Origin of the sequence: Natronosalvus halobius (genome assembly GCF_024138145.1) — an archaeon.
GTDB lineage: Archaea > Halobacteriota > Halobacteria > Halobacteriales > Natrialbaceae > Natronosalvus > Natronosalvus halobius.
Genome location: NZ_CP099997.1, coordinates 2030350 through 2086384, shown reverse-complemented (window position 1 = coordinate 2086384; position 56035 = coordinate 2030350). Strand labels below are relative to the sequence as shown.

Sequence of the window (56035 nt, the reverse complement as noted above, 5' to 3'; positions counted from 1 at the left end):
CTCGGCGCTCCCCGCTGGTCGCTTTGGTAGCAGGAGCAGGTCGTGATCCGGGACGTTCGAGCGATCGATTCCCGCGTTCACGCAGACGTGGCCGAAGCGGGTCTCAGTCAGCAGGAAGGGCGCCTCCATCACGAGTTCCGTGCTCTCCTCGAGGACCGCCTGAGCGAATCGGGGATCTTTCTCCTCGCCGGCGATTCCCTCCAGTCGCGTTGCGATCTCTCGGGCGCGCGGGCCCGCCGGGAAGTCCTCGAGGTCCGCCGCTCGGTCCTCCGCTTTGGAGACGACCGTGCTCGCCACCGTCAGCACGTCGCCGGCCTCGAGAGCCGTCCGCTCGGCGACGAGTTCCGCGAGGTCGTCGCCGGGGCGAATCTCGGGGAGGTCCGGCACCGCATTGAGTTCCATACTCGAGGGTGGGTCAGGAGGGTGAAAAACGCACCGTCACCGGAGACGGCGGCCGGTGCCACCGGTGCCTGACTGGTTGCAAAGCTGGAGGGATGCCGCCGGTGTCGGAAGGTGCACGCCTCGCGATTAAGTCGATGTCCGTGGTAGGTCCCAATCGTGACCAATATGGCTGTGGCTGACCACCTCCGACGCCTGCGTTCGATCGCCGGGACCGAGGGTCGTTCGAGCGAGGCGGACGACCGCCCGCGCGAGTATCACGTCGCCGACGCCGTCGCTCGAGGCGTCCAGGCCGGCTTCGTCGCGACGCTGATCATGACCGCCTTCCGCCTGCCGATCCTGCGCTCGTTGCCGCCGTCGGCGAACTTCTGGGCGCAGTACGTGACCGGCGACGATCCGAGCGACCACCCGGTCGCCGGCCTCGTCTTGCACTTCGTCTACGGAATCCAGGCGGGCGCAATCTTCGGTGCGCTGTTCTCACTGTACGACGCCGACCGGGCCATCGAGCCCGAGCAGCGCGGCCTCGTCTGGGGTGCGGTGTACGGCATGGCGCTGTCGGCGTTTGGCTCGCAGGTCATGCTGAAGGAGGTGCTCGACATTCGTCTCGAGTCCGACGAACTCGCGCTGTTTCACGCCGGCCACCTGGTGTACGGGCTCTCGCTGGGGGCCTGGGTTGGCTCGCGAACCGAGGGCGTCGAGGATCCCGAGGAGTACGAGTACGGCGACGGCAACTGAAGGGGCGGGTGACGGGCGCAGATATCGGCCTCCGAAAACGCTACCCCGCGAGCGCGCCTCGTTTTTCGCATGACCGATTCGCCGAACGACGACGGACCGACTCACGTCGTCACCGCCTTCCTCCGCAACGCCGGCGAGATCCTGCTGGCGCGTCGGAGCGACGCCGTCGGCACCTCCACCGGAACCTGGGGGGCCGTCTCCGGTTTCGCGGAGGGAGACCCCGACGCGCAGGTTCGTCGCGAAATCGCCGAGGAAACTGGTATCGAGGACGTCTGCACGCTCGTTCGATCGGGTCGGCCGCTCGAGGTGACCGACGCCGACACCGGTCGGGGGTGGGTCGTCCACCCCTACCTGTTCGACTGCGACGACCGCGATGTCGACCTGAGCGAGGAACACGACGCGCTCGAGTGGGTCCACCCGACGGCGATCCCCACGGGTGAGTACGACACCGTTCCCGGCCTCTGGGCGGCCTACGAGCGAGTGGCGCCGACTGTGCGCTCGATCACCGCGGACGCGGACCACGGTGCCGCGTGGCTCTCGATCCGGGGCCTCGAGGTCCTGCGGGATCGAGCAGGACTGCTCGTCGCCGAGCGCGAGGGCGAGGGCGAGGGACAGCCGTTCGAGGGGACCGAACCCGGGGGCGGCGCCAACGGAAAAACGGGGGACGCCGAAGTCGAGTGGGACGAACTCGCCACCCTCGCCGACCGACTGCTCGAGGCCCGGCCGTCGATGGCCGTCCTCCGGAATCGGATCGATCGGGCGATGGGGACGGCGCTCGAGGCAGCTGGCGGGATGGACGGAAGCGAAGTCGAACGTGAAAGCGTGTACGAAGGCGACGACGGCGATGCGGCGAACGACGACGGTATCGAGGGTGACGCGGCGAGCGAGGACGAAACTCCCGTCCCGGACGCCGCCGCAGTGCTCGAGGCGACGACGACCGTCCTCGAACGTGCCGTGACCGTCGACGACGAGGCCGCACGGCGGGCGAGCGGGCGCCTCGAGGGAACCGTGATGACGCTCTCGCGATCGGGTACCGTGCTCGAAGCGATTCGAGCGAGCGACGCGCGTCGCATCTACGTCGCCGAATCCCGTCCTGGACGAGAGGGCGTCGGAGTCGCCGAGTCACTGGCCGACGAGCGCCCTGTGACGCTCCACACCGACGCGTCGGCGGCGTCGCTCCTCTCGCGGGAATCGATCGACCGGGTGGTCGTCGGCGCCGATACGATCCGTCCCGATGGGGCCGTCGTCAACAAGGCCGGCACCAGGGGGATGACGCTCGCGGCCGTCCACGAGAGGATTCCCGTGACGGTCGTCGCCGCGAGCGACAAGATTTCGACCCGCGAGGACATCCCTCTCGAGTCCGGCTCCAGGAATGCGGTCTACGGCGGCGACGCTGCCATCGACGTCGCGAATCCGACCTTCGACGTCACGCCCGCCGAGTGCGTGACCGATGTCGTCACCGAACGTGGCGTCCTGGAGTCCGACGACGTCTCAGCCCTCGTCGAGGAGGCGCGCGAACTCGCGGCCTGGCGGGAGAAACGATAGACCGAAACCCGCCCGGTTCGTACCGACGAACGGGCGGCGGTGACGAGGAGTTACCCCCACCGAGCCCCGTGTGACGAGGGATGCTATCCTGAGCCGCCCACACCTCTATGTCGCAGGAACGTTGAACTACCAGTCGTCCGTACCGACGGCTATGGCTGCTTCCAATCCCTCGTTCGATCTCGAACACCTCGGCATTCACGCGTCCATTTCGGCGTTGTTCCCGCCAGAGGAACTGATCGAAACGCTCGACGACCTCCCCGTGACGGTATCGCTCGTCGAGGACCGCGACGATGTCGACTGCGAAGCCGTCGTCACCTTCGAGCACCGGGCGTGGTTCGCCGATCTCGAGTGGGTCCACTCGGTCCAGGCGGGCGTCGACCGCTTTCCGATGGACACCTTCGAACGCGAGGGCGTGATCCTCACCAACAGCACCGGCATCCACGACCGAACGGTCGGCGAGACGGTGGCCGGCTACCTGCTGGCGTTCTCCCGGCGGTTCCACCGCCACGTGGCCAATCAGCAGCGCCGGGAGTGGATCCAACCCGACTGGGACGAGGCGTTCACCCTTCCTGGAACGACGGCCTGCGTCGTCGGCACCGGCACCCTCGGCCGAGGCGTCGCCGAGGTCGCCGGCTCCCTGGGTGTCTCGATGCGCGGCGTCCGTCGCACCCCCGAAGACGTCCCCGGATTCGACGACATCTATACGAGCGACGACCTGCTCGAGGCCGTTTCCGGCGTCGACTTCGTCGTCTCGACGCTCCCACTGACCGACGAGACGCGCGGCCTGTTCGACGTCGCCGTCTTCGAGGCGATGGACGAGGGTGCCTACGTTATCAACGTCGGCCGTGGACCAGTCGTCGACGAGGCGGCCCTGATCGAGGCGCTCGAGGCAGGCGAGGTCGCGGGTGCGGCCCTCGACGTGTTCGAGACCGAACCCCTCCCGTCCGACTCGCCCCTCTGGGCGATGAACGACGTGATCGTCACGCCCCACAGCGCGGCGTTCACTGTCGATTACTATCGGGACATCGCCGGCCTCGTCCAGGAGAACGTCCGTCGACTCGAGGTGGGTGAGGCGTTCACGAACCGGGTCGTGTGACGGGGCGTTGACGGTGACAGGATGCCGACGGTGGCGAGATGCCGACGGCGGCGAGATGCCGACGGCGACGGTATCGACGACGATGACAGCCGAATCTGCCTGACCGACAGGCACAGTGGCCCCCGACTCGTACCGATCGGTATGGTCGAAATTCGCCCCGCTCGAGTGACCGACGGCGAGGCCCTCGTGTCGGTCCACATCGCCGCCGTCCGCGAACTCGGGGCTGCCGCCTACGAATCGGCGCAGGTCGACGCCTGGGCGGCCAACAAATCACCCGACGGCTACCCCGTCGACGTGGATACCGCACACTTCGTCGTCGCCACCCGAAACGGCGCGGTCGTCGGCTTCGGCCACTTCGAGTTCGGCGTGGACGAGGTCCAGGCCGTCTACGTCCACCCCGACCACGCGCGGACGGGGGTGGGGCGAGCGCTCCTCGACCACCTCGAAGAAACGGCTCGCGCGGTCGGACTCGACCGTCTGACGCTGTTGGCGTCGAAAAACGCGGTCGGCTTCTACGAACGCCACGGCTGGCAGGGACTCGAGTGGGTCGACCACGAGTCGACCGGCGCGGTCGTCCTGGAGTGCTTGCGGATGGAAAAGTTGGTTGACCAATCGCCCGGTATCGAGTGAGGGGAGGCCATCCCTCCTAGATGAATATAAAGACTTATTTACACTCTGATATTTCGATTCGATATGGTACGAAAGGTATCCCGCCGAACAGTTGGTATCGGTCTCGCGACCGCGGTCGCCCTCCCACTCGCCGGCTGCACGAGCGATGACGACGACCAGGACGGAAACGATGACGGTAACAATAACAGCGACAACGGTGACGACGATAACACCGACACCGACACCGACAACGACAACGACTCCGACGGGAGTGGAAACGAATCAGACGATAATTCGGCCGACGAGACTGACGACACCGAAGAGTACACGTTGTCCATTACGATCGAAAACGAGGACGGCCAGACGGTCTCCGAGGGCATCATCGTGACCATCGAACCGGCAGACGGTTCGTTCGGCAAACAACAGATCTACGATACCGACATCTCCGAAGGGGTAGCCGAAGCGACCCTCGAGGGGGGCGAGTACGTCGTCACCGTGGAAGCAGACGAGTACAGCGAAAACGACTTCGAGCCCCAGGAACAGGAACTGACGCTCGAGGAGGACGCCGAACTCGAGTTTACCGTCGATGCAATCGGCGACGACTCGTCGTCAGAAGAATCGGAATAGATCGTCCCGTTTTTGCTCGTGCAGGTGCGTGCGAACCGCCTCCTCGAGCGCGTCGATCTGCCCGCGTTTGGCCGTGATGGGAGCGATCGTGTCCTGCCACTGCTTCCACGGCGGGAGCAGACCCAGTCGGTCACACAGTTCATCGAGTCGCTCGTCCTGGTCGTCGACCTTGTCCATCTTGTTGACGGCGACCACCGTCGGCACGTCGAGTTCCCGGAGGAAGTGAAACATCTCGACGTCGTAGGGAATCTCGTCGTCGCCGGAGTGGCGGTCGATGATGTCGACGACGCTCTTGCCGTCGACGACGAGGATGCCGACGAGGATCGAATCGGCGTGGGCCTCGAGATACCGAACGATGTCCGTCTTGATCTGGTCCTGGCGATCCGCTTCGACGCCGCTCATGAAGCCGAATCCGGGAAGGTCCGTGATGACGAAGTCCTCGGCCGTCCAGTCGTAGTGGTTGGGCGTCCGGGTGACGCCGGGCTTGCCGCCGGTGTCGAATTTGTGACCCGTAAGCTCCCGCATCAGCGTCGACTTGCCGACATTCGACCGGCCGACCAGGACGACCTCGGCGTCACGATCGGGTCGCGTCTCGAAGGGATTCATGTACTCGCCATCGGGCGGGGCGGGTATAAACGCGACGAGAGCGGGCCAGCGAGACTGGTTCGACGTCGGTGCTACGCGGACCAGCGCTCGAGGCACTCGTCGCTACAGAAGTACCGGTGGACCACCGTTCCGTCTTCGACGGCGGTGAGTACCCGCTGATCCGGTGTGTCGGCGAGGGACTCCCCACACATCCGACAGTCGTGCCCGTCGGTCGTTCCGCCGTCAGTTCGACACGTGCGCATGGCTATCTCGTCCCAGGGGCGTGTCACACTTGAACGAACCTGTTGCGGCGGTATCGGCCACCGTCGGCGCCGAGCGCGCGCCTGGATGCGCGCGATTCGGGATTCACGATTTACGACGAGGCACTTGACGATTTACGACGAGGCACGACGCCGCCCGATAACTGCGACCACCAGCGATATAATCGCGAACCCGGCTACACCTGCACCGAAGCCCGGCTGAGCGTCGTCGCTCGCGCCGGCGGTCTCGTCGTCCTCGGGGTCGTCTTCCAGGACGGAGCCGTCGCCGGAGCGGTCGTCTGCCCCGGTACCGTCGCCGTCCGTTTCGGTATCGTCGGCGTCGCCGTTATTGTCGCCGTCTCTCTTCGTCTCCTCGCCGTCGCCGTCGGATCCATCCCCGTCGTCTCCGTCCGAATCCGAACTCGAGTCGTCCGTTCCGTTTTCGGACCCTTCGTCGTACCCGCCGTCTCCATCGCCTTCGTCATCATCAGCCGTGTCGTCGACGAGTTGCAAGACGACCGTCACCTGCCCGTGCGAGGAATCGGGCGTGAACGTCCAGCCGCCGCCGGCTTCCTCGTAAGAGACCGCGTCCGCGACGGGGTCGACGCTCGAGTCCCAGCCGGTGCCGGCGGGTTCCTGCTGGATGTAGCCGACGACCTCGATGCGGTCGGCGTGCTCGCCCTCGACGACGGCCTCGCCGTACTCGACGCTGTCACCTTCCTCGGAGAGGCCGTGGATCTCGATGCAGTGGCTGTCCAGGTAGCCGTCACCCTGTGGCAGGTCGGAGACACCGAACTGGTCGGCGTCCAGCGGGCGTTCGTAGTGGTCGGTGAGCGGATACTGAGTGACGAACGGGTCGGCGTGGGAGTGCCACGCGACGGAGTCGCCCATCGGGACTGTGACGGTCGTGTTCGCAACCGTTTTGCCCATGATAGGGTCGCCCGCCTCGTTGACCAGCGTGGTACAGACTTTCGAGGAACCGTCTCCGAGATACGGAGTCCGGTACTCGTCGCGCGGGTTGACGTAACTGATCCAGCTCCCGTCAGCGGCGGCCGCCTCGAACCAGGGGTCCCCACGTTCGGGCACCGGTTCCTCGGCGGCCGGCTCGCTGACGTTCTCCGGACCTGGATCGACGGGACCAGTAGCGGGTGCGAGCAATCCCGCGCCAACGAGGGCGCCGACGGTGAGGCCGGCGAGCAAGAGGGTGAGGCCGGCGAGCGATACGACTTTCCAGCGATCGGGTAGCGTGTGCGACATGAGCGTGATTCTGACTCGTCGCCGCTCGAGACTCCCGCGAGCGCGAGCAAGCGGGCCTCGAGGCGACGAACGTGGATCAGCCCACGACAGTCACCGGTTTGGGTATATCACGCGTACCTGACCGTACGGACTCGATACGTGACCGTACGTGGTGGCTACCGGTCGCTCGAGTCCTTTCAGCAACTGCGTAACTGCGTCCCTTCGAACCTACGGACGCGTCGCTCGCCGGTCAAAAATGGTAAAATGTGAAATCCGGGCGTCGGAACGAAAAGCCGTGTTACAGGCGGGTGACGTTCGTCGCGCGGGGGCCTTTGGGGGCCTGTTCGATGTCGAATTCGATGTCTGTGCCTTCTTCGAGGTCCGGGCCGCCGACGTCTTCCATGTGGAAGAATACGTCATCGTCTGCGTCGTCCGTCGAAATGAAACCGTAGCCGCCTGTGTCGTTGAAGAAATCAACGTTTCCTTTCGCCATTGCTTCTAAACACAACGCCGATAGACGGATAAGACTTGCGTGGGTCCCGTTCACTCGGGACTCGACGCAAAAAACCCGATACCATCGGAATCTCTATCCGTTGTGACCGATTCGGAACGTAGCGCGTTCAGGAACTCAAATACAAACGTTCTGCCGACGTACGCGGAAATAATCGCTCTGGTAGGCAAAATCTGCTCTCGATATTCCCTGAATCACACTCGGGGATGCTTTTCGCTACGACTTTATCCGTGTACTCGTGAGAAGTGGGTATGACGCAGTCACAGCCTCGATCCGGGCCAACGACCGTCCAGGTCTCGCTCATTGCCGTGTTCGTCACGGCGCTGGTGACGGCCCAGGTGACGGCGGCGAAGGTGCTCGCGTTCGAACTACCCGTGGCGCTCCCGATAGCGGGCAATGAACTCTTCCTGCCGGGGGCCGCCCTCGCGTACGCGCTCACCTTCCTGGCGAGCGATTGCTACTCAGAACTGTACGGACGGAAGGCCGCCCAGGTCGTGGTCAACGTCGCGTTCGCGATGAACTTCCTCCTGCTGGCGCTCGTCTGGTCGACCATCGCGGCCCCCGCCGCGCCGACGAGCATCGATCCGGGGACCTTCGAATCGGTCCTCGGCGCATCGACGAACATCGTCGCCGGAAGCCTTCTCGCGTACCTCATCAGCCAGAACTGGGACGTCTGGGTGTTCCACGAGATCCGCGAGTACACCGACGGGGACGCCCTCTGGCTGCGCAACATCGCCTCGACGGCGAGCAGCCAGGCTATCGATACCGTAATCTTCGTCTCGATCGCATTCGCGCTCGCGCCGACGGTGCTCGGCGTCGGTCCCGTCCTTCCGGCTGGAGACCTCGCCGCCCTGATCGTCGGTCAGTACCTCCTCAAACTGCTGATCGCCCTCCTCGACACGCCCGTCGTCTACGCCGTCGTCGGGTTCGTTCGCTCGCGGGACTCGCATTCGCAGTCGACGCCCGTCTGAACGGTACGCTCGAGGCTGATTTCGAGCCCGCGACGGATTCGACGAAGCTATACTTTCTATAGTAATTCCGGACGGCGGGTAGTGTCGATACGAACGCTGACGTTCGAGGCGAACCGCCGGAGGTTTAGTGTCCGACCCGAGTCAGGTGAGGTATGGACGAACGCGTTCGCGAACACGCATCGGTGCTGGTCGACTGGAGCGCCCGGATTGAGGCGGGCGACGACGTGGTACTCTCCGTCGGCCCCGAGGCCCACGAACTGGCGGTTGCCGTCGCCGTCGAACTCGGTGAGCGAGGGGCGAACCTGCTCACGACCTACGGCTCCGGGGAGGTGAGTCGAGCGTACCTCCAGGCGCACGACGGCGACTTCGACGAGGATCCCGAGTACGAACGCCGTCTCTACGAGGCAGCTGACGTCGTGCTCTCCATCGGCGGCGGGCGAAACACCGCGGCGATGGCCGACGTGCCGAGCGAGACCCGACAGGCCTACCGCACGGCGCGTTCGGGGGTCCGCGAGGCGCGCTACGACACCCGCTGGGTCTCGACGGTCCACCCGACGCGCTCGCTCGCTCAGCAAGCCGGGATGGCTTACGAGGAGTACCAGGACTTCGCCTACGACGCCATCCTCCGGGACTGGGAGTCCCTGGCCGAGGAGATGGCGAAGATGAAGGACGTCCTGGACGCCGGATCGGAGGTTCGACTGGTCAAGGAGGGAACCGACCTCACCATGTCGATCGAGGGCCGGACGGCGGTCAACAGCGCCGCGTCCGTGGCTTACGACTCGCACAATCTCCCCAGCGGCGAGGTCTTTACGGCACCCTACGACACGGAGGGGACCGTCACGTTCGACGTCCCGATGACTATCGACGGCGAGGCCGTTCGGGACGTCCGCCTCGAATTCGAAGCTGGCGAGGTGGTCGCCCACGAGGCTGTCCAGGGCGAGGACGTCCTGACGGAGATTCTCGAGACCGACGAGGGTGCCCGGCGCCTGGGGGAACTCGGAATCGGCATGAATCGCGGCATCGACCGCTTTACCGACAGCATTCTCTTCGACGAGAAGATGGGCGACGCCGTCCACCTGGCGGTCGGTCGAGCCTACGACGCGTGCCTGCCGGAGGGCCAGACGGGCAACGAGTCGGCCGTCCACACTGACATGATTACGGACATGAGCGAGGAATCTCGCCTCGAAGTGGACGGAGAAGTTGTACAGCGAAACGGGACGTTCAGGTGGGAACGCGAGACGTGAGGGAACGAAGGTCTCGGAAATCCGAACGGGGAGGAACGACCCGTGAGGAGCGCGAGTTCGAGGCCTGAGCAGGTACTTTTGATCCAGCTTTTGCGAACGAGTCGCGAAGCGAGAGTGAGACGGTGGGTACGAGCGAGACGCTCGAGGCCGACCGGCAGACGCACGGTTGGGCGGCCCCTACCATCCGCAAACGACTGCATACTCTTGTGGTGCGTCCTCGTCGATTTCCTCACCGCTCGATCGGCGGCGGTGGCCGTCGGCGCGCTCGAGCCGCCTCGAGGCGGCCGACGGCCAGAACAGTCGATCAGTCGATACGGACGGTGGGTTGCTCGTCCCCACATCGCTGACCTGCCCGCCCCGCCGGAGGCGGCACGTATCCGGCTTTTTATACGCTCGACACGATATGCACGGCTATGCGCAACGCGCTCCGGGCCGGCATCGCCATCTACAACGACGGGTACTACCACGCCGCCCACGACGCCTGGGAGGCCCACTGGCTCGACCTCGAGGCGGGCACCGACGACGAGCGCCTGCTCCACGGGCTGATCCAGTTCACCGCGGCGATCTACCACGCACGGAACCGCAACTGGGCGGGGGCGACGGGGCTGGCCGCGAGCGCCCACGAGTACCTCGAGGGCCTTCCGGCGAACTACCGCGGGGTCGACGTGGCCGCCGTCCGCCGCTCCCTTCGGACCCTCGCGAGCGATCCGGAGGTAATCGAGCGTCGTCGTCCCCCGTCCCTCGAGCACGCCGGTGCGGCGCTCGAACTGGCGGATCTCGACCTCGAGGCGACGTTCCTGGCAGCGGGCGTCCTGGCCGAGGAGTTCGGCTACGACGAGCCGATCATCCAGGACGCGATCGCGTTCGCCCGGGCGGACCTCGAGGCCGAACGGGCGACCAGTCGCTTCCTGGCGCTGGTCCAGGACTTCGTCCGCGAGCCGGCCAACCGTGCGCTAGTGTACGATCGGCTCTCGGCTCATGTCGGGCACCGCCGAGCGAAGCGGCGGGACGTCGAGGGATTGTTCGATTCGTGATCGGCGATCCGTAACTGTGACTCGTGGCCGCCCAGACGGGCGCGGAGCGCGATCTGATCTGCACTACTGTACCCTATTGTACCACCGACGTACTTTTTATCCCACCAATCGACGTGACGAACATGTCTGCAGGCCTCTCTCGAACGATCGACCGGCTGCGCCAGCCCGAGTACACGGGCGAGAATCGGTGCACGCCGTGTACCGCCGTCAACGTCGTCATCGCCGGCGTCCTCGCGGTCGCCGTCGGCGTGGTCGTCCCGCTCGCGGGCATCGCGGTGTTCGTTGCGTCCGCGTTCACGATCTACGTCCGCGGCTACCTCGTGCCCGGTACGCCCGCGCTGACGAAACGGTACTTCCCCGACTGGCTCCTGGCGAAGTTCGACAAGGCGCCGGCGGGGTACGGGCTCGAGACTGACTCCGACCCCGACGCCGACACGACGGCAGGCCACGGCCCCGATCCGATCCACGAACGCGAAACGCGTCTCACTCCGGAGGAGACGCTGCTCGAGGCGAACGTTGTCGAACCCTGCGTCGACGAGGACGACCTGTGTCTCCGCGAGGACGTCCGACGCGAGTGGCACGAGCGCATGGACGCGGTTCGGGACGACGACCGAACCCAACAGCTTGGCCCCCTGCTCGAGGCCGACCCCGAGGAGATCGAAGTCAGCGGCGAGCGCCCGGACGATCCGGTCGTCGTCCGCGTCGACGGCTACGTCGCCGCCCGCTGGGAGTCTGACGCCGCCCTCGTCGCCGACCTCGCCGGGATCGAGGTCCTCGCCGAGCGCGTGCCGGGGTGGGAGTCCCTGCCGGCCGACCAGCGGAGCCAGCTCGCGAGCGGGCTGCGCGCGTTTATCGACACCTGTCCGGCGTGTGGCGGGGCCATCTCGATCGACGCCGAGACCGTCGAGTCGTGCTGTCGCTCCTACGAGGTCTACGCCATCACCTGCGACGACTGCGAGGCGCGGTTGCTCGAGGTCGACGCCTGATCTCGGACCGGCTCGAAGCCGTACCGGTCCCCGTCCCAGATCGCGGCGAACCTGCAACCGACCGAAGGAGTGTTTTGTCTCCGGCGCCTGTATTCGCGTAATGAGCCACCAGCACCAGCGCGAAGGCGTCGACTCCCTCGACGTCGCCTCTCTCCGCGAGGACTACCCCATCCTCGAACGGGAGTTCGACGGAAGTCGTCTCGTCTACCTCGACAACGCGGCGACGACCCAGACCCCGGATCAGGTCGTCGACGCCATGAGTGACTACTACCGCGAATCGAACGCGAACGTCCACCGGGGCATTCACCACCTCAGCCAGGAGGCCTCCATTCTCTACGAGGAGGCCCACGACCGGGTCGCCGAGTTCATCGGGGCGGAGGGCCGAGAGGAGATCGTCTTCACGAAGAACACGACCGAGAGCGAGAACCTGCTCGCGTACGCCTGGGGGCTGACCGAACTCGGCCCCGGCGACGAGGTCGTCCTCACGGAGATGGAACACCACGCCTCGCTGGTCACCTGGCAGCAGATCGCCAGGCGCACCGGTGCCGACGTGAAGTACATTCAGATTTCGGACGACGGCCGCCTGGACATGGACCACGCTCGCGACCTCGTCACCGACGATACCGCAATCGTTTCGGCCGTCCACGTCTCGAACACTCTTGGGACCGTCAATCCCGTCTCTGAACTGGCGAATCTCGCCCACGACCACGGCGCCTACGCGTTCATCGACGGCGCCCAGGCCGTCCCCACCCGACCGGTGGACGTGCAGGCCATCGACGCCGACTTCTACGCCTTCTCGGGCCACAAGATGGCCGGCCCCACCGGGATCGGCGTCCTCTACGGGAAGCGGGAGTTGCTCGAGGACCTCGAGCCCTACCTCTACGGCGGCGGCATGATCGAGAAGGTCACCTTCGAGGACTCGACCTGGGCCGACCTCCCCTGGAAGTTCGAACCCGGCACCCCGCCCATCGCCGAAGCCGTCGGCCTCGAGGCGGCGATCGACTACCTCGAGGGGATCGGTATGGACCGCGTCCGCGCTCACGAGGAGGAACTGGCGGGGTACGCCTACGACCGGCTGACCGAGTTCGACGACATCGAGGTGTACGGTCCCGAACCCGGCCCCGACCGTGGCGGCCTCGTGAGTTTCAACCTCGAGTCCGTCCACGCCCACGACCTGGCCTCGATCATGAACGACCACGCGGTCGCCATCCGCGCGGGCGACCACTGCACCCAGCCGCTGCACGACAAACTCGGCGTCGCCGCCTCCGCTCGCGCGTCCTTCTACGTCTACAATACGCGCGAGGAGGTCGACGCGCTGGTCGAGGCGATCGACGGGGCGCGCGAGTTGTTCGCCTGATCCGCGTTTTCGTCTCGAACGCTCTCTTTCTCACTTCCGTAAGCGGTGCCGTTCGTCACTCCCGATCGGGTGGGTAGAGATGTCACGCCGCCTGAGAACGAGTGACGTGCCGAGAAACAATGCAACGATTCGGCTTTTCCCTCGAGCGACGGTAGGTCGGGTGCCGAAGTGAGTACGATGATAGAGACGACTCGCGAGCGACCGGTCGGCAGTCGCATCGTTGCAACCCTCGAGACCGCCGCTAATGGCGGTTCACTCCTCTCGAGGCACGACCTCACGCTCGGGATCATCCCGTTGGCCTACGTGTCCGCGCTCGCCGCGACGATTCCGACCGCGTTGTCAGTTCTCCAGTCGCTAGCGGCGGCCTCGACTGTCGGCCTCCTCGCCATCGCCGACTCGTGTTACGTACGTCCGCCCGAGACGAACGCGCGAGTTGGCGACCGCGACCACGACCACGATTACGACCGCTCGTCTGAAACCCCACCGGCCCGCGAACCATCTCCGGGCCGTTCGCTCCCGAGCGCCCCCGGAACCCTTTTCCACGCCACCGACCTACGTCTCGGCAAATGGGACTCGGCTCCGATATGTACCGGCAGCAGATCCTCGATCACTACAAGAGCCCCCGCAACTACGGGGAACTCGAGGACCCCACGTTCACCCACGTCGGGGAGAACCCGATGTGCGGCGACGAGATTCGTATGGACGTCGTCCTCGCCGACGACAGCGAGACGATCGAGCGGGTCGCCTTCTCCGGCGACGGCTGTGCGATCAGCCAGGCGTCGGCGAGTATGCTCTCGACGGAACTGCCGGGCACCACGATCGACGAACTGCTCGAGATGAACCGCGACGATATCGTCGACATGCTCGGCGTCGAAATCTCGCCGATGCGGATCAAGTGCGCGGTGTTAGCCGAGAAGGTCGCCCAGGACGGCGCCGAGATCTATCGTGGCGAACTCGATAAGGACAGGACGACGACCGAAGACTGAGCACGCACGTTTTTACTCGAGTTCGACCTGCAGGCGCCCGCTGCCCGTTTGAGACGTTACGAATCAATCGAACGGCGACGATAGGCTTCTGACAACAGATACAACCCTGCCAGAATCGCTAGCACGGCACCGAAGAGAGACAGCGGCCAGAACGTTCCGCTCTCGAAGCCAGCTTTGGACGCGAGAGGGCCAGCGAGGAGCATCAGGCTGCCCGCCACAACGAGGATCAGTCCTGCACCTCTGGTGTTTTCCATCGGGAATTTCGATTAGGTATAATTCCGCCAACTGGAAAAATGCTGGGCGCTGGTTCGAAGAGAGCTGTAGCCGTGATTACTCGGGCATCAGTCCGCCGTCCTGGACGCGCATCACGGCCTCACCGTCGGCGAGGTTCGGCGCGTCGACCAGCTTGACGATCCGCTTGTCGCCCTTGGACTTGCGGAGGTACATACGGAAGGTGGACTTGTGGCCGAGGATGTTGCCACCGATGGGTTTGGTCGGGTCACCGAAGAACGCGTCAGGGTTGGAGGTGACCTGGTTCGTGACGATGACGGCGGCGTTGTAGAGGTTGCCGACCTTGTCGATGTCGTGGAGGTGTTTGTTGAGCTTCTGCTGGCGGTTCGCGAGGTTGCCACGGCCGACGTACTCCGCGCGGAAGTGGGCGGTCAGTGAGTCGACACAGAGCAGGCGAACGGGGAACTCCGAGTCCTCGTGCTCACCGGCGATCTCTTTGGCCTTCTCGGCCAGCAGCATCTGGTGGTTGGAGTTGAATGCCTTCGCGACGTGGATCTTCTCGAGCATGTCCGCGACGAGTTCGTCGACTGCTTCTTCGTCGCCCGCCGATCCCTCGATCTCGCGATCCTCGAGGGCGGCGTCGATGGCTTCATCGGGGAGCCCGCGGACCATGTCGTCGATTCGCTCGGGCCGGAAGGTGTCCTCGGAGTCGATGAAGATGACGCTCCCGTGGAGGCCGCCGACCTCCTTGGGGAGCTGGACGTTGACGGCCATCTGGTGGGTGACCTGGGACTTGCCGGCACCGAACTCGCCGTACACCTCGGTGATCGACTGGGTTTCGATGCCACCGCCGAGGAGGTCGTCGACCTCGTCGATGTTCCAGGTGAGTTTGCCGATCTGGTTTCGGCGCTCGAGGACGGTCGACCCAGTTTCGAAGCCACCGATGTCCGCAGCGTCGCGGGCCGCGCGGACGATGTCACCCGCGGTGGACTCGCCGACGTCGGCGGTGTTCGACAGTTCGGAGGGTGAGGCGACGGCCAGACTCTGGTAGGAGTCGTAGCCGGCTTCGGTGAGTTTGTCTGCGGTTGCCGGTCCAACGCCGGGAAGGGATTCGAGGTCTACGTCTGCCATACCCGGTCGTTGTGCCGGATGGGGTATAAACCCTCGTTAACAGTAGAGTGGAAGTGAAAGTGGCGGGCGAGAGTGGGCCACGGTCGAAGCGAAGGTGAGGGTTTCTATACGAAGACGCGCGCCGACGGACGTGAGCGAACGCCGAGATTCTGATGAGCGCTCACCGATTGTCGTCCCACGCGAGACAACGAAGCCGACCCGACTCGTTCCCGACGAACAGGCGGACGCTCGACGGTTCGTCGTCGAACGAGTCCACCTCGAACGCGGGCGCGGGCGTGCTCGCGATTTTCGCCTCGAGCGGGAGGTGCCAGCGAAAGTCCGGATCGTCGGCGTCCACGCCGTAGAGGCCGCCCGATCGGTCGCCGACCAGGACTGTGTCGCCGACCACGATCGGATCGGTGGCGGGCGCATCGTCGAGTGGGAGGCCGGGCTTCGAGAACAGGAGTCCGCGGAGTTTGCGATTGCCGAACGTCGTGTCGGTCACGTGGAGGGTGTCGTCGTCGGCGGCGACGAAGAGCGTGTCCGCGCCCTCGAGGACGGTCGGCGACGAGGTGAACGCTCCGTCGATTTTGTAGGTGAACCAGGTCTGGCCCGTCTCTGCATCGAGCGCGAGGACCGTCCCGCCCTCGTCGGCGACGTAGGCACGGTCGTCCGCAAGCGTGGGGCCGCCGACGACGACTCCGTCGGCCGGAGCGCGCCAGACCTCCTCGCCCGAGTCGCGGTCCATCGCGGCGACCGACTCGTCCTGGACCGCGACGTATACTCGTTCGTCGTCGACGGCGATGGCGCCGACCGGCGGGGCCTCGAGGTTGCTCGCCCAGATCGCTTCGCTCGTCTCTGTGCGGATTGCGGTGATACCTTCGGCGTCTCCCACCAGCAGCAGACCGTCCGTGAGCGTCGGCGGCGTCGTGTAGAGCCCCGTCGCCTCGCGTGTCCAGGCGGGGTCGCCCGTCTTCGTCTCGATCGCGATCAGCGCGTCCTCGAGACAGCAGTAGACGAACTCCGCGCTCACGCCGGGAGTGAGCGTGGTCGAGGTGTCGGTTTCGTACACCCAGCGCCGTCGGCCCTGGAAGTCGAGCGCGTAGAGGTCTCCACCGGTTGTTCCGACGTAGACGCCGTCCCGGCCGACGACGGGCGGACAGCCGACCGGATCCCGGAGGTCGGCCGTCCAGTGCTCGGCAGGTCTTCGACGAGGTCTCCCGAGATTCGCGCCCACCTCGAGTCGAGCCGTCTTGCGCTCGTCGCCGCGGTACTGGTTCCACTCGGTCACTGCTCGATGCATGTGAGGCGGGGACGATAAGACCGACGGAACGCTCGAGGCTACTTGAATGGGCGCCCCTGCGCGAAGCGTTATCCCGCTCCTCGTGGTTCGCCAGCACGATGGCTCGCCTCCACACCGGCCAACTGTTGGCTCGCCTCGAGCGCCCGCGAACCCCGGAGCCGACCACGCTCGCGGTGGGTTCGGACGTACACCTGGCGACCGACGCGACGGGCACGTGGAAGGTCTTTCACCGGACGGAGCGCCACCTTCGGGCCGCCGTCCGGTGCGTCAACGAGCGTGACGTCGACGGCGTCCTCCTCGCGGGCGACCTGACGCGAAACGGGACGCGCGCGGAGTTCGACCGCTTCGACGGACTCGCGACGTTCGACCCGCCGACGGTCGCGATTCCGGGAAACCACGACGAGCCGACGACTTTCGACGAGCGCGAGTCGCTACCGATCGACGCCTTCGAGGGCCGATACACGCCCGGCGGCCTCCCGTTTCGGGTTCGCGTGGGCGGTCTCGAGGTGATCGGTCTCGACAGCCACGCCGCCGAACCCGACTCGCCCGCCGAGACCTGGGACGGACGCGTCGACGCCGAGACGCTGATGTGGCTCGACGAGACGCTCGAGACGACGCCCGTCGACGCCACGATTGTCGCCATCCACCACAACCTCCCCGCGACCGGCCGACTTTACGAGCGCTGGCGCGACGAGTTGCCCGTCGACGGACGCGTTCCCGGCTTCTCGAATCCCGAACCCCTGCTCGAGGTGCTCGCCGACCACGATGTCGGACTGGTCGTCACCGGTCACCTCCACTTTCCGGCGATCGAATCGAGCGGTGGCGTTCGGGAACTTACCGTTCCGGCCGTCTCCTCGTTTCCCCACGCCCTGCTCGTCCTCGAGGTCGACGAACGGGGCACGACCGTCCGCCAGGTGCCCCTGACCGACAGCGACGGGATGGTCGAGTCGATCGCCCACGGCTACGAGAAGGATCGGGTCCTGCTCTCGGCGGCCCAGCACGCGGCGTACCCGCTGCTCGAGGAGTGGTGACGTTCCCCTTCGATCGAGTCAGTTCGTGACCGCCAACAGTAGCCGATGGACTCCGACCAGCACCGCTACTGCGAGCACGATAAACGCCCCCTCCAGGACCGTCGAAAGCAGCCCCAGTGAGACGATCAGCGTGGTCGCGCACGCAGGCGGGTGGCGGGTGTCCGTCGCGAGCATCCCGCCCGCGGTGGCCGTCGTCGCGAGCACGCCGCTGGTCGCCAGGCGCAGTGCCTCGAGCGAGCCAGGCTCGTAGGCGACGGTCATGGCGGAGTCGCCGGCAACGACGTGGTAGGCAAGCAGTCCAGCGACGACGCCGATGAGGTGGCCGCCGACGACGCGCCGCGGGCGGGTTGCCTCGCTACGTTCGAAGAGCGCGAGGACGAATGCCGAGGGGCCCAGGCTCGGAAAGAGGAGGGGGAGGCCGGAGAGCCACGCGAGCGCGCCGGTCACGGCGAGTAACAGGCCGGTGTGAAGCGTCGTCCCCACGCGGTCGTCCATCACCCGCTATTTCGGACCCGGATAAAAAGGAACGCCGGTTTCACCCTCCGCTCGAGACCGATATCACTATACTTTCTATATTTTTATACCCGCGCTCGAAAACCGACTGTATCGGAACGACTCGAGGGTAGACGACGAGTCCGATCCCGGCCTCGAGTCAGATGATCGTCACCGGAACCTCGACACGCCGGGCGACCCCCTCGGCGACGCTCCCCAGCAGCATCCGTGAGACGCCGGAACGGCCTTCACTTCCGACGACGACGCCGTCGACGTCGCTCGAACGCACGTACTCGAGAATGGCGTCGACGGGGGTCCCCTCGAGCACCTCGAGCGCGATGTCGCCCGCGTGGCCCTCGGCGAGCCGGCGGACGTCAGCGAAGAACGCGGGTTCGTCCTGGTCGCGGGCCGCCTCGGCGGTCGGCCCGCCGCCGTAGCCCGCCTCCAGGTCGTCGACGACGTGGACCACCGTGACTTTCGACTCGGGAAACGTCGAGAGCGCGTACTCGAGGGCCGTTCTGGCCGGCTCGGAGTCGTCCATGGCGACGAGGAGGTGTCGACTCACGTCTGAACCGTCGAGTGCCGCGGCCAAAAATCCTTGCAGGCTCCTGGTATCGTCGCGACGGTCGCCGTCCTGGAGGGCTCCCGGTCTACGAACGCTACCCGTCTGCCAGCAGTACCCATCCGCAACCGCCACTCTCGAGCACTGCCCATCTGTGAACGCTACCCGTCCGCGAGCGCAGCCTCGAGTTCCTCGCGCGCGTCTCGAATCCCCTGGAGTTCCGCGTCGATGTCCCGACGCTGGAGGCGCTCGCGTTCGGCCGCCGAGAGCTGGTCGAGCGCACTCGCGGCGGTCTGCAGTCGCTCGTAGTCGTCGTCGAACGTCCGCTCTCGAACCGCAAGCAGGGTTTCGACGAGTTCCTGCCCGCCGACACGTTCGACCAGCGGCCGTCGATCGCGAATCGCGTACCGCAGGGTCGTCGCGTCCGCGGGCGGCCACGACAGCGTCAGCGGCGTCGCGTCGATTCGCTCCAGGAACGTCTTCCGGGTGGCGATCCGTCGCTTGAGTTCGTCGGGGTCGTCGACGTAGTGATCCAGTTTCGACCGGGAGTACTCGGCGTACTCGAGGAGTTCCGGAATCGAGTAGGTGCCCGCGTCGTTGTCCTCGACGTACTCGCGCAGCTCCGGCGGCGGCGACTCGAAGTCGACGAACGGCCGGAGCTGGCTCCGCTCGAGCAGGTCGAACACCGCCCGCGCAGACCGCTCGTACAGGAACGACTCGAAGGCCTCCCGAACCGACTCGTTGTAGGCTTCGATGGGGTCTCGAAGACGGTCCACCGGCGCCTCGAGGTCGGCGTCGGCGAGCGAGCGCAGTCGCTGCAGATTCGAGAGTTCGTCCTGGAGCGCGTCGACCTGGTCGGTCGCCGCCTTTCGCGCGAGCGTCAGTTCCTCCTCGGCGGCCGCCTCCTCCTGGAGGAGGTCGACGAAGCGTTCGGCCGGTTCGAGCGCCGCTTCCGCACTCTCGAAGTCCGACTCGTGCAGTCGACGCTTGTCGACGGCTTCGAACGACGCCTCGAACGCCTCGCGGTGGGGGAGGTCTGCGGGTAAGTCCTCGACGAGCGTCGAGTACTCGCCCTCGAGGTTGATGTAGTGTTTGAACGTCTCCCGTCCCGTGCCGGTCGCCAGGTCGACGTACCGGTCGAGGAGGCTCGCGGCGGATCGGTAGGCGTCGGCTCCCGTCTCGACGGTCTCACGGCCGCCGGCCTCGTCGATCGCCGTCTTCGCGTCCTCGAGGCGCTCGCTGGCGCGTTCGAGGCGCTCCATCGCCGCGTCGGCGTCGGCTCCTGGGTCCGATCCGTCGTCCGTCGTCGGATCGTGAGCGGTATCTGGCATCGTTCGTCAGTCGTCCTCGCTGTCGTCCCCGTTGCCGTCTTCGGTGACGTTCTCGTTGCCGTCCTCGCTGTCGTAGACCGCATCCGGCTCGAACACCCGCTCGCCGACGTGCTCGCCTTCGATTGTCCGGTAAAAACACGACCGGTGGCCGGTGTGACAGGCACCACCGGTCTGGTCGACGAGGTACAGCAGGGCGTCGGCGTCGCAGTCGACGCGCACCGCCTCGACGGACTGGGTGTGGCCGCTCGTCGCCCCTTTCTCCCACAGCTCCTCGCGGCTCCGCGAGTAGTAGTGAGCCGTGCCCGTTTCGAGGGTCGCCTCGAGCGCCGCAGGCGAGACGTACGCGAGCATTAGCACCGCCCCGGAGTCGGCGTCCTGGGCGACGGCGGGCACGAGGCCATCGTCGCCGAAGTCCACGTCGATCCGCTCCTCGAGGCCGGTCCCGTCGGCTCCGTCGGTCCCGTCGGCCCCGTCGGTCCCGTCGATCCCGTCACTCCTGCCTCCGGCCGGAGTCGGTTCAGTCATACTTGCTTCGATGACCGTTGGGGCTATGGGTCTTTTGCTGACTCTCCGGGCTGTGAGTCCTTTGCTGGCTCGCGGCGGTCATCGGCAGACCTCGGCCACGACCCGCGCGACCGTCCCGTCTGCATCGCTGAGTCGAACCCGCACGACGTCCCCCTCGGCGAGCGCTGGCGAGTTCGTCGCGGCGAGGCGAATCCTCGCGCGCTCCCCGACGGTCCAGGACGGATCGCTGGCGGCGTTGAATGGTCCCGAGGGAGAGCCGCGAAATCCCGTCGCCCCGACGAACGGCACCGATGGCTGGTGAGCGAGCGGTTCGCCGTCGACGGTCACCTCGAGCGTCAGGTCGCGGACGTCGAGCGCGTCGCCGCCTGCGTGTACGAAGACGAGTTCGTTCCGGTCGGCGTCGACCTCGAACTCGATGGCTGCGGTGGCGCTCGATCCCGACTCGACCGAGAGCGACCCCATTGTCGATGCGACGGTTGCCGCCAGCAGGACCGTGATCGCAACGAGCAAGATCGTTTCGACGAGCGGGCTGACGGCTCGCTCGCCGCCGCTTTCCGGCTGGGCCGGGGGAGCCGATCGAGCGTCCGGTACGGATCGGGGCGTGGACACGGGCCATCCTGGCCGCGCTATTGGATATAAATGGACGGACGACTGTTCCAGGAGAGATCGGTACGGCGAAGCGGCGAGTTGTGGGGTGTCGCTCGCGCCGACTCCCGGTGGTACTAGCCTGCTGTGAGATGGATTTTCTCGGAGTCCTGGACGAACGACGGGCTGTCGGACGGTTTTTCGAGGTATTGGATCGACGAAAGGCTGTCGCGACGGGGTGTCAGGTGGACGGCGCAATCGTCACCGTCTCGTCTGCCGTCTCCACTTCGATCTCGTAGTCGCCCGCTGGCGTCGCGAGCCAGAGGTGTCCGTCGTCGCCCGTTTCCCCGACGGCGACGCCGTCGAGGCGGATGATCGCTTCGACCGGTTCGCCGGTCTCGAGGTCGGTCACGCGGACCTCCGCGGGACCGTCTCCGGGGGTTCGGTTCAGGGTGATCGCGACGGTGTCTCGTTCCCAGGTGTTCTGGTGTTCGATCGGGAGTCGAGAGACGACGAGCGACTGGTGCTCGCGGGTGACGGCTTCGGTCGCCCCGTCGATGTAGCTGTACAGTTCGCCGTGGGGGTGGGAGATTTCGGTCAGGTAGAGGTGAGGGCTGGCCGTCGCGGAGAACTGGTAGGAGTTCGCGTTGTCCAGCGCCCACGGGTAGCGTTCGGCCGCATGGCTCTCTGCCTCGGAGAACGAGCCGAACTGGGACTCGCCGTTTCGGTCACGAAGATCGAGTCGGGTCACCTCCTGGTAAAACTGGCCTCCCGAAACCAGCGAGAGCCGATACCCTTCGGCGCTCGTCTCGACGGTCACCATCGGCGATCGGTCCGCCGTCGAGGCGGCGGCGATTACGGCGCGCGCCTGGCTCTGGTGGGTTGCGATGGCTCCCGCCGTAGGGTTGATTCGACTGCGTCTGTATCCAGGAACCCGGTCGACGTACTCGTAGAGGTCGCGGTACTGCCGTTCCAGTTCGTTCGCCTCGTTGTAGTTGCGCAACACCATTTGCGTGAACTCCTGTTCGGTGATGGTGCCGTTCGCGTACGCCTGGACGGCCTGTCGTTCGCGTTCCTCGAGGGCCTGCACGCGCGTTTCCATCCTGTCGCGCGAGGCGTCGATCAGGTCGGCGCGTTCGTTCGAATCGGTCGTCTCATCGAACGCTTGCTCGAACGCGAAGTGGTCGGCGTCGGCGCGAACCTCGTCGTCGGCCGACGCGACAGCCGTTCCGAAATCGCGCGTTGGCGAGGTATACGTGCGCTTACTCTCCTCGGGCACGGTGAGTCGATTCGCCGTGTTCTCGAGTTCGAGGAAGGGGCCGGTCGAGTCGTGCGGCGTCGTCAGGACCGTCGATTGCGGCTCGGCTCCGGTCGACGACCCGGGGGCGGCAGCGACCAGCGTCACCGCCGGAAGCGCACAGACCAGTAACAACGCCAGGAGGGCGGGGGACGCCTTGGTCATTAGCCACTGCTATAGAACCCCTGGTACAAAAACCCGCCCGTCTCCGAATCGGTCTGCCATAGCGACAGGTAAAACCACGTTACGAAACGCCTCGAGAGCGTCGGAGACGGTTTAGAAGCGGGAATAACGTTTTATTGGGGATGGAAAGGGTTTTTTGCCCTGGGAGATACCCGTTGAGACGTATGCGGTTTCCCCGCGCGAGTGTCGTTGCCCTCACGGTCCTCCTCGTAGCCGCCGTCAGTGTCGGCGTCGTGGCCGCGACCGCGCCCTCCCCCTCCGACCACTCGGCTCCCGAGCAACCGACGCTCGAGCAGTCGCCACTCGTCCTCCAGGACGACGACAGCGACGGCGACGGCGATGGCGGTCAGCTCCAGCCAGCGGACCCGAAACAGGTAATTCAGATCAACGTCACGGACAGCGGCGACGCCCGGTGGACGATCGAGAGTCGATTCCTCCTCGAGGACGCCGAGGACGAGGAGGCGTTCCAGTCGTACGCAGCCTCGGTCGCCAACGGCGAGCGCGACGCCGGCTACGACGTATCGACGTACGAGCAGTACGTGGACGCGGCCTCGGAGGCGACCGGCCGCGAGATGGCACTCGTGGATGCCGGGTACGACGAGCCGCGAATCGAGGAGGTGAACCGAACCGGTCCGATGGGAGAGCAGTCGACCGATCGCGTCGGGGTCGTCGCCTACTCGTTCACGTGGGAGTCGTTCGCGACGACCGAGGAGAGTGAGGTCCACGTCGGTGACGCGTTCGAGACGCCGGACGGGGACGGCTCCTGGTTCCCGGCGCTGAACGCCGACCAGCAACTCGTCGTGGAGATCCCGTCTAACTACGGGTTCCATTCGTTTCCCGATGATTTCTCGAGACGGGACGATGGCGCACTCGTCTGGGACGGTCCGGTCGAGTTCGTCGAGGACGGCGACGACAAACGTGAATTCGTGTTGTTGCGAGGAGAATCATCTGGTGGCAGCAGCGACGGGCCCGGCGGGACCGGCGGCGAGACGCCGCCACCCGAGGACCCGGAATCGTGGGCCTCGACGAGCGTCCTCCTCGGCGGTGCTGCTCTCGCGTTGCTCACTGTCGCTGTCGTCGGGGGTTACCTCGTGACTCAGCGCTCGAGTTCGGGTTCGGGTTCGGGTTCGGGTTCGGGTTCGGGTGCGACTCTCGCCTGGCTCCCGGCCCCCGTTCGCGACCGGTTCGAGGACGACGAACCGGACGTGCGAGACTCGAATGCCCCGCCCGTCACTGTCCCACCGGACGACCCCGTCGAGGAACCCGACGACGGGGGCGGGATCGATCCCGACCTGCTCAGCGACGAAGAGCGGGTGCTCCGACTCCTGCGGGGCAACGGCGGTCGGATGAAACAGGCGTCGATCGTCAAGGAAACCGGCTGGTCGAACGCCAAGGTCTCTCAGTTGCTCTCGAAGATGGACGACGACGACGAGATCGAGAAACTCCGCATCGGTCGAGAGAACCTCATTACGCTACCCGAAATCGATCCGACCGAACTCGATTGACGCTCGCATCCCTTCGACGCTCGCATCCCTTCGACGCTCGCTCCCTGCGAATCGTCTCGCGTTCTCGACTACTGCTTCCTGCTTCCCGCTTCCCGCTTCCTGCGTCGAGCGCAACAGGGAACTCGTACTCAGTTGCACTGACACGACTCGAGGCGGTGTGCTCACGATTTAAGGTTCTCCCGCTACACTGTCCAGCTAGTAATCGAGTATGTCCCAGGAGACGGTATACGCCATCGCGAGTGGCAAAGGCGGTGTCGGGAAGACGACGACGACGGTGAATCTCGGGACGGCCCTCGCCCAGGCGGGCAAACGCGTCGCCATCGTCGACGTCGACCTCGGCATGGCGAACCTGGCCGGGTTCGTGAGCCTGACCCCCGAATCGACGACGCTCCACGACGTGCTGGCGTCCGACGCGTCGATCGAAGACGCTACGTACAACCTCGCCGAGAACATCGTCGCGATCCCGAGCGGGACGGGGCTCGACGACTACGCCGAAACGAGCCCAAAAGGTCTTCGCGAGGTCGTCGAGACGCTTCGCGACCAATTCGAGTACGTCCTGCTCGACGTCGGTGCCGGCGTAAGCCACGAGACCGTCCTCCCGCTCGGCCTCGCCGACGCTGTCTTTCTCGTCTCCACTCCGGAGCCGGCCTCGGTTCACGACGTCAAAAAGACCATCGAGTTGACCGAACGAGCGGGCGGCTCGACGGCCGGGCTGATCGTCACCCGGACGCGCCCGGCTGGCGACGTCTCCTACGAAGAGATCGCCGACCGACTCGACGTGGCGCTCCTCGGGACGATTCCGGACGATCCGCTCGTTCGCGAGAGCGTGTACGCGGGAACGCCCCTCGTCGTACACGACCCGGAGAGCCCGGCTGCGGTCGCTTATTGCCGGCTCGCCGCGGATCTCGCCGGCATCGAACCGCCCAGCGTCCCGGAGGACGCGTCGGACGAAGACGCCAAATCCGACGAATCGACGACGCCAGATCCGCCCTCACAGCCCGCCTCGTCCTCGTCGTCCTCGTCGTCCTCGTCGTCCAGGTCGTCGGACAAGGACGCCGAATCGAGCCGGGCAGCCTCCCACGACGACGTTTCGAGTGCGATCACCGAGGCGGAGTCGGATTCGAGCTAGCGAGAGTCGCCTGAGTCGTTGTCGCCGGAACCGTTCTCCGAGGCGACCTCACGTGTCCGTCCAGTCGAGATAGCCCAGCACGCCCCGGGCGTTCATCGCGGTCTCGGCATGCGTCTTTCGCTCGCCCCAGACGTCGACGAATCGCTCGTCGGCCTCCGTAGCGAGTGCGTCGACCACGGCCTCGTCGTCTTCGAGTTCCGCTCGCGTTCGTTCCACACGACCGACCCACGACTCCAGGACGTCGCCGTACGTTTCCAGGGCGGCCCCCAGGTTGTCGACCTCGCGCGGGCCGAAGTGGGTGTAGAGGAGGACCGACGGATCGATCTCGCGGATCGTCTCGAGGTCGTCCAGGCAGCCCTCGAGATCGAACTGTGCGGGCGGGGATGTCTCGCGGATCGTCTCGAGCGAGGGGACCCAGATGCCGGCGGCGTCGCCGGTGAAGACGGCGTCCATCTCGGGGACCTCGAAGATGGCCTGATGGGGCGCGTGGCCTGGCGCGTCGTGGGCGATCAGCGAGTAGTTCCCGAGGTCGATGACGTCGCCGTCTTCGAATTCAACCACCTGTTCTTCGGGGACGGGCTCGGGGTCGACGTAGAACTCCCACTGGTCGCCGACGGCAGCTTTCGTCCCGGCGACGAGGCGCTCGGGATCGATCAGGTGGGGGGCGCCGACGTGGTGGGCGTAGACGTCGGCGTTCGGGCAGGCCTCGGCGAGGAAGCCGGCGCCGCCGGCGTGGTCCAAGTGGATGTGGGTGACGACGACGGCTTCGAGGTCCGATCGATCGATTCCGATGGTGTCGAGTGCCTCCAGGATGCGTTCGTGTTTGGTCCCGATGCCCGTCTCGACGACGGCGGGACGTTCGGCGTCGAGGATGTACGCCGCGCCGTACTCGCTCGTGTCGTACATACCGGTATCGACGAAGTAGAGGTCGGCGCAGTCGCCGGCGTCGACCTCGCGGACGGCTCCGATGTCGGTGTCCATACCCATACGGAGACGGCGAGGTCGCGGGCGATAAAACCTGCCCTCGAGGCGCCTCCAGGAACGACCGTCACGCGGACTACTATAGTGACTCGACGAGAAGGGCCACCGATGGAACGCGGTACCGGCATCGACGAACCCGCACCGAACACGGCGTTGCTGATCGGCGCCCCGGACTGGATCGAGGCGGTGCGCGCGACCCTCGAGGCGACGGTCCCGAAACTCGAGCCTGTGGCGGTTTCGACGGCCGATTCGGACGAGCCGCTCGCGACCTGGGATGGCGGCACGCCGATGGTCGTCATCGTCGACGCGATGACGTCGTCGGATGACAGCCGGTCGTTCCTCGAGCGCGTGCGAGCGCGCTGGCCGTCCCGTCCGGTGGTGAGCGTTCCGGTCGACGGCGATGAACGCCTCGCCAGCCAGCATCTCGCGGCGGGCGCGAACGGCTACGTGCCGTTCGACGACCGGGAGTCGCTCCTCCAGGAGGTGCTCGACACGGTCCTCGAGGACCGAGACGAAACCGGGGAGCGACGGTCAGCGTCCGACGCTCGTCGGCGGGCCCGCCAGTTCGACGCTGTCGCCGATGTCCCGGTGAGCGGCGACCACGGTGACGTGCTGGACGTCGGACCGTACCTCTGGGTGCTCGAGGCCGACGGCACTATTGCCGAGACCAACCCGGCCGTCCGCGAGGGCCTCGAGACGGGCCCCGATCCGACCGGCCGATCGTTCGTTGATCGCCGCTACTGGGCGCTCGAGGCGGTCAGCCCGCTCGAGTCGGGGCTCGAGGCCGCCCGGTCGGGCGCGTACGCGGAGCGAGAGGTGGCGCTCTCGCGTCCGAACGCTGAGAAACGAACGCTTCCGAACGACGAGGAACGAACGCTCGCGCTCTCGTTTCACCCTATCGAGTCGGGCGACCAGGGGGTGGTGGTCCTCGGTCGCGACGTCACCGAACGCGTCGAAACGATTCGCGAACTCCGACGCTCGGAGGAACTCCACCGGGTGACGCTCGCGCACATGACCGACACGGTGTTGCTCACCGACGAGGAGGGGCGCTTCACCTACGTCTGCCCGAACGTCCACTTCATCTTCGGCTACACCGCCGCGGAAATCCACGAACTGGGAACCATCGACGCCCTGCTGGGAGACTTCTACGACGAAGCGGCGCTCGCCGAACGAGGCGTCCTCACGAACGTCGAGTGCACGGCGACCGACCGGGACGGCGACGAGCACGCGCTGCTCGTGAACGTCCGCGAGGTCTCGATCCAGGACGGTCGTCGGCTGTTTAGCTGTCGCGACGTGACCACGCGCAAGCAGCGCGAACGCGCGCTCACGTCGCTCCACGAGACGGCTCGCGCTCTCCTGTACGCCGAGTCGGAGGCCGAAATCGTCCAGCGCGTCGTCGACGACGTCGAGGCGGTCCTCTCGCTCCCGTCGGCGGCGGTCTATCGCTTCGACACGGCGGCGAACGCGCTCGAAGCGGCAGCCCGTGCCGGTATCGGCGACGGCGACCGACTCGAGGCGATCCCGCTGGGGGCAGACGACGCGGTTGCGAACGCGTTCGTCGAGGAGGACACGCACGTCTTCGAGGAGCTCGACCCGTCCGATTCGCCCGTCGACGGGCTTCGAAGCGGCGTCATCGTCCCGCTCGCCGACCACGGCGTCTTCCTGGCCGGGACCGCCGATCCCGTTACGCTCGACGACGTCACGATCGAGGTCGCGGACCTGCTGGCGGCGACCGCCGAGGCCGCCCTCGACCGGGTCGAACGGGACTCGCGGCTCAGGGCACGAGATCGGGAACTCAAACGGCAGAACCAGCGCCTGAGCGCGCTCGATCGCATCAACGAAATTATCCGCGAGATCGGGCGGGACCTGGTTCGAGCGGATACCCGCGACGACATCGAGGACGCCGTCTGCGGTCGCCTCACCGACGCCGACCGATTCGCGTTCGCCTGGATCGGGTCGCTCGACCCGCGAACCGACGAGGTCACACCTCGCGCCTGGGCCGGCGACGGCCAGGGCTACCTCGACGCACTCGAGACGCTCGCGGCCGATTCGACGGAGTCGGAGCCAACCTCGCGCACGCTCGAGACCCGGTCGCCGACGGTCGTCGAGAACGTCGCGAGCGATCTGCGGGCTGGCGAGTGGCGTTCGCCGGCGTTGACCCGCGGGTTTCAATCCGTCGCCAGCGTCCCCCTCGCGTACGACGAGTTCAGCTACGGAGCGCTGACGGTCTACGCCGACAGACCCGACGCCTTCGACGAGACCGCGCGGGAAGTGCTCCGGGAACTCGGTGAGACCATCGCCTCGGCGATCGGGTCGGTCGAACGAACCCACGCCTTGCTGGGCGGCCGCGTGGCCGAACTCACCTACGAGGTCGACGTCGAGAACACGGGGACGGCGATCGATCGCCTCGCCCGAATCCTCGAGTGCCGGCTCGACCTCGAGGGCGGCATCCAGCGCCTGGAATCGGGCGTGTTGACGTTCGTCACCGTCACCGGCTGCTCGCCCGAGGCGGTCGTCGACCGGGCCTCGTCCCTGACCGGCGTCCAGGACGCACACGTCGTCAGCGCGAGTGCGAGTGCAAGCGCGGACGGAGGCCTCGTTCGGCTCACGCTCTCCGAACTGGCGCTCGCGACCCGCCTGGCCGAACACGGTGGCGTCGTCCGTCGGCTCACCGCCGACCCCGACGGAACGACGCTCTCGGTGGACGTGCCAAGCCCGGTCGAAACCGCGTCGATCGACGACCTTGTCCGGTCGACCTATCCCGAGGCCTCGCTCGCGACGCGCCGAGAACGTACCGGGCCCCCGACGACCGGCGACCGCCTCGAATCCGCGGTCCTGGAGTCGCTCACTGACCGCCAGCTCGAGGTGGTTCGGACGGCCTATCACGCCGGATTCTTCGCAACGCCGCGAGCCCAGACCGGTTCGGCCGTCGCCGACTCGCTGGGCATCTCTTCGACGGCCTTCTCGAACCACGTCAGGGCGGTCGAGCGAACGCTCTTTTCGATCCTGTTCGAAGACTCGTACGCGACGAGGGTTCAATAGTAAACCCGGGGTGACTGAGAGGGGTTTAGAACTGAACCACTACGCCCATCGGTGTCGGGCAAATATTGCACTACGTGGCCACCGACCGTCGCGTGGCCGGCTACCCATGAAGGACGCTCCATACGACCCAGCGGCCGAATCGACCTACGAGTGCCTCGAGTGCGGGGACACGGTCACCGCGACCACGAACCCCGGAACCTGCCCCACGTGTGGGGTCGCCTATCGAAACACGGCGATGCCGATCGAATAACTGGCCGGTAACGTACCGCAGCGGTAGGTGCGGCTTGGTCCCCGCTGTCCCGTCTCGTCACTCGAGACGGATTCTATCGTACTGAACGTCTCCGTCGAGCGGTACGTTCGCGCGAGCGCGGTCGAGTCCGTCGGCGTTCACTCGGCGTAGACGACTCGCTTCACGTCGGCGACCCCTGCCCGCCGGACAACCGCCCGAACGGGATCGCGAACGCCCGCGATGTTCGGCGAATCGCCGTCGAGCACTAGCACGCGGGCGACCTTTCCGGCCTCGAGCGAGCCGTATTCTAGATCCAGCAGGGAGGCCCCGTTGACCGTCGCCATCCGCAGAATGTCGCGGGCAGGGAGGTCCGAGAGTTTGGCGAGGAACTCCATCTCCCGGAACATCGACGGCGAGTTGAGCATCACGTTGTCGGTGCCCAGCGCGAGCGTCGTTCGGTCGATTAGCTCCTCGACGGGCGGGAGGCCGACCCCGGTGACGATGTTCGAGCGCGGACAGACCACGACGGGAATCTCCTCGCTTGCGATTCGTTCGAGGTGGTCGTCCTCGGGGTGGACGACGTGGACCAGGAACTCCGGTTCGAGGTCCATCGCCGGGTGGAGGTCGCTGGGGTCGGCCTCGCCCGCGTGGATGGCGAAGGGCTTGCCGGCCTCACGGGTCGCCTCGCGCTCGTGGCCGAAAGTGTCGTCGTTGGCCCCGCTGGCCCCAAAGCCGTCGCCCGCCTCCATCGCCTCGAGCGACCCGCGGGCGAACGCGTAGGCGTCGATCGCCTGGCCCGAGGCGGCCTCGCGAAGCACCTCCACGCCTGCGACGCCGCCCTCCCGAAAGTCGAAGCAGGCCGCCGTGCCGCCGCGTTCCATGTACTCGAGCGAGGTTCGGACAGCCGAGACGAGTTCCTCGCGACTTGCGTCCCGGAGGAGGCGATGTTTGAGGCCGTCCGGCGGCGCGACGAGTTCCTCGAGGGTGAGCCCGCCGCCGGCCTCCTTCGCGATGGAGTCGCCGATGTGCGTGTGAGCGTTGATAAATGCCGGGAGCACGACGTCGTCGCTCTCGACTGCTTCCTCCTCGATGGCCTCGATTCTGCCGTCGTCGCCGACGACCAGTCGGCCCTCGACTGGCTCGAGGTCCGCTCCCCGAAGAATCGTTCCGGTGAGTTCCATACCCGTCGGTTCGGTTCGGGCGCCTTCAACGGTTCCGTTTCGACGCGTCTCGGGTCGTCGAGCATTTTGCTGGATTTCGATTCGGTTCGTTTTCGTCGCCACTCGAATCTAGCCTAGATTTCACCTCGAGACGTTAGAGGGGGTTTGTGAGCACTCGGGCGGCCTCACTCCACGAACTGATCGAGCGTGGCGTACAGTCCGTCGCGCACTTCGGTGACCAGCGGGCCGTCGATGTCGAGGCCTAGCACGTCGACGGCGGCCCGACCGACGGGTTCGCGCATCTCGTCGGGCGAGTAGACGCCGAGTCGCCACTGGGAGTACTGAGCGGCACGGAGCGCGTCCACGAGCGGGGACTGACGACCCAGCTGGCGGACGTCGCCGTTGACCAGGACGCGCGTCGTGGACTCCTTCATCGACGGGCGAGACGGGACGTCAATGATAACCGTCTCCGGGTCGACGTTCGCCAGGTCGGCGATCTCGCGCTCGAACTCTCGAATCGCCTCGTGGTCAGCCTCGATGATTCCGCCCGGGACGTCGTCGATCTCGGCCCAGACGGCTCGTTTGTACAGGTCACGGTGGTCGAGGCGCCGGGAAAATTCTTCGGTCGCCCTGCTCGAGCGCAACGCGACGATCAGGTCGTGGTCGTCCATCCGCTGGAGGGTGTGGGCGTCCGTTTCCTCGGCCTCGAGCAACTGTTCGCCCGCGCGACGGAGCATCGCCTTGCTGATGCGGGCGACGCTGTGGCTGTAGACGGTCGGATTCATCAGCGCGCGAGCGACCAGGAGGCTCTCGGCGGTCTGGACGTTCCCCGCCGCGAGGACGAGTTCGCCATCGGCGAAGCGAAGCTCGCGAACCAGCCGTCCGTGGTCGATCGTCCCGTAGGGAACCCCCGTGTGGTGGGCGTCGCGCACGAGGTAGTCCATCCGGTCGACGTCCAGTTCCCCGGAGACGATCTGCCCGAAGCGGCCGTTTCCGGCGACCAGGTCCGCGACGGCGTCGGGCTCGAGGTCGTGCTCGCGGAGGACGTCGCCAATCTCGCCCGCGGCCAGCAGGTCGTGGACGTCGTCGTGGTACCGGCCGGTCTTTCGGTGGGTCAGCTCCTCGAGGTTGTGGCTGAACGGGCCGTGACCGACGTCGTGGAGGATTGCGGCGGCCTGGACGCGCTCGGCCTCGCGACCCTCGATGCCGAGGTGCTCGAGGGCCTCGCAGGCGAGGTGGTAGACGCCGAGGCTGTGCTCGAAGCGGGTGTGGTTCGCGGAGGGGTAGACGAGCGAGACGGTGCCGAGTTGGGTGATGTTCCGCAGACGCTGGACGGCGGGGGTGTCGAGGAGGTCCCGCGCCACGCCGTCGACCACGATGTGGTCGTGAACGCTGTCCTTGATGGTTTTCATGCCATCGCATTCGGCGCTCTCGTACAAAAACCGTCGGACACCCGTCGTTCAGGCAGTCTCCTCCGCCTCGAGCGCGTACTCGAGGAACTTCGGCATCAGGACGGCGTCGAGGACCGCGAGTCCCAGCGCGAGGTAGCGAACGAAGCCCTCGAGGTAGACGATGGCGACGAGGCGATGATCGCCGCCCCGGAGAGGCCAAGCGCGTAGCGGACCATCGGATTCTCGAACGGGTTCGCCTGCTGGGTATTGGAGGTGCTCATACGAGGGACTCCAGGACGACCCGGCAAAAGTATACTGATTCTAACCAGTTGTGGGAGAATAAAAAATCGAACGATTCGATATGATGCACGAACGTGGATATGGAAACCCCTTTACTGTCCGACTTTCACCACCTAGGTGAATGAGCGAAGCCGATTCGGACCACGAACTGATCGTCGCCGAACTGGGCCGAGAGCCAACCCCAGCGGAGGCGGCGCTGTTCGAGAACCTCTGGAGCGAACACTGCGCCTACCGATCCTCGAGACCGCTACTGTCGGCGTTCGAGAGCGAGGGCGAGCAGGTCGTCGTGGGGCCGGGCGACGACGCGGCGGTCGTCGCGCTGCCCTCTGGCGGGAGAAATGGAGAGCAGGACGTCTACATCACCCTCGGTATCGAGAGCCACAATCACCCCTCCTACGTCGACCCCTTCGACGGCGCCGCCACGGGCGTTGGCGGCATCGTCCGGGATACCCTCTCGATGGGCGCCTACCCAATCGCGCTCACCGACAGCCTCTACTTCGGCCCGTTCGAGAACGAACACTCCCGGTACCTCCTCGAGGGCGTCGTCGAAGGGATCAGCCACTACGGCAACTGTATCGGCGTCCCCACCGTCGGCGGCAGCGTCGACTTCCACCCCGACTACGAGGGGAACCCGCTGGTGAACGTCGCCTGCGTCGGCCTCCTCACCGAGGACCGCCTCGTGACGGCCATCGCCCAGGAGCCGGGGAACAAACTCGTGCTCGTGGGCAACGCCACCGGCCGCGACGGCCTCGGCGGCGCGAGTTTCGCGAGCGAGGACCTGGCTGAGGACGCCGAAACGGAGGACCGTCCCGCGGTCCAGGTCGGCGATCCATACGCCGAGAAACTGCTGATCGAGGCCAACGAGGTCATGATCGACGAGGGGTTGCTCGAATCGGCCCGCGACCTCGGCGCCGCTGGATTGGGCGGGGCCTCGAGCGAACTCGTCGCCAAGGGCGGCCTCGGCGCCGAAATCGACCTCGAGACGGTCCACCAGCGCGAGCCGAACATGACCGCACTCGAGATCCTGCTCGCAGAGTCCCAGGAGCGAATGTGCTACGAGGTCGCCCCCGAGAACGTCGAGCGGGTTCGCGAGATCGCCGAACGCTTCGACCTGGGCTGTTCGGTCATCGGCGATATCACGGCCGGCAACTACGTCTGTACCTTCGACGGAGAGACCGTCGTCGACGTCGACGCCAAGTTCCTCGGGGACGGAGCGCCGATGAACGACCTACCGTGGGAGGAGCCGACCGAACCCGAGACCGATCTCCCTGACACCGACCTCGAGGACGCCTTCGATGCCGTCGTCGGCTCGCCCAACACCGCCTCTAAACGGTGGGTCTACCGCCAGTACGACCACGAGGTGGGGATCCGGACGAGCGTTCCGCCGGGTGACGACGCGGCGATCGTCGCCGTTCGAGAGACCGATACCGGAATCGACGCGGGAACCGGAACTGGACTGGCCATCTCCGCAGGCGCTGCTCCGAACTGGACGAGTGCGAACCCGAGAAACGGAGCGCGCGCGGTCGCCCTCGAGAACGCGACCAACCTCGCCGTCAAGGGCGCGACGCCGCTCGCCGCGGTGGACTGTCTCAACGGCGGCAACCCCGAGAAGGCCGACGTCTACGGCGGGTTCAAGGCCATCGTCGACGGCCTGGCGGAGATGTGTGCCGACCTCTCGGTACCGGTCGTCGGCGGCAACGTCTCCCTGTACAACGACTCGGTGAGCGGCCCCATCCCACCGACGCCAACGATCGCGATGGTCGGCACGAAGGCGGGCTACGACGCGCCGGGCCTCGGGGCGCGTTCCGAGGAGTCGTCGCTTCTCCTGGTCGGCGACGACGCCCTCGAGCGCGATTCCTTCGCCCTCGGCGGCTCCGAACTCCTGGCGCAGTTCGGCGGGAGCGATCAGTTCCCCGACCTCCCCGAGTCGCCTACAGAACGGCTCGAGACGCTCGCTACCGTCGCGAACGCCGACTCGACGCTCGCGACCCACGACGTGAGCCACGGCGGTCTGGCGGTGACACTCGCGGAGATGGTGACCGCGGACGTCGGCCTCGAGGTGGCGCTGCCGACCGACGACCTGGCGGCGGGCCTGTTTCACGAACTCCCCGGACGGGCAGTGGTCCAGACGACCGACCCCGATGCCGTGGTCGAGGCGTTCGATGGCGTCGCGCCCGTCGTCGAACTCGGCTCGCCGACGGCGGACGGGACGCTGTCGATTACGGTCGCGACGGAGGACGGAAACGAGACGACCGTCCTGGATCGAACGGCGGCCGGCATCGCCGCTCTTCGTACTGTGTTGGAGACGGAACTCGAGTAGCGACCCGGCCGGTTTCGGCTGCGTTCGAACCGTTTATTCAGTTCAGGGGCGTTTTCCAGGTTCAATCGCCCGATATATTCATATAGCTCCGTGAGAAGTTTGTCGATTGTCAGCCGATACTGGAGACTATCCCGATGCCAACCGAACCCCACGTCCTGATCGTCGAAGACGAACCCGACCTGGCGACGCTCTACAGCGCCTGGCTCGAGGACGAGGTGTCCGTCGAGACTGCTTACGACGGCACGGACGCCCTCGATGCCATCGACGAAACGGTCGATATCGTGCTTCTCGACCGCCGAATGCCGGGTCTTCCGGGCGACACCGTCCTCGAGACCATCCGGCAACGCGACCTCGACTGTCGCGTAGCCATGGTGACGGCAGTCGAACCGGACTTCGACATCATCGGCCTGGGATTCGACGACTACCTCGTCAAACCGGTCTCGAAGGCCGAGCTCACCTCGCTGATCGACCAGTTGCTGTTGCGCTCGAGCTACGACGACCAACTCCAGAAATTCTTCGCACTCGCGTCGAAGAAGGCACTCCTGGACGGCCAGAAAACGGTCGCCGAGCGACGGGCCAGCCAGGAGTACGCCGTTCTCGAGGACCGCCTGGCGGTATTGCGGGCGACCGTCGACGACACCATGATGGAATTGCTGGAGCGGGACGTCTATCGCCGCCTCTGTGAAGACATCTCCAGAACGCCGGTTGCGACCGAGTAGCGGGACCGCGAACCGCGAACCGCGAACCGCGAACCGGGCGAATGCGACCCGATGGGTTGTCGCAACAGTTATTTTCTACCGACGTTTCCGTCTGAACTGAATGACGGAGACTGGTAGTTCGAGCGAGTCAACCGACCGCGTCTCGATGCTGACGTTCGAACTGCAGTCGGACGGCTACTGCGTCGAATCCGATCGAGTCTCGTCGGTGCTGGGCGTCGGTGACACCGGCGTCGTCGACGCCGCTGAGGATCCCTGGAACGCGGGCGAAATCGACGTCGGTGGCGAGCGGATCCGAGTCGTCGACCTCGCTCGCGTGTTCACGGCACCGACGGCGTCGATCGATCGCTCGAGCGATCCCATGCTCCTCGTGTTCGGCGTCACCGACGACGCCGGCGCCTACTACGGGTGGCTGGTCGACGACGTCGGCATCACCCGGCGGGTCGACCGGGACCGCATCGAACCCAATCCGCAGAGCGGCGCGTTCGTCGCGGGCCACCTCCCGCTCGAGGGGGAGACGTACCGCTGGCTCGACGAACGAGCGATTCACGATTAGTTGAGATCGTCGTCGCTGACTCCGGACCAGTCCCGGAGTCGTTAGCTCCAGTTCAGTCACGAAATCGCTGGCTCCAGTTCAATCTTGACGTCTTCGTACGGCACGTCGAACCGTCTCGAACTCCCGCTCGTCGTAGGCGATGAATCGCACGTCCTCCAGCGTGCTTGGTTCGTAGGCCTGAAGCTCTCGAGCGATGATCTCGGCGCCCTCGGCGAGGTCGAAGCCGGCGACGCCACAGCCGAGGGCCGGGATCACGAGCGACTGACAGCCCAGGTCGTCGGCGCGCTCGAGGGCGTTCCGGGTGGCGTCGCGGATGCTCTCTTCAGTGGCCTTCCCGTCGCCGTAGTGGGGCATCGCCGCCGCGTGGACGACGTACTCGGCCTCGAGGTCGTAGGCGTCCGTGACGGCGACTTCGCCGAGGTCGACCGGTCCGTTCGCCATCGCCTCCTCGTTGATCTCCGGGCCGGCCCCGCGCCGAAGTGCGCCGGCGACGCCCGACCCCATCCGGAGGCTGGTTCCGGCAGCGTTGACGAGGGCGTCGGCGGACTGGACCGCGATGTCGCCCTGGATGACGTCGAAGTCCATACTCGCGGTACGATCGGTATCGTGAAAAAACTCGGGCGGATCCCGTTCACGGGTTCGCCACTTTCGCCTCACGCCGTCTCGGCCCCCGAAAACACCCTCGAACAGAGCGCTCAGTAGTCGATTCGCGTGATCTCCTCGACTGGCCACCGGCTCAGGATTTCGACGCCGTTCTCGCGGACGACGACCATCTCCTCGACGCGCACGCCCTGGTTCTCCGCGGGCTCCTGGGTCTCGACGGCCATCGTCATCCCCTCCTCGATCTCGATGGGGTGCTCGGAGGAGAGCCCCCGCCAGATCAGGGGCACCTCGTACAGCTGAAGCCCGAGACCGTGGCCCCAGTGGTTGGTCGTCATCTGCCAGTGTTCGTCCGCGTCGTAGAAGTCGGCATGCTCGCCTTCCATGTCTGGGAAGCCCTTGCAGATCTCGTCGGTCGTCGCACCGGGTTCGATGCGCTCAAGCACGTCGTAGAGGTTATCGCGGGCGATCTCGTAGGCGTCTTTTTGGGCCTGGGTCGGCTCGCCCATGCTGAAGGTGCGGTAGTAACACGAGCGGTAGCCCAGGTAGCCGATGTTGTAGAAGTCGGCGTAGACGAGGTCGCCGGGCCGGATCATCCGATCGGTGGTGTTCGCCTGGTGTTTCGGCCAGGTGTTCGGCCCGGAGGTGACGTAGCCGCCGCCGACGAACGCCCCCTGCTTCCAGAGTTCCTCCGCGGCGGCCCCCCAGAGGTCGGTCTCGCTGGCTCCTGGACGGGCGGTCTCGGTGATCCGCTGGAATCCGGCCTCGCAGATGGCCGCGACCTGGCGGAGACACTCGATCTCGTCGCGGGTCTTGACCTTGCGGGCGTCCTCCATCACCGATGGGACGGTCCCGGTGTCGACCTCGATTCCGCGGTCCTCGAAGGCGCTTACCAGGCCGGCGTTTCCGACGTCGATGCCCAGAACCTCGTCGTCGACGCCGTACTCCTCGAGAGCCGTCGCCACGGTGTCGGCCATCTTTGCCTTGAGGAAGTCACGTGCGGAGTCCCGCCCGGAGGCGCGGGGGACGTTGCCGAGTCCAGGGCAGGCGTACCGGATGTCCTGGAGCCACGGGCAGTTGAAGCGCTGGTTGCTCGCGTGGTCGGCGGTGTCCCAGTGGATCACGTCGCCTTCCTCGGTGAGGACTGTGTAGTGGTCGGCTCCGCTGCCGCCGGTCATCGCCAGGCCGGTGACGTAGCGGATGTTCGGGTCCGAGACGAGGAGCATGGCGCCGAGTTCGGTCTCCTGGAGGCGCTCGAGGGCGCGCTCCTTTCGCTCGCGGCGCATCCGCTTGACGTCGATGCGCTCCTCCCAGTCGACGGCCTGGGTCCCGCGCGTTCCCTCCATGAAGTCCCGCTGGTACATACTCGTAGGTCACGAACGATCCCTAAGAAACCTATCGACACGCGGACGGCGTGGGAATTACTATACTTTCTATAGTGTAACGATGCGTTCGAAAATCGTCCTCCTCGTTCTCGCTTCCCTCGAGAGGGGACGAAAGAGATTCGCGGTTGCGGGCCAGGTTCCGGAGGCGAGCCCGGTCAGGACTCGACGTGATCCTTCCACTCGCCGATCCCCGAGGGATCGAGATGGACGTGGGCGTCCCCGACGTCGTCCTGTTCGCGCAGGGCCGTCACGAGCGCCGTCTCGAGGTCGTGGGCGTCCCGCAGGGGCATCTCGCCGTCGACCTCCACGTGGACCTCGACCTCGAGGACCGTCCCGTCGTAGTAGACGGTGAGGTCGTGAATTCCCTGCACGCCCGGATGGTCCCGGAGCGTCCTGGAGATGGCCTCGCGCTTCTCGCTCGAGGGGGCGGCACCGACGAGGTAATCGACGTTCTCGCGGGCGATGGAGACGCCCTGAGAGACGACGATCAGGCTCACGAGGCCGCCGGCGACGGCGTCGAGTTCTGGAACGCCGAAGACGACGCCGGTGACGCCGATCACTGCCGCGAGGGAGGTGTAGATGTCGTTCAGGCAGTCGACCGCGAGGGCGTCGAGCGCGGTCGAGCCAATCTCGCGGTTGATCGCCTGGGTGTACCGGTAGACGAGGTACATGTCGACGATCGCGAACGCCAGCGCGCCGAGCAGGAGGGGACTGAAGGTGACGTCGGTGCTATAGAGGAGGCCCCGAACCGACTGGTTGAGCAGGGAGAGGCCGAGCAAGGCGATGACCGCGCCGACGAACAGCGCCGTCAGGGGTTCGATTCGGTCGTGGCCGTGGGGGTGGGTGTCGTCGGGTTCGTCGTAACTGCTCGTTCCCCAGACGAGGACGACGACGCTGGCGACGAGGTCGGCCAGGGAGTGGGCGGCGTCGGCGAGCAGCGAGAAACTGCCAAAGGCGAGACCTGCGGCCCCTTCGACGGCGATTTTGGCGGCGTTGCCGATGACGTTCACCCAGGCTGCGCGCCGGAAGTCGCGCCGGTGTCGGTGTACGCCCTCGCTCATACCCGATTTAGAGTGAGTCTATCCTTCAACGTTGTCACTCGAGTTCGGGACGCCGCGATACGTTCGAATCCACGTGTTTCGACACGCTCATAGGACCCGCATCCAAATCACGGCGTAGTTGGGCGATGGGGCCCGCCTGATCCAACCGCCGACCGCCACCTCGACGGCGGTCGGCTGACGGTCCCTGGATCAGCCAGCATGTCCGACACCGCACTCACTCGACTCGAGACGCTCGCCCTGATCGCCATCGGCGGCTTCGTCGGGTCGAACCTCCGATTCTACGCGTTCGGCGCGCTTCCCGAAGAACTCGCCCTCCTCACCGTCAACGTCGTCGGGAGTGCCGTCCTCGGCTTCCTGGTCTACGAGGCCCAGTACCGGGGACGGATCGATCCGGCGACCCGGATCTTTCTGACGACGGGCTTTCTCTCATCGCTGACGACCTACAGCGGCTTCGCGTTGCAAGCGGGGACCGCCAATGGGCCGCTGCTATTCGGCGCCGTCGTCGTCGGCAACTACGCGCTCGGCTTCGCCGGCGTCTTCGTCGGACGGTCGCTGGCTCGAGCGACGGGCGGTGATCGCTCGTGAGCGCCGACCTCTCGCTCTCGTTCGCGAGCGAGCTGGCTCGACTCGCGGACGGTCTCGAGCCAGCCCACCTCGTCGGCGTCGGTGGTGCCGTGGGAGCACTCGCTCGTCACTGGGTGTACCAGCGCCTCTCCTGGGACTCGTTCCCGGTCGCGACCCTCGCGGTCAACGTGCTGGGGAGTTTCCTGCTGGGCGTGGTTACCTTCGCCAATCCGGGACCAGCGACCGCCCAGTTCGTCGGGACGGGAATCTGCGGCGCGTTCACGACGTTCTCGACGTTCTCGGTGGAGACCGTTCAGTTGCTCGAGCGCGGCGACCGTCGCCCGGCAGCCATCGCGGCCGGGTCGAATCTGCTCGCCTCGATAGGCGGGATCTGGCTGGCGTGGTGGCTGGTCACGCTCTGAGCAACGGATCGACGACGGTCGAGCGTACACTGTCGGGTGTTACCACGGACTGTGCGGAGGAAAACGCCTATCAGACTCGTCTCAGTAACGAACGTACATGTTCACGTGGGCCGCCACTCCCGTCGACCGACACCGACGCCGAACTGCGCAGCCGGTGTGTCCCCACGCTCCGGCAGACGGTTCCGTCGACAGGAGACGCGTCGGTCCACGCCGCCATCGCTGCTCGCACGTCCGGGGTGACGTCTATGGAGGTTGCTGAACGACGAGCACCGGAAGTGGATCGACGTGGGTCGTACGAGACCGAGACGAGTGAGGATCGACGTGGGTCGTTCGAGGCCGAAACGAGTGAGTCCGGTACCGCACGAAACGCTCGAACAACGCCGCGCGGTCGCTTGGAGGCCACCCCATGAGCGCTCGCGAGGAGTTCGTGTCGATCTATCGGGAGACGCTCCCGGTGCTGTTGATCGCGCTCGGCGGCGGCCTCGCCTCCGGCGTCATCCTGGAGAACCTCCTCGCCAGCGTCGAACGGTTTCCCGGGCTGCTCGTGATGGTTCCGGTCTTCCTCGCCACGCGCGGGAACGTCTACGGCGCGCTCGGGGGACGACTCGCCAGCGGGCTCCACCAGGGGCTGATCGAGCCGCGCTTCTCGTGGGACGAACGCCTGGTCAATGCGGTGGTGGCCTCCTTCGTCAACGGCATCGGTATCTCGATCGTCATCGCCGTGCTCACGCGACTCGCGCTGGCGGTGCTTGGCTGGGAGTCTGCGGCGCTCTGGGAGTTTCTCGCCATCATGCTCATTTCGGGCGTGCTCACCTCGACCGTGTTGATCTTCGGTCTCTTGCTGGTGCTCTTCGGCGGGTACGAGGCGGGCTACGACCCCGACAATCTCGTCGGCCCCATCGTGACGACGCTGGGTGACATCTTCGGCATGCTCTTTCTTGTCTTTGCCGTCACACTCGTCGGGGTGATGCCCTGATGTCGATTCTCTCCACGAACGACTCGCTGGGCTCCTGGAGTGCCCGATCGATCGTCTCCACGATGTTCCCCCTACTGATCGTGCTCTCGATCATCGTCCTCGCGGCCGGGATCACCCTTGATCGGGCCGAGGCGCTCCTCGAGCAGTATCGCGTGCTGGCGATCATGGTTCCCACGATGGTCGGACTCGGCGGCAACCTCGGCGCGATTTTGAGTTCGCGACTCTCGAGTCGCCTCCACCTGGGCGTCGCGACGTTCGACGTGCGGGATACTGGTCTCTGGGCGAACATCGCCGCCATTCTCGCGCTGGCGGTGACGGTCTTCACGGTGCTCGCGATCGGTGCGTACCTGCTCGGCGTCGCGTTCGGTATCGCCATCGCGCTCCCGACGTTGCTCTTTATCGCCCTGGTCAGCGGAATCTCGACCGCCGTCATCGCCATCGTCTGCAGTTTCGGCGCGACGTACGCCTCCTACCGACTCGGGGTCGATCCCGACGACCTGACGATTCCCATCGTGACGAACGTCGTCGACGTTTTCGGGATGCTCATCTTCATCGGGGTCTCGTGGCTCGTGCTCGGGTTGTAACCTCATCGAATCCGACGCGGCTTTGTACACCCGGTCGAAAGATCGAAACGTGTCACCGTCACCGGATCGTCCGGACCGCCCGCCGACGGCGGCCCTGCTCGAGGCCCTCGACGTAAAGCGAAACGCAATCATTTCGCTACTCGTCGGCGTCGCGTTTACCGTCGCGGTCTTCGCCTTCTTCGTCGTTATCCCCGGCTCGAACCAGCAGTCGAGCTACCTGGTCGCGCTCGCGTTCGTCCTCGCGACGACCAGCGCCGGAACCGTCTGGATCGCGCTGACGGTGTACGCTGCCGTCGGCCTCTCACGGGAACTGTCAGCGGACGAACGGCCCTGACCCGAATCGGCCGTCAGCCGAGCGAGAGCCGATCCGAGGCCGATCGTTCGAGATCCTGATCCGATGGATACCGATGCAGGCGCCGGGACGAGTGCCGTGGTGCCAACGGGCAAACGGCAATACTTTTCCAATCCCGCACGAAAGTTCCTGCTATGGCTGACGATCTGAAGAAAGGGCTCGAGGGTGTGTTGGTCGCCGAATCCCAGCTCAGTTCGATCGACGGTGACGCCGGTCGACTGATCTACCGCGGGTACCCGATCGAGGACCTCGCGGAGGGAGCCAGCTACGAGGAGGTACTCTACTTGCTCTGGCACGGCCAGCTCCCCGACGCGGGCGAACTCGAGTCGTTCACCGACGCGATGGTTGCCGAGCGGGCCGTCGACGACGCCATCCTGGAGGCCGTTCGCAGCCTGGCCGAGGCCGACGAGACGCCGATGGCTGCACTTCGGACCGCGACGTCGATGCTCTCGGCGATGGAATCCGAGAGCGACGCCGGTGCCGAGGATTTCGAGGCCTCGCTACGAAAGGGACGCCGGATCACCGCCAAGATCCCGACCGTCCTGGCCGCTTTCGAGCGCTTCCGCCAGGGCGAGGAGCCGGTCGACCCCGACCCCAATCTCGGACACGCGGCGAACTTCCTCTACATGTTCACGGGCGAGGAACCCGACGACGTCGCCGCCGAAACGTTCGACCAGGCGCTCATCCTCCACGCTGACCACGGCCTGAACGCCTCGACGTTCACCGCGATGGTCATCGGTTCGACGATGGCCGACGTCTACAGTTCGTTGACCGGCGGCATCGGGGCGCTCTCGGGGCCGCTTCACGGCGGGGCCAACCAGGACGTCATGGAGGTTCTCTTCGAGATCGAAGAGAGCCACCTCGATCCACGCGACTGGGTCGAGCAGGCGACCGAGGAGGGTCGGCGCATTCCCGGCTTCGGCCACCGCGTCTACAACGTCAAGGACCCCCGCGCGAAGATTCTGCAGCGACGAAGCGAGGAACTCGCCGAAACCGGCGACGACACCTGGTACGAGATCACCACGACCATCGAGGACTACCTCACCGAGGAGAAGGGCCTCGTCGAGAAGGGGATCGCCCCCAACGTCGACTTCTACTCCGGGTCGGTCTACTACCAGCTTGGTATCCCAATCGACACGTACACGCCCATCTTCGCGATGAGCCGCGCCGGCGGCTGGATCGCCCACGTGCTCGAGTACCAGCGCGACAATCGACTCATCCGCCCGCGAGCGCGCTACACGGGTCCCGAGGACCAGACGTTCGTGCCGCTCGAGGAGCGGTAGACCCGGTCAGGTTCTTTCTCTGCGGTTGCCTCGAGTTCACTCGAGTTGCGTTGCTCGCTACTCGAGTTGCGTCGCCCGATACCCCGACACGGATTCGACGGCGAGGTAGACCAGGGCCGTGAGCGTGAGCACCGCGAGGCCGATCTGTCGGACGGTGACGGGGCCGAGTGCGGCGTCGCCAGCGACCCACAGGAGCGCGCCGACCAGGAGGAAGACGGCGACGACGGCGACGTACCGCCAGCGGGACGCAGTCGGGATCATGCCGTCGTCGCCGCGAGCGGCCAGGTAGAGGTGCGCGCCGCCGAAGATGATGCCGTAGCTCACGAGGAAGGCGACGAGGTGTTCGGGACCGTCGGTCGCGAAGTCGAACCTCGAGACGACGGCGAAGATGGCAATCGCGAGAGCGATGGCAACGAGGTGGACGCGAGTGTCGCGGGAGACCATGCGATCGTGTTTCATTTCAGATTATTTGATGTTTTCGAGGGCGTGGCCTCGAGGACGGTTCGGAGGAGTCGGCGTACTCGAGTGTACGGTGGCCTCCCTCGAGGTCGGGATTATCTGTCGCTCGAGGCGTTGTCGTCTGTGTCCTCGGTTCCATCGTCGGTACTCTCGCCGTCGCCACTCCCTTCGGCGTCTGTGCCATCCGTTTGGCCACTTCCTGTGTCGCTCGTCTCGTTTGTATCGTCGGTTGCGTCGCCGTTTTCACTACCTTCGCCATCGGTCTCGCCATCGCCGTCTGCGTTTGCTCCGTCGGCTGTCTCACCACCATCGTCAGTTTCCGCGCCGTCGTCACTACTGGGCTCCTCGCCGTCACCGTACGCACTCGCCGCTTGCGTCGCCACTCGAATCGACTCCTGACCCCCGAACGCCGAGAGATCGATCGTCCACTCGAGGCGCTCGTCCCCGCTCTGGGGCGTCCACCGGGTGGTGAACGACCCGCCGCCAGCTGTGAGTTCGTTCGGGGGCTGGCTGGTCGCGGTTCCCGCGGTGAACGAACTCCTGACGACGATCGGAATGCCGTTGTCGTTCGTGTAGCCGAAGGTCACGTCGTAGCCGTCCCCCACGGGGGAGACGGACGCGACATCGAGTTCCGGCGGAACCGGGGCGATCGACCCGCTGCAGTTGTGGGGGTTCGAGTGGGTCGTCTCGGGACCGATCGCGCTCGGGCCGCCGATCCCGGTGATCGCCGTCCCCAGGACGCCGTAGTCTTCGACGGTGACGGTGGCGCTCGAGTCATCGCCGGAAACGCTGCGGTCGTCGCCGATCTCGAAGACGATGGTGCCGGAGAAGGGAGCGGGGACGTGCTCGCCGATAGTGACGAAGTCCTCGCCTGCGGTCGTCCCGATTCCGTGGTCCGTGTTGAAGGCGGTGTGGGCCATGATCGTGTCACCGTCTTCGAAGGTGCCGGTGACTTCGGCGCGCGAGCAGTCGACGAAGGTGACATCGAGGTCGTCGTTCCCGGGACCGTCTTCGTCCTCGCCGTCCTCGCCGTCCTCGTCTTCGTCATCTTCGCTGCCATCGTCGTCCCCGTCGCCGCCACCGCCGTCGACCCCCCGAACCGAGACTGTCCGTTCGTCTCGCTCTCCGCCCGCGGAGACGGTAATCGGGAACTCGACGTCCTGGCGGACGGGGTACGTCTCGTAGCCCAGCGCGAGCGTCTCCGTCTCGTCACCCTCGACGGTTGCCGACACCGAATCGACCACTTCGCCGCCGACGACCAGCGAGACGTCCTCGGTCGCGCGCTCGCCGCTCCGATTCTCGAGTTCGACCGTCGCCTCGAGGCGCTCACCTCCGGTGACGGGGTCGTTCACCCCGATAATCCGCGGTACGAGCGCGGGGAGTCCATCTGCGTACACGCGCACGAGTCGGCGGTCGCAGGCCCCCTCGGTCCACACCGACACGGGAAATTCCACGTTTCGGCGGACAGGATAGGTCTCGTACCCTAACTCGAGGGTCTCGACCGCACCAGGGTCGAGAGACACCGTTTCGCTCGCGACCCGGTCGCCGGCGACCAGGTGGATGTCTCGCGTCTCGGATTGGGTACCCACGTTCTCGACCTCAGCGAGCACCGAGAGCACCTCGCCCGCCGCCACGGGCGCGTTCGTCTCGAGGATCCGGATCTCGAGGTCGGCCACGCCGTCGGCGTACACTGAGACGGTTCGGTGGTCCGCGTCGTCGCCGGTCGTCACCCAGACGGGAAACTCGACGTCCTGGCGGACGGGATAGGTGTCGTAGCCCAGAGTCATCGAATCCGTCCCGCCGCCGTCGACCGTAACCGAACGAGCGTCGACCACGTCGCTGCCGACGATCATCGAGACCTCCCGCGTCGCCGCCTCCGGGCCGACGTTCTCGAGGTCGAGGACGAACTCGAGAGGGTCGCCGGCACCGACCGGGTCGTTCGACTCGCGGATCGAGACGTGCAGGTGGCCGCCGTCGGGTTCGACCGGCGTCCACGGCTGGGCCGTCGTCACGGTGCCGTCGCTCGAGCGAACCCAGACGATCACCGGACACCCGTGACAGAGCGACGAACCGTCGACTGCGAGCGTCGCGGTGTCCGACGAGCCCGAGACCGAGGAGATGTCCAGGATGCGGTCGGCGTGACCGAGCCACCAGACGACCTCCTCGAGGCGTCCCTCGGCGTCGGTCACGTCGACGGCGAGTTCGACCGTCTCCTCGTTGCCAATGGCGAGCCGGCCGGGAACGGGGCGAACCTCCTCGACGGCCGGGCCGCCGTGCCCACCCTCGGCGACTTCGACGGTCCACTCGGCGGTCGCGTTCGCCCCTTCCTGGACGACGCTCGCTCGAACGGTGTACGTGCCGGGCTCGTCGAAGATGTACTGCCAGTAGTCACGACCCGTCCAGCCGAAGTACTCCGCCTGCCACGGCCCCATCGACCAGCCGGCGTAGTCGTCGTCGACGTACCAGTGTGTGAGCCCGCCGTAGCTCTCCGCGTCGTCGGGTTCGGTCTCGAACTGGACCGTGGTTCCAGGCGCGACCGTGACCTGTGAATCGGGTCGCACGCGGTCGACAGGCAGGTCGTCGATGCCGGTAACCGTTACGAGCCGCTCGTCGCTCCCGTCTCGCGTCTCGATGCGGACGGGGAACTCGACGTCCTGGCGGACGGGATAGGTCAGGTGGCTGAACTCGATGTCGCGCGTCTCGCCGCTAGCGAGCTGAAAGATCCAGCGGCCACCCACCGGTTCGTCGCCCACGACGAACTGAGCCGTGACCTCGAGTTCCGATGCGGTCGTGTTCGTTACCTCCGCCGTGACGGTCAGGTACTCGCCGGCTTCGACGGGGTCGTTCGTCTCGAGGATCCGCACGGACAGGTCCGTGGCCGTCGCGAGCCTCCCGTCGGTGACCGAGACGAGCACCCCGACGCCGGTGCCGAGTCCCACCAAATAGCCTCTTCGGCGCATATGTGTGACTTCGCAGGCGAAAGGCAATATATTCTATCGAGTAAATTAGAAATTAATCATACAATGGTGAGTTTCATGGCCGGTGACATTGGTTCGATGGGCCTCCCGTGGCCGGAAACGCGAGTACGTCCTCGCTACGCGGACTGTCACCCCAGAGCGATAGTCGTAGGCCGAAACTGCGTTCTGACTGTCTCCGCAACTGACGTAGTAGTTTATCCGTTCGCCGTCCGCCGACTTCCCCATGCCACTTTCACGACGACGAACGCTCGCCGCCCTCGGCATCGCCGGCGGGGCGGCCACGACCAGCGGAATCGTCTTCGGACGCGGGGAACACGACGACGACGAGCGGGAACGGGACCCGGACGACCAGGAATCGAACGGCACGGCCGAGCGAGGGGCGCCGCTGACGGCCGTCCGCGTCGCCCACCTCTCGCCGGACGCGCCTGGAGTCGACGTCCTGGTCGACGGCGAACGCGTCGTCTCGGGCCTCGAGTACGACACCCTGACGCCGTACCTCGAGCTCGACCCGGGGACGACCACCGTGACGGTCACGGCCGCAGACGACGCCGACACCGTCGTCTTCGAGCGCGAGTACTGGTTCGGACAGGCGTTCTACACCGTCGCCGCCATCGGCGAACTCGGGGCCGGGACCATCCGCCCGCACGTCCTGGTCGACGACGGCTCCGTCCTGTTCCGGGCCGTTCACGGCTCGCCCGACGCGCCAGCCGTCGACCTCTACGCCAACGACGGCGACAACCCGATCGTGTCGGACCTCTCCTACGGCGAGACATCGAACTACGTCGCGGTCCCGGCCGCCGAGTACGCGCTCGATGTGCGGCCGGCCGGCGATCCCGAAACGACCGTCGCCTCGGTCGACCTCGACCTCGAGCGCGGCGGCGCCTACACCGGGTACGCGGTCGGTGCCCTCGAACCGGGTGACGGCGACGCCGAGTTCACCATCCGAGCGACCCTCGACGGGCCGATGGCTGCGGCGAGCGATCGCTAATCGACGCTCGAAACCGCCGTCGCGCGGTTCACTCCTCGGCTGGAGCCCTGCTTCGCCCCCTCGATATCCACTGACGGACTCGAGCGAACCAGCGCCGTGGAAATGTTTTTACGCTTATCTGATGAGTGAGAAACGAGATGGTTCGCCCGCCCGGCACCCTGCATCGAGGGAGCGAAGTCGCGCTCGCAGTCTTCGTGCTATTCGTCGACGTCGTCCTGCTCGCCAATCGGCCCCTGCCGTGGCCGTCGTGGCCGGAACTGGGTTCCGTGCCCATCGACCCCGAACTCGTGTTGCCGGGCGTACTGGCGATCCTCGTCATCGTCGGCGTGGTGAGGGAGGGACTGGGACTCCGTGCCAGTCAGTTAGCGGCGCTCGGCCTCGGGGTGCTGACGCTCTGGTGGGCGTCGCTCAGCCTCTACACGCTCTACGCCGGAACCGGCGGTGGCGTCTTCTTCGGCGGCCTGTTCACTCTCGCCAGCGCCACCCCGCTGGCCGTCGTCGTCCTCGCTCGAGCGGGTATCCGCCGAGACCTCCACCGGCGCCTGGTTGCGTCCGTTCGACGGGTAGGGACCTGACCGGTCGTACGGATCGTTGTAACGTATTACTGCCGATCACGATCCCGAAGATCGGCGGTAACGAACCACAACAGACCGTCTCAATTCCCGCCGTCGGCCATCGCCTCGAGCGCCTCGTCGAGCGTTCCGGCCTGGGCCTCCCAGAGGGTCGCGTACCGGCCCCCGGCCGCGAGCAGTTCCTCGTGGTCGCCGCGCTCGACGACCCGGCCGCCCTCGAGGACGAGGATTACGTCCGCCTCGCGAATCGTCGAGAGGCGGTGGGCGATGGCGAGGGTGGTCCGCCCCTCCGTCAGACGGTCGATCGACTGCTGGATCAGGAGTTCGGTCTTCGTGTCCACCGCGCTCGTCGCCTCGTCCAGGATCAGGATTTCGGGATCCTGCAGGACCGTCCGGGCGATGGCGATTCGCTGGCGTTGGCCGCCCGAGAGTTTGACGCCGCGTTCGCCGACCCGCGTCTCGTAGCCGTCGGGGAGGTCCTCGATGAACTCGTGGGCCTGGGCGGCCTTCGCGGCGTCGCGGACGGCCTCGTCGGTGGCGTCGAAGTGGCCGTACCGGACGTTGTCCGCGATAGTGCCGTCGAAGAGGAACGTCTCCTGGCTGACGTAGCCGACGGACTCTCGGAGGTCCGCGAGTCGAACGTCGCGAACGTCGTGGCCGTCGACCCGTATCTCGCCGTCGTCGACGTCGTAGAGTCGCAGGAGGAGTTTGAGCACGGTGGACTTGCCGGCGCCGGTTGGTCCGACCAGGGCGACGGTGTCTCCTGGATCGGCGGTGAAGGAGATGTCCTCGACGACGATTTCTGCGTCCTGGTCGTCACCGTCGCTACCGTCACCGGTGCCGCCACCATCGTTCTCGAAGCCCTCGTCGCCGGATACCTCGCTATCGCCGACGGCTCGCCGCTCGCCGGTCGCGTAACTGAACGTCACGTCGTCGTACTCGACGCGACCCGCGACGTTCTCGAGCGATTCGGGGTCGTCGGGATCGGAGACGTAAACCGGGATGTCTCGCAGGCCGAAGACGCGCTCACTCGAGGCCTTCGCGTTCTCGTACTGGTCGACGATGTTCGAGACCTCCGCGAGCGGGGCGACGATCCGCTGGGTGAGAAAGAGAAAGATGACGAAGTTGCCGACCGAGAGTGTCCCCGTGAACGGGCCCGGCGCCGCGCCGTTGGCGAGCCAGAGGCCGCCGACGAGGAAGGTCGCGGCGAAGGCGAGACCGGCGAGCAGTTCCATCCCCGGCCGGTAGACGTACGAGAGCTTGAGGACGGCCATCGTGTCGTCGAACAGCCGCTTCGAGGCCTTTCGGACCCGCGAGACCTCGTACTCTTCGCTGGCGGTCGTCTTCGTCAGGTCCATCCCCGAGAGGCTGTTTTCGAGGCGGGTGTTGAGCCACCCGACCGAGGACCGCTGGCGGACGTATCGGGGTTCGATGACGCGCATGAACCACAGCGTGAAGACGAACATCACTGGCACCGCGACGAGCGTGACGGCCGCCAGTTGCCAGTTCAGGTAGAAGAGGACGCCCGCGATGCCCCCGACCATCACGAGCAGCCGGGCGGAGTTCATCAGCGCGTTGTCCAGGAATCGCTCTAAGTTCTGGGTGTCGTTGTTGAGGACGGCCATGACCTCGCCGGTCTGCTTGTCGTCGAAGAAGGTCATGTCGAGGTTCTGCATCTTCCGGAAGCAGTCGACCCGGACGGCGTGCATGACGCTGTGGGCGAAGAGGTTCGCCGACACTCCGTAAATCCAGGTAAAGAGGGCGACGGCGACGAACGCGCCCGCGATGGCCGTGATCGAGAACCAGAACTGCTCGAGGCTCTCCGTCGGGAGCCAGGCGTTGGGGACGACGGGGAGGCTGTAGTCTCCTTCGCCGACGAAGACGGCGTCGATGGCTGCACCCAGCACCAGCGGCGGCACCAGACTCGCCATTCGGGCCAGGAAGTTGGCGACCATGCCGACGCTGAACCAGCCCAACCGACCGGGCCCGTACTCGCGAAAGAGCCGCCAGAGCGGCCGGTCGACGTGCTCCCGGTAGGCGTCGAATGGGGTTTCGTCCTCGGTACTCACTGCTGATGGGGTACTGTTTCGAATCGTAAATGTGTACGGATTCGAATCGTCTCGTTCCCCGCTCGAGCCAAAATGTATCTCCCCAGACGGCTGTCTCGACGAACAACATCGGAAGGGCGTCTTCTCGAGGGTGTCGACGACACGAAAAGTCGAACGATCGACTCGAACAGTTTGCGTACGTCGCCAGCCACGCCGTCCAGGAACCACGCCGGATGCCTCTCGTCAATCGACGCTAGCGCTTATCGGATACGGTGACGCCGTCAAAAAACGAAACAATCGGTGAACGATCGGCGGTGAGCGAGTGGAGACGATTTCGACCGACGTCTACATCATGCCGCCCATGCCGCCCATACCGCCGCCCATGCCGCCGGCACCCGGCGCGCCTCCCTCGTCGTCGCCCTTGTCCGTCGACAGGTCGCCGGCGGAGATGATGTCGTCGATCTTGAGCACGAGGTTCGCGGCCTCGGTGGCGGAGGTCACGGCCTGCTCTTTGGCGTGGGCCGGTTCGACGACGCCAGCCTCGAACGTGTCCTCGACGTCGCCGCTGAAGACGTTAAGGCCAGCGCGGATCTCGCCGTCCTCGTGGGCCGCGCGGAGATCGACCAGCGTGTCGATGCTGTCCAGGCCGGCGTTCTCGGCGAGCACGCGGGGGACGAGTTCGAGCGAATCGGCGAATGCCTCGACGGCAAGCTGCTCGCGGCCGGAGACGGAGTCGGCGTAGTCGCGCAGGCGTGAGGCGAGTTCGACTTCGATTGCGCCGCCGCCCGCGAGGACGCGGCCGTCGGAGACGGTCTGGGCGACCACGTCGAGGGCGTCGTTGACGCCGCGCTCGAGTTCGTCGACGACGTGCTCGGTAGAGCCACGAAGCAGGAGGGTGACGCCGTGGGCGTCGTCGCCCTCGACGTAGAACAGTTCGTCCTCGTCGTCGCGGGTGACGTCACCGAAGCCGAGGTCGTCCTCGGACGCGCTCTCGAGGTCGGAGACGACCGAGGCGCCGACGACCTCCGTCAGGAACTCGAGGTCACTCTTTTTGGCGCGGCGGACGGCCAGGATGCCCTCCTTCGCGAGGTAGTGCTGGGCGAGGTCGTCGATGCCCTTCTGGCAGAAGACGACGTCCGCGCCGAGGTCGACGATGTGCTGGACCTTGTCCTTGAGCTGTTTCTCCTCGCGGTCGAGGAACTTCTGGAGCTGGTCGGGATCGGTGACGGAGACTTCGGTGTCGACGTCGGTCTCTTCGACCTCGATGGGGTCGTTCAGCAGGAGAATGTTGGCGTCCGTCGCCTCGGTGGGCATGTTGTCGTGGACGGGATCCTTGTTGACGATGCCGCCCTCGAGCAGTTCGGACTGGTCGACGGCGCGGCCGGTCTGAGTCTCGATGTTGAGGAACTCGAGGTCGACGACGCTGTCGCCCTCGTCGGTCTCGACGGTGACGCCGGAAACGGCGTCGACGATAAGCTGGGCGAGGTGTTCCTTGTTGACCTCGGCGCCCTTGCCGGTCATCGACGTCTCGGCGGTCTTCTTGAGCAGGTCCTCGTCGGTGGTGTCGATCTCGGTCGCGATGTCGTCAATCTCCTCGCGGGCCTGTTCGGCGGCCATGTGGAAGCCCTTGATGATGGCCGTCGGGTGGATCTCCTGCTCGAGGAGGTCCTCGGCGTTTTTCAACAACTCGCCAGCGATCGCGACGGCGGTCGTGGTGCCGTCACCTGCCTCGTCCTCCTGGGTCTCGGCGACCTCGATGATCATCTCGGCTGTCGGGTTGTCGATGTCCATCTCCTGGAGGATGGTGACGCCGTCGTTGGTGATCGTCACCGATCCCATCGAGTCGACGAGCATCTTGTCCATCCCTTTCGGGCCGAGCGTAGAGCGTACGGCCTCCGCGACCGCTCGAGCGGCCTGAATGTTGTAATCCTGCGCGTCTCGGTCTTTGACGCGCTGGGAGTCCTCGCTCATCACGATCATCGGCTGTCCCTGTTGCATTCGCTGACTCATAGTCGCTCGAATCATTGTTTGCCCTTCTATATAAAAATACCGTTTATCGTGCACTCGAACTGTATGGCCTTCGGCCGATCAAAATCGCTGAAACCACCGGAAGGAGCGACTCGAGCGGGTTGACCTTGCTACTCTTTGACGCAGACAATCGCGGCAATTGAAAGTCCGACGCCCTGTCTTTTATATAAGTTCGTCGGACGGTCGTCGAGCGGGGATCGACGATGACGGAACTGCCCACGTCCCTCCTCTCGCGTCCGACCGGCTTCGGCACCCTGATCGTCTCTTGTGGGTCCAGGAGGTCGCCTACTTCCAGTACACTGCCATCCCTACGCTCGTGCTGACGTCGTCTCGGGCCTTTGATCCTGCTCCCCACACAGGGGCCCGCGGGTTTCGAGGGGCTCTGAGCCTCCGGGCATGAGTGCCGGCTAGCCGTTCCGGCCTGGCGAACCAGGTCTAGCTGGTAACCCAGGTTTGGCCGGCCAACCGGATCAGTCGGCCAACCAGTTCAGCCGGCCAACCGGGCATAGCCAGTGACTATGTATAGCCAATGAACCGATTCTAGACGCCCTCGAGCGGTTCCACCAGCGACGGCTCGTCCACCGCCGGACTGTTGACCGCCGTCGACACTGGGTACGTCCGCATCTCCTCAGCGGGGTAGGACTTGAGCAACTCTCGCGGGTCGTCGGCAGTCAGCCACTCGCGTTCGCGACCCGGCTCCAGGATGACCGCCATACGGTCGTGGAGGTCCGCGACGAGGTCGTTCGGGCGAGTCGTGAGCACGGTGAACGTCTCGACCGGTCCTGGTTCGCGTTCGGCAGCGCTTTCGTCCCTACTCTCGCTCGAGCCACCGCCGTACGCCTCGAGCCCCGCCTGGGTGGTCTCCGGGTCGGGCTTCCAGCGTTCCCAGAGCCCGGCCATCGCGAACGGGCGGTCGTCCGCGAGCGCGACCCGGTAGGGTTGCTTGCCCCCATTTTCGGTTGGGGCCCACTCGTAGAAGCCGTCGGCCGGGACCAGACACCGTCCTCGGGAGACGGGCGTCCGGTCCCGATCTCCTGCACCGGATTTACTCCGTTCAGACGGTTCATTCGCGTCCTGAACGCCCGCAGACCGCTCGTTCTGCATCTCGTACGCCGGGCGAAAACTCGGCTTCTCGGCTACCGTTTCTGCCCTGGCGTTGATCAGGCCGTTCGACCTGCTCGACCTACTCGAGCCACTCGAGGCCTGCACGTCCTCGAGCCAGGCCGGGCGCAGCCCCCACTCGAGGCGCTGGAACGTGGCGGGTTCGTCGTTCGTGATCACCGGCAGGCGTTGTCCTGGTGCCGCGTTGTACCGCGGCGCAAACGTTTCGTCGGACGGGAACCTGGCGTCGAACCGGTCCTCCAGGTCGCCGCGCTCGAGAAAGAGGGTGTAACGGCCACACATACGTCCCTAGAGGGGTGCCAGGAACAAACCGGTATCGCCCCCGGGAACGGTAACCTATAGTCTTGAACGAAATCCCGGTCGTTCCTCGTGGTATGCAGTCGCTAAGGACTGATTAAGAACTGGCTGCAATGGGACGGGCTGGATTAACACGTCCGTACTCATGACCCTCGGTCTCCTCGACACGAGTATGTCCGCCGAGCACACGGACGCCTACGAAGCGTCGTTCACCGACGACGGATGGTTCGAGATTCGCGAGTATGACCAGCCCGAGCGCTGGATCACGACGGACTCGCCGGTCGAGTGCGAGCGGTGATCACCGGCGCCCCCTCGAGATCGACGTTCGGTTCCTGGACGTGAGTCCGACTCGAGTCTGTTCCAGACGGCTTGAGTCCGATCCAGGCGACTCGAGTCCGGTCCAACCGGTTCGAGTCCGACCCATCCTGCGGAGAGCCGTCGCTCGAGGGAGTAACAGCGTGAGTGAAAACCGGCGGCCTGCCTAGGCCTCGAGATCCGTGGTCGCCAGCAGCACCTGCAACGCGTCGGTCGGCGACATGTCGTCGTCGAGCTGCCCGGCGTACCAGGTCAGGAGGTCGGCGAACACCTCGCGAACGTCGTGAGACGTCGCGCGGTGGTGTGCGATTTCGCCGTCGGTCTTCAAGGTGATCTCGACCCCGTGGGGTTCGGACGCGGTCGCGAGCCACTCGTCGGGCTCGTTCGCGTCCGAATCGTTGGAACCGGTTCCGAACTCGAGTCCGCCATCGGACTCGAGACCGATATCGGCACGCCGGCGTGTGCGTTCACCAGCCGCCTCGGTCTCGAGGCCGTGGTCGCCGTCGGGTGACGGCAACAAGGGGGACTCGAGTTCGGAACTCGAATTCGAGTCCGACCGCACGACGTACCGATTCTCATCCAACTGTTTGACGGTCTCGTTGTCAGGTGTGACCTCGAGGTCGTCGGGGGTGAGTATTGCGTCGTCGTGTGTCGGGTTAGGGGTCATGCGTTAGTAGTTGTAGGCGTGGGTGATCAGACGTTGACGACTGTCTGATCGGAGCTAACCGTCTGCGGCATCGTTACGCCGTAGGTGAATTTTGCACCGGACTGGTCGACAATTTCGACCGTAGCGCTGTCGCCGGTGTTGAGTGCGGATGGGTTCACCGATTCGTTCAGATTGATCGCGATGACGACTCGGTCGGACGTGTCAGTTAGCGAATTAGCGTCCGAATCCGTCGTTGCTGCAGTCGTGTTGAAGTACGGATCGTTAGTTGAGTCAACTACGCTCTCGTGTGCGAGTGTGAGTGATTCATTGCTGTCCGTATACTGAACCGTTACTGCAGTCAGATCGATCACATCGGAGCCGGCCGACTTCTTCACAGTCAAGTTGAGCTGCTCAAATGGCTCGCCGGATTCGTTGGTCTCAGCGACGGCGTGGACAACTTCGATCTGGTTCGCCACTGCCTGCTGGGTCTCGGTTCCGGTATCAGACGCCTGACTCTGCAAGGAGCCAGCCGTGTTGATCAGGACGCCGGCGGCGATCGCCGCAACCAGCACCATCGCGATGAAGACGATGAGGGTACCGATACCCACCTGCCCGCGTTCGTCAGTGTTTGTTAGATTCTCGAACATGATTAGACCTCCACCACGCTCTTGTCACCGAAGGTTACGGGGGCAGTCACGCCGTACGTGAACTGCGCACCGGACTGGTCGGTGATGGTGACGGTCGCGCTGTCACCTTCTCCGAGAGCATTCGTATCTTCGATAGCGCTTGCGTCTAGTCGGAGAACGACACGGTCGTCTGTGTTGGTCAGGGACTTACTCTCGTCCGAACCGGCATCAGCGCTGAAGTTGCCGCCAACTTCCACCGTACCGAACGTGGTAGCGGTAGCAGCATTATTGATGTTGGAGTTGTTCGCGTATTCGAGCGTTTGATCGGTAGTTTTACTCGTGTACTGGACGGTCATGGACGTCAAATCGATTACATCGGAACCGGCTGACTTCTTGATCGTCAGGTCGATGTTCGAGATGTTACTGTTGTCGACGTAGCCAACGGCGTGGACGACTTCGATCTGGTTCGCCACCGCCTGCTGGGTCTCGGTCCCGGTATCGGACGCCTGACTCTGCAAGGAGCCAGCCGTGTTGATCAGGACGCCGGCGGCGATCGCCGCAACCAGCAC

56 protein-coding genes and 1 pseudogene (2 of these 57 running past the window's edge) are annotated in these 56035 nt (G+C 65.8%); 29 read left to right on the top strand and 28 right to left on the bottom strand.

What is annotated here, in order from left to right; genetic code table 11:
• Nucleotides 1-402: the 5' portion of a coenzyme F420-0:L-glutamate ligase gene (locus tag NGM15_RS10285; RefSeq protein ID WP_253430424.1), read on the bottom strand. The gene continues 369 nt to the left of window position 1, outside the view; only the first 402 of its 771 coding nucleotides appear in the window; the start codon lies at nt 400-402; its stop codon lies beyond the left edge, outside the window.
• 165 nt (nt 403-567) lie between these two features.
• On the opposite strand from NGM15_RS10285, the gene NGM15_RS10280 reads away from it, so the two are divergent.
• From NGM15_RS10280 to NGM15_RS10260, 5 genes are all read left to right on the top strand, one after another.
• On the top strand, nt 568-1134 hold the full coding sequence (locus NGM15_RS10280) for a DUF6789 family protein (RefSeq protein WP_253430421.1): 567 nt from the start codon (nt 568-570) through the stop codon (nt 1132-1134).
• 69 nt (nt 1135-1203) lie between these two features.
• Entirely contained in the window at nt 1204-2679 is a 1476-nt protein-coding gene (locus NGM15_RS10275) for an eIF2B alpha/beta/delta subunit family protein (protein WP_253430418.1), read from the top strand.
• A 151-nt stretch (nt 2680-2830) separates the two neighbouring features.
• Nucleotides 2831-3775 (top strand): D-2-hydroxyacid dehydrogenase, encoded by a 945-nt coding sequence (ddh, locus tag NGM15_RS10270; protein WP_253430415.1) that lies wholly within the window; start codon nt 2831-2833, stop codon nt 3773-3775.
• A gap of 141 nt (nt 3776-3916) precedes the next feature.
• Complete coding sequence (locus NGM15_RS10265) at nt 3917-4405, top strand: GNAT family N-acetyltransferase (RefSeq protein WP_253430413.1); 489 nt, start codon at nt 3917-3919, stop codon at nt 4403-4405.
• 63 nt (nt 4406-4468) lie between these two features.
• A complete protein-coding gene (locus tag NGM15_RS10260; protein ID WP_253430410.1) occupies nt 4469-5011 on the top strand; it encodes a hypothetical protein in 543 nt (180 codons plus the stop codon).
• Here NGM15_RS10260 and engB read toward each other — a convergent pair.
• The 4 genes from engB to NGM15_RS10240 form a co-directional block, all read right to left on the bottom strand.
• Nucleotides 4994-5617, bottom strand: a complete 624-nt coding sequence (engB, locus tag NGM15_RS10255) for a GTP-binding protein EngB (protein WP_253430407.1) — start codon at nt 5615-5617, stop codon at nt 4994-4996. The two genes, NGM15_RS10260 and engB, sit on opposite strands and share 18 nt — an antisense overlap.
• 71 nt (nt 5618-5688) lie before the next feature.
• Nucleotides 5689-5859: a DUF7576 family protein gene (locus tag NGM15_RS10250; RefSeq protein WP_253430404.1), complete on the bottom strand. Its 171-nt coding sequence runs from the start codon at nt 5857-5859 to the stop codon at nt 5689-5691.
• A 132-nt stretch (nt 5860-5991) separates the two neighbouring features.
• The gene (locus tag NGM15_RS10245; protein WP_253430402.1) at nt 5992-7113 is read right to left on the bottom strand and encodes a PGF-CTERM sorting domain-containing protein; all 1122 of its coding nucleotides are present in this window, start codon (nt 7111-7113) and stop codon (nt 5992-5994) included.
• A 277-nt stretch (nt 7114-7390) separates the two neighbouring features.
• Complete coding sequence (locus tag NGM15_RS10240) at nt 7391-7585, bottom strand: cold-shock protein (protein WP_006087767.1); 195 nt, start codon at nt 7583-7585, stop codon at nt 7391-7393.
• Between the two features lie 269 nt (nt 7586-7854).
• On the opposite strand from NGM15_RS10240, the gene NGM15_RS10235 reads away from it, so the two are divergent.
• The 7 genes and pseudogenes from NGM15_RS10235 (at nt 7855) to NGM15_RS10210 (ending at nt 14181) form a co-directional block, all read left to right on the top strand.
• Entirely contained in the window at nt 7855-8574 is a 720-nt protein-coding gene (locus NGM15_RS10235; protein WP_253430399.1) for a queuosine precursor transporter, read from the top strand.
• 152 nt (nt 8575-8726) lie between these two features.
• The gene (locus NGM15_RS10230) at nt 8727-9818 is read left to right on the top strand and encodes an aminopeptidase (RefSeq protein WP_253430396.1); all 1092 of its coding nucleotides are present in this window, start codon (nt 8727-8729) and stop codon (nt 9816-9818) included.
• A gap of 413 nt (nt 9819-10231) precedes the next feature.
• Nucleotides 10232-10852: a DUF309 domain-containing protein gene (locus NGM15_RS10225; protein WP_253430393.1), complete on the top strand. Its 621-nt coding sequence runs from the start codon at nt 10232-10234 to the stop codon at nt 10850-10852.
• Nucleotides 10853-10974: 122 nt separating this feature from the next.
• The gene (locus NGM15_RS10220) at nt 10975-11838 is read left to right on the top strand and encodes a DUF8054 domain-containing protein (RefSeq protein WP_253430390.1); all 864 of its coding nucleotides are present in this window, start codon (nt 10975-10977) and stop codon (nt 11836-11838) included.
• 100 nt (nt 11839-11938) lie between these two features.
• Nucleotides 11939-13195, top strand: coding sequence for an aminotransferase class V-fold PLP-dependent enzyme (locus NGM15_RS10215; RefSeq protein ID WP_253430388.1), 1257 nt, complete (start codon nt 11939-11941; stop codon nt 13193-13195).
• A gap of 177 nt (nt 13196-13372) precedes the next feature.
• Nucleotides 13373-13600: pseudogene (locus tag NGM15_RS19000) on the top strand (DUF8015 family protein); the annotation flags it as partial.
• A gap of 161 nt (nt 13601-13761) precedes the next feature.
• Nucleotides 13762-14181 carry an iron-sulfur cluster assembly scaffold protein gene (locus tag NGM15_RS10210; protein ID WP_253430385.1) on the top strand — a complete coding sequence of 140 codons (420 nt, stop codon included), beginning with the start codon at nt 13762-13764 and terminating at the stop codon, nt 14179-14181.
• A 330-nt stretch (nt 14182-14511) separates the two neighbouring features.
• On the opposite strand, the gene radA is transcribed toward NGM15_RS10210, so the two are convergent.
• Together radA and NGM15_RS10200 are read right to left on the bottom strand one after the other, a co-directional pair.
• Nucleotides 14512-15543 (bottom strand): DNA repair and recombination protein RadA, encoded by a 1032-nt coding sequence (gene radA / locus NGM15_RS10205; protein ID WP_253430382.1) that lies wholly within the window; start codon nt 15541-15543, stop codon nt 14512-14514.
• 160 nt (nt 15544-15703) lie between these two features.
• Entirely contained in the window at nt 15704-16825 is a 1122-nt protein-coding gene (locus NGM15_RS10200) for an outer membrane protein assembly factor BamB family protein (protein ID WP_253430379.1), read from the bottom strand.
• Nucleotides 16826-16923: 98 nt separating this feature from the next.
• Here NGM15_RS10200 and NGM15_RS10195 point away from each other — a divergent pair, with 98 nt between their 5' ends.
• Nucleotides 16924-17856, top strand: coding sequence for a metallophosphoesterase family protein (locus NGM15_RS10195; RefSeq protein ID WP_253430376.1), 933 nt, complete (start codon nt 16924-16926; stop codon nt 17854-17856).
• Nucleotides 17857-17874: 18 nt separating this feature from the next.
• On the opposite strand, the gene NGM15_RS10190 is transcribed toward NGM15_RS10195, so the two are convergent.
• The 6 genes from NGM15_RS10190 to NGM15_RS10165 all read right to left on the bottom strand — a co-directional run bounded on the left by NGM15_RS10190 (nt 17875) and on the right by NGM15_RS10165 (nt 22813).
• Nucleotides 17875-18351, bottom strand: coding sequence for an HPP family protein (locus tag NGM15_RS10190; protein ID WP_253430373.1), 477 nt, complete (start codon nt 18349-18351; stop codon nt 17875-17877).
• A gap of 157 nt (nt 18352-18508) precedes the next feature.
• Nucleotides 18509-18913, bottom strand: coding sequence for a universal stress protein (locus tag NGM15_RS10185; RefSeq protein ID WP_253430370.1), 405 nt, complete (start codon nt 18911-18913; stop codon nt 18509-18511).
• A gap of 158 nt (nt 18914-19071) precedes the next feature.
• Complete coding sequence (locus NGM15_RS10180) at nt 19072-20241, bottom strand: DUF7118 family protein (protein ID WP_253430368.1); 1170 nt, start codon at nt 20239-20241, stop codon at nt 19072-19074.
• A gap of 6 nt (nt 20242-20247) precedes the next feature.
• Nucleotides 20248-20766 carry a phosphoribosyl-AMP cyclohydrolase gene (gene hisI, locus NGM15_RS10175; RefSeq protein WP_425494441.1) on the bottom strand — a complete coding sequence of 173 codons (519 nt, stop codon included), beginning with the start codon at nt 20764-20766 and terminating at the stop codon, nt 20248-20250.
• Nucleotides 20767-20844: 78 nt separating this feature from the next.
• On the bottom strand, nt 20845-21375 hold the full coding sequence (locus NGM15_RS10170; RefSeq protein WP_253430365.1) for a type IV pilin domain-containing protein: 531 nt from the start codon (nt 21373-21375) through the stop codon (nt 20845-20847).
• A 217-nt stretch (nt 21376-21592) separates the two neighbouring features.
• The gene (locus NGM15_RS10165; RefSeq protein ID WP_253430362.1) at nt 21593-22813 is read right to left on the bottom strand and encodes a DUF7096 domain-containing protein; all 1221 of its coding nucleotides are present in this window, start codon (nt 22811-22813) and stop codon (nt 21593-21595) included.
• Nucleotides 22814-22995: 182 nt separating this feature from the next.
• On the opposite strand from NGM15_RS10165, the gene NGM15_RS10160 reads away from it, so the two are divergent.
• Both NGM15_RS10160 and minD read left to right on the top strand, forming a co-directional pair.
• Nucleotides 22996-24336, top strand: coding sequence for a helix-turn-helix transcriptional regulator (locus NGM15_RS10160; protein ID WP_253430358.1), 1341 nt, complete (start codon nt 22996-22998; stop codon nt 24334-24336).
• Nucleotides 24337-24544: 208 nt separating this feature from the next.
• Nucleotides 24545-25465 carry a cell division ATPase MinD gene (minD, locus tag NGM15_RS10155; RefSeq protein WP_253430355.1) on the top strand — a complete coding sequence of 307 codons (921 nt, stop codon included), beginning with the start codon at nt 24545-24547 and terminating at the stop codon, nt 25463-25465.
• 48 nt (nt 25466-25513) lie between these two features.
• Here the strand turns inward: minD and NGM15_RS10150 are convergent, their stop codons facing one another.
• On the bottom strand, nt 25514-26446 hold the full coding sequence (locus NGM15_RS10150; RefSeq protein WP_253438023.1) for an MBL fold metallo-hydrolase: 933 nt from the start codon (nt 26444-26446) through the stop codon (nt 25514-25516).
• 108 nt (nt 26447-26554) lie between these two features.
• On the opposite strand from NGM15_RS10150, the gene NGM15_RS10145 reads away from it, so the two are divergent.
• Nucleotides 26555-29488, top strand: coding sequence for a bacterio-opsin activator domain-containing protein (locus NGM15_RS10145; protein WP_253430352.1), 2934 nt, complete (start codon nt 26555-26557; stop codon nt 29486-29488).
• 106 nt (nt 29489-29594) lie between these two features.
• Entirely contained in the window at nt 29595-29738 is a 144-nt protein-coding gene (locus NGM15_RS10140; RefSeq protein WP_253430349.1) for a rubrerythrin-like domain-containing protein, read from the top strand.
• Between the two features lie 137 nt (nt 29739-29875).
• Here the strand turns inward: NGM15_RS10140 and NGM15_RS10135 are convergent, their stop codons facing one another.
• From NGM15_RS10135 to NGM15_RS10125, 3 genes are all read right to left on the bottom strand, one after another.
• Complete coding sequence (locus NGM15_RS10135; RefSeq protein WP_253430346.1) at nt 29876-30898, bottom strand: amidohydrolase family protein; 1023 nt, start codon at nt 30896-30898, stop codon at nt 29876-29878.
• 164 nt (nt 30899-31062) lie between these two features.
• Nucleotides 31063-32289, bottom strand: coding sequence for an HD domain-containing protein (locus NGM15_RS10130; RefSeq protein WP_253430343.1), 1227 nt, complete (start codon nt 32287-32289; stop codon nt 31063-31065).
• A 95-nt stretch (nt 32290-32384) separates the two neighbouring features.
• Nucleotides 32385-32549: a hypothetical protein gene (locus NGM15_RS10125; protein ID WP_253430340.1), complete on the bottom strand. Its 165-nt coding sequence runs from the start codon at nt 32547-32549 to the stop codon at nt 32385-32387.
• Nucleotides 32550-32689: 140 nt separating this feature from the next.
• On the opposite strand from NGM15_RS10125, the gene purL reads away from it, so the two are divergent.
• The 3 genes from purL (at nt 32690) to NGM15_RS10110 (ending at nt 36160) form a co-directional block, all read left to right on the top strand.
• Nucleotides 32690-34888: a phosphoribosylformylglycinamidine synthase subunit PurL gene (gene purL, locus NGM15_RS10120; protein ID WP_253430337.1), complete on the top strand. Its 2199-nt coding sequence runs from the start codon at nt 32690-32692 to the stop codon at nt 34886-34888.
• A 134-nt stretch (nt 34889-35022) separates the two neighbouring features.
• Nucleotides 35023-35607 carry a response regulator transcription factor gene (locus tag NGM15_RS10115; RefSeq protein WP_253430334.1) on the top strand — a complete coding sequence of 195 codons (585 nt, stop codon included), beginning with the start codon at nt 35023-35025 and terminating at the stop codon, nt 35605-35607.
• Nucleotides 35608-35707: 100 nt separating this feature from the next.
• Nucleotides 35708-36160 carry a chemotaxis protein CheW gene (locus NGM15_RS10110; RefSeq protein ID WP_253430331.1) on the top strand — a complete coding sequence of 151 codons (453 nt, stop codon included), beginning with the start codon at nt 35708-35710 and terminating at the stop codon, nt 36158-36160.
• Nucleotides 36161-36238: 78 nt separating this feature from the next.
• Here the strand turns inward: NGM15_RS10110 and NGM15_RS10105 are convergent, their stop codons facing one another.
• From NGM15_RS10105 to NGM15_RS10095, 3 genes are all read right to left on the bottom strand, one after another.
• Nucleotides 36239-36745, bottom strand: coding sequence for a macro domain-containing protein (locus NGM15_RS10105; protein ID WP_253430328.1), 507 nt, complete (start codon nt 36743-36745; stop codon nt 36239-36241).
• A gap of 110 nt (nt 36746-36855) precedes the next feature.
• Nucleotides 36856-38124 carry a M24 family metallopeptidase gene (locus NGM15_RS10100; protein WP_253430324.1) on the bottom strand — a complete coding sequence of 423 codons (1269 nt, stop codon included), beginning with the start codon at nt 38122-38124 and terminating at the stop codon, nt 36856-36858.
• 176 nt (nt 38125-38300) lie between these two features.
• Complete coding sequence (locus NGM15_RS10095; RefSeq protein ID WP_253430322.1) at nt 38301-39206, bottom strand: cation diffusion facilitator family transporter; 906 nt, start codon at nt 39204-39206, stop codon at nt 38301-38303.
• 198 nt (nt 39207-39404) lie between these two features.
• Here NGM15_RS10095 and NGM15_RS10090 point away from each other — a divergent pair, with 198 nt between their 5' ends.
• The 6 genes from NGM15_RS10090 to citZ all read left to right on the top strand — a co-directional run bounded on the left by NGM15_RS10090 (nt 39405) and on the right by citZ (nt 43387).
• Nucleotides 39405-39791, top strand: coding sequence for a fluoride efflux transporter FluC (locus NGM15_RS10090; protein ID WP_253430318.1), 387 nt, complete (start codon nt 39405-39407; stop codon nt 39789-39791).
• Nucleotides 39788-40192, top strand: a complete 405-nt coding sequence (gene crcB / locus NGM15_RS10085; protein ID WP_253430315.1) for a fluoride efflux transporter CrcB — start codon at nt 39788-39790, stop codon at nt 40190-40192. Before NGM15_RS10090 ends, crcB begins: the two co-directional genes overlap by 4 nt.
• 406 nt (nt 40193-40598) lie before the next feature.
• Entirely contained in the window at nt 40599-41168 is a 570-nt protein-coding gene (locus NGM15_RS10080; RefSeq protein WP_253430312.1) for a magnesium transporter, read from the top strand.
• The gene (locus tag NGM15_RS10075; protein WP_253430309.1) at nt 41168-41752 is read left to right on the top strand and encodes a magnesium transporter; all 585 of its coding nucleotides are present in this window, start codon (nt 41168-41170) and stop codon (nt 41750-41752) included. Before NGM15_RS10080 ends, NGM15_RS10075 begins: the two co-directional genes overlap by 1 nt.
• A 49-nt stretch (nt 41753-41801) precedes the next feature.
• Complete coding sequence (locus NGM15_RS10070) at nt 41802-42086, top strand: DUF7536 family protein (RefSeq protein WP_253430306.1); 285 nt, start codon at nt 41802-41804, stop codon at nt 42084-42086.
• Nucleotides 42087-42238: 152 nt separating this feature from the next.
• Nucleotides 42239-43387 (top strand): citrate synthase, encoded by a 1149-nt coding sequence (gene citZ, locus NGM15_RS10065; RefSeq protein WP_253430304.1) that lies wholly within the window; start codon nt 42239-42241, stop codon nt 43385-43387.
• A 57-nt stretch (nt 43388-43444) separates the two neighbouring features.
• On the opposite strand, the gene NGM15_RS10060 is transcribed toward citZ, so the two are convergent.
• Nucleotides 43445-43831, bottom strand: a complete 387-nt coding sequence (locus NGM15_RS10060; protein ID WP_253430301.1) for a hypothetical protein — start codon at nt 43829-43831, stop codon at nt 43445-43447.
• A 110-nt stretch (nt 43832-43941) separates the two neighbouring features.
• On the bottom strand, nt 43942-46785 hold the full coding sequence (locus tag NGM15_RS10055) for a CARDB domain-containing protein (RefSeq protein ID WP_253430298.1): 2844 nt from the start codon (nt 46783-46785) through the stop codon (nt 43942-43944).
• 262 nt (nt 46786-47047) lie between these two features.
• Between NGM15_RS10055 and NGM15_RS10050 the strand changes: the two genes are divergently transcribed.
• Complete coding sequence (locus NGM15_RS10050; RefSeq protein WP_253430295.1) at nt 47048-47812, top strand: DUF4397 domain-containing protein; 765 nt, start codon at nt 47048-47050, stop codon at nt 47810-47812.
• A gap of 137 nt (nt 47813-47949) precedes the next feature.
• Nucleotides 47950-48387 (top strand): hypothetical protein, encoded by a 438-nt coding sequence (locus tag NGM15_RS10045; protein WP_253430292.1) that lies wholly within the window; start codon nt 47950-47952, stop codon nt 48385-48387.
• Nucleotides 48388-48467: 80 nt separating this feature from the next.
• Here the strand turns inward: NGM15_RS10045 and NGM15_RS10040 are convergent, their stop codons facing one another.
• From NGM15_RS10040 to NGM15_RS10030, 3 genes are all read right to left on the bottom strand, one after another.
• Nucleotides 48468-50453, bottom strand: a complete 1986-nt coding sequence (locus tag NGM15_RS10040) for an ABC transporter ATP-binding protein (protein WP_253430289.1) — start codon at nt 50451-50453, stop codon at nt 48468-48470.
• Nucleotides 50454-50777: 324 nt separating this feature from the next.
• Nucleotides 50778-52430 carry a thermosome subunit beta gene (gene thsB, locus NGM15_RS10035; protein WP_253438021.1) on the bottom strand — a complete coding sequence of 551 codons (1653 nt, stop codon included), beginning with the start codon at nt 52428-52430 and terminating at the stop codon, nt 50778-50780.
• Nucleotides 52431-53000: 570 nt separating this feature from the next.
• Nucleotides 53001-53864, bottom strand: coding sequence for an SOS response-associated peptidase (locus NGM15_RS10030; protein WP_253430286.1), 864 nt, complete (start codon nt 53862-53864; stop codon nt 53001-53003).
• Between the two features lie 187 nt (nt 53865-54051).
• On the opposite strand from NGM15_RS10030, the gene NGM15_RS18715 reads away from it, so the two are divergent.
• Entirely contained in the window at nt 54052-54177 is a 126-nt protein-coding gene (locus tag NGM15_RS18715; RefSeq protein WP_256498842.1) for a hypothetical protein, read from the top strand.
• 183 nt (nt 54178-54360) lie between these two features.
• On the opposite strand, the gene NGM15_RS10025 is transcribed toward NGM15_RS18715, so the two are convergent.
• The 3 genes in view from NGM15_RS10025 to NGM15_RS10015 are tightly spaced (at most 26 nt apart) and all read right to left on the bottom strand, a layout consistent with a single transcriptional unit that may run on beyond the window.
• A complete protein-coding gene (locus tag NGM15_RS10025) occupies nt 54361-54861 on the bottom strand; it encodes a DUF7500 family protein (protein ID WP_253430283.1) in 501 nt (166 codons plus the stop codon).
• Nucleotides 54862-54887: 26 nt separating this feature from the next.
• Complete coding sequence (locus NGM15_RS10020; RefSeq protein WP_253430280.1) at nt 54888-55487, bottom strand: archaellin/type IV pilin N-terminal domain-containing protein; 600 nt, start codon at nt 55485-55487, stop codon at nt 54888-54890.
• Between the two features lie 2 nt (nt 55488-55489).
• Nucleotides 55490-56035: the 3' portion of an archaellin/type IV pilin N-terminal domain-containing protein gene (locus tag NGM15_RS10015; RefSeq protein WP_253430277.1), read on the bottom strand. It continues 75 nt past the right edge of the window; 546 of the gene's 621 nt are visible here — the last part of the coding sequence; the start codon falls outside the window, past its right edge — the gene reads right to left on this strand; it ends in the stop codon at nt 55490-55492.

Excerpts from the sequence above, each read along its gene's own strand:
- NGM15_RS10190 (WP_253430373.1), bottom strand. The coding sequence starts at position 18,351 with ATGGACGACCGCGTGGGGACGACGCTTCACACCGGCCTGTTACTCGCC.
- NGM15_RS10130 (WP_253430343.1), bottom strand. The coding sequence starts at position 32,289 with ATGAAAACCATCAAGGACAGCGTTCACGACCACATCGTGGTCGACGGC.
- NGM15_RS10260 (WP_253430410.1), top strand. The coding sequence starts at position 4,469 with ATGGTACGAAAGGTATCCCGCCGAACAGTTGGTATCGGTCTCGCGACC.
- engB (WP_253430407.1), bottom strand. The coding sequence starts at position 5,617 with ATGAATCCCTTCGAGACGCGACCCGATCGTGACGCCGAGGTCGTCCTG.
- NGM15_RS10245 (WP_253430402.1), bottom strand. The coding sequence starts at position 7,113 with ATGTCGCACACGCTACCCGATCGCTGGAAAGTCGTATCGCTCGCCGGC.
- NGM15_RS10200 (WP_253430379.1), bottom strand. The coding sequence starts at position 16,825 with ATGCATCGAGCAGTGACCGAGTGGAACCAGTACCGCGGCGACGAGCGC.
- NGM15_RS10220 (WP_253430390.1), top strand. The coding sequence starts at position 10,975 with ATGTCTGCAGGCCTCTCTCGAACGATCGACCGGCTGCGCCAGCCCGAG.
- NGM15_RS10025 (WP_253430283.1), bottom strand. The coding sequence starts at position 54,861 with ATGACCCCTAACCCGACACACGACGACGCAATACTCACCCCCGACGAC.
- thsB (WP_253438021.1), bottom strand. The coding sequence starts at position 52,430 with ATGCAACAGGGACAGCCGATGATCGTGATGAGCGAGGACTCCCAGCGC.
- radA (WP_253430382.1), bottom strand. The coding sequence starts at position 15,543 with ATGGCAGACGTAGACCTCGAATCCCTTCCCGGCGTTGGACCGGCAACC.
- NGM15_RS10095 (WP_253430322.1), bottom strand. The coding sequence starts at position 39,206 with ATGAGCGAGGGCGTACACCGACACCGGCGCGACTTCCGGCGCGCAGCC.
- NGM15_RS10110 (WP_253430331.1), top strand. The coding sequence starts at position 35,708 with ATGACGGAGACTGGTAGTTCGAGCGAGTCAACCGACCGCGTCTCGATG.
- NGM15_RS10215 (WP_253430388.1), top strand. The coding sequence starts at position 11,939 with ATGAGCCACCAGCACCAGCGCGAAGGCGTCGACTCCCTCGACGTCGCC.
- NGM15_RS10140 (WP_253430349.1), top strand. The coding sequence starts at position 29,595 with ATGAAGGACGCTCCATACGACCCAGCGGCCGAATCGACCTACGAGTGC.
- NGM15_RS10060 (WP_253430301.1), bottom strand. The coding sequence starts at position 43,831 with ATGGTCTCCCGCGACACTCGCGTCCACCTCGTTGCCATCGCTCTCGCG.
- NGM15_RS10180 (WP_253430368.1), bottom strand. The coding sequence starts at position 20,241 with ATGCCAGATACCGCTCACGATCCGACGACGGACGACGGATCGGACCCA.
- NGM15_RS10160 (WP_253430358.1), top strand. The coding sequence starts at position 22,996 with ATGCGGTTTCCCCGCGCGAGTGTCGTTGCCCTCACGGTCCTCCTCGTA.
- NGM15_RS10100 (WP_253430324.1), bottom strand. The coding sequence starts at position 38,124 with ATGTACCAGCGGGACTTCATGGAGGGAACGCGCGGGACCCAGGCCGTC.
- NGM15_RS10230 (WP_253430396.1), top strand. The coding sequence starts at position 8,727 with ATGGACGAACGCGTTCGCGAACACGCATCGGTGCTGGTCGACTGGAGC.
- NGM15_RS10280 (WP_253430421.1), top strand. The coding sequence starts at position 568 with ATGGCTGTGGCTGACCACCTCCGACGCCTGCGTTCGATCGCCGGGACC.
- purL (WP_253430337.1), top strand. The coding sequence starts at position 32,690 with ATGAGCGAAGCCGATTCGGACCACGAACTGATCGTCGCCGAACTGGGC.
- NGM15_RS10275 (WP_253430418.1), top strand. The coding sequence starts at position 1,204 with ATGACCGATTCGCCGAACGACGACGGACCGACTCACGTCGTCACCGCC.
- NGM15_RS10235 (WP_253430399.1), top strand. The coding sequence starts at position 7,855 with ATGACGCAGTCACAGCCTCGATCCGGGCCAACGACCGTCCAGGTCTCG.
- NGM15_RS18715 (WP_256498842.1), top strand. The coding sequence starts at position 54,052 with ATGTCCGCCGAGCACACGGACGCCTACGAAGCGTCGTTCACCGACGAC.
- citZ (WP_253430304.1), top strand. The coding sequence starts at position 42,239 with ATGGCTGACGATCTGAAGAAAGGGCTCGAGGGTGTGTTGGTCGCCGAA.
- NGM15_RS10265 (WP_253430413.1), top strand. The coding sequence starts at position 3,917 with ATGGTCGAAATTCGCCCCGCTCGAGTGACCGACGGCGAGGCCCTCGTG.
- NGM15_RS10105 (WP_253430328.1), bottom strand. The coding sequence starts at position 36,745 with ATGGACTTCGACGTCATCCAGGGCGACATCGCGGTCCAGTCCGCCGAC.
- NGM15_RS10045 (WP_253430292.1), top strand. The coding sequence starts at position 47,950 with ATGGTTCGCCCGCCCGGCACCCTGCATCGAGGGAGCGAAGTCGCGCTC.
- NGM15_RS10250 (WP_253430404.1), bottom strand. The coding sequence starts at position 5,859 with ATGCGCACGTGTCGAACTGACGGCGGAACGACCGACGGGCACGACTGT.
- NGM15_RS10050 (WP_253430295.1), top strand. The coding sequence starts at position 47,048 with ATGCCACTTTCACGACGACGAACGCTCGCCGCCCTCGGCATCGCCGGC.
- NGM15_RS10225 (WP_253430393.1), top strand. The coding sequence starts at position 10,232 with ATGCGCAACGCGCTCCGGGCCGGCATCGCCATCTACAACGACGGGTAC.
- minD (WP_253430355.1), top strand. The coding sequence starts at position 24,545 with ATGTCCCAGGAGACGGTATACGCCATCGCGAGTGGCAAAGGCGGTGTC.
- NGM15_RS10145 (WP_253430352.1), top strand. The coding sequence starts at position 26,555 with ATGGAACGCGGTACCGGCATCGACGAACCCGCACCGAACACGGCGTTG.
- NGM15_RS10030 (WP_253430286.1), bottom strand. The coding sequence starts at position 53,864 with ATGTGTGGCCGTTACACCCTCTTTCTCGAGCGCGGCGACCTGGAGGAC.
- NGM15_RS10150 (WP_253438023.1), bottom strand. The coding sequence starts at position 26,446 with ATGGACACCGACATCGGAGCCGTCCGCGAGGTCGACGCCGGCGACTGC.
- hisI (WP_425494441.1), bottom strand. The coding sequence starts at position 20,766 with ATGACTGAACCGACTCCGGCCGGAGGCAGGAGTGACGGGATCGACGGG.
- NGM15_RS10125 (WP_253430340.1), bottom strand. The coding sequence starts at position 32,549 with ATGAGCACCTCCAATACCCAGCAGGCGAACCCGTTCGAGAATCCGATG.
- ddh (WP_253430415.1), top strand. The coding sequence starts at position 2,831 with ATGGCTGCTTCCAATCCCTCGTTCGATCTCGAACACCTCGGCATTCAC.
- NGM15_RS10165 (WP_253430362.1), bottom strand. The coding sequence starts at position 22,813 with ATGACCAAGGCGTCCCCCGCCCTCCTGGCGTTGTTACTGGTCTGTGCG.
- NGM15_RS10075 (WP_253430309.1), top strand. The coding sequence starts at position 41,168 with ATGTCGATTCTCTCCACGAACGACTCGCTGGGCTCCTGGAGTGCCCGA.
- NGM15_RS10115 (WP_253430334.1), top strand. The coding sequence starts at position 35,023 with ATGCCAACCGAACCCCACGTCCTGATCGTCGAAGACGAACCCGACCTG.
- NGM15_RS10090 (WP_253430318.1), top strand. The coding sequence starts at position 39,405 with ATGTCCGACACCGCACTCACTCGACTCGAGACGCTCGCCCTGATCGCC.
- NGM15_RS10135 (WP_253430346.1), bottom strand. The coding sequence starts at position 30,898 with ATGGAACTCACCGGAACGATTCTTCGGGGAGCGGACCTCGAGCCAGTC.
- NGM15_RS10195 (WP_253430376.1), top strand. The coding sequence starts at position 16,924 with ATGGCTCGCCTCCACACCGGCCAACTGTTGGCTCGCCTCGAGCGCCCG.
- NGM15_RS10210 (WP_253430385.1), top strand. The coding sequence starts at position 13,762 with ATGGGACTCGGCTCCGATATGTACCGGCAGCAGATCCTCGATCACTAC.
- NGM15_RS10080 (WP_253430312.1), top strand. The coding sequence starts at position 40,599 with ATGAGCGCTCGCGAGGAGTTCGTGTCGATCTATCGGGAGACGCTCCCG.
- NGM15_RS10020 (WP_253430280.1), bottom strand. The coding sequence starts at position 55,487 with ATGTTCGAGAATCTAACAAACACTGACGAACGCGGGCAGGTGGGTATC.
- NGM15_RS10240 (WP_006087767.1), bottom strand. The coding sequence starts at position 7,585 with ATGGCGAAAGGAAACGTTGATTTCTTCAACGACACAGGCGGCTACGGT.